This is a genomic window from Vogesella sp. XCS3 (assembly GCF_020616155.1).
Taxonomy (GTDB): domain Bacteria; phylum Pseudomonadota; class Gammaproteobacteria; order Burkholderiales; family Chromobacteriaceae; genus Vogesella.
In genome coordinates, this window is the sequence record NZ_CP085530.1 from 1,976,873 (window position 1) to 2,033,067 (window position 56,195).

56 protein-coding genes (2 of these 56 running past the window's edge) are annotated in these 56,195 nt (G+C 61.8%); 18 read left to right on the forward strand and 38 right to left on the reverse strand.

The genetic code is table 11. The features are described 5' to 3' along the window. Nucleotides 1–598 carry the 5' portion of a uroporphyrinogen decarboxylase gene (gene hemE / locus LCH97_RS09370; protein ID WP_227301499.1) on the reverse strand. It extends 464 nt beyond the left edge of the window, so the window shows 598 of its 1,062 coding nt (coding positions 1–598); the start codon lies at nucleotides 596–598; its stop codon lies beyond the left edge, outside the window. A gap of 210 nt (nucleotides 599–808) precedes the next feature. Between hemE and LCH97_RS09375 the strand changes: the two genes are divergently transcribed. Continuing rightward, nucleotides 809–1,627: a mechanosensitive ion channel family protein gene (locus LCH97_RS09375; protein ID WP_227301500.1), complete on the forward strand. Its 819-nt coding sequence runs from the start codon at nucleotides 809–811 to the stop codon at nucleotides 1,625–1,627. A 109-nt stretch (nucleotides 1,628–1,736) separates the two neighbouring features. Further along, entirely contained in the window at nucleotides 1,737–2,510 is a 774-nt protein-coding gene (locus LCH97_RS09380; RefSeq protein ID WP_227301501.1) for a hypothetical protein, read from the forward strand. 56 nt (nucleotides 2,511–2,566) lie between these two features. Here LCH97_RS09380 and LCH97_RS09385 read toward each other — a convergent pair whose 3' ends face one another. From LCH97_RS09385 to LCH97_RS09440, 12 genes are all read right to left on the reverse strand, one after another. Continuing rightward, complete coding sequence (locus LCH97_RS09385; protein WP_227301502.1) at nucleotides 2,567–5,695, reverse strand: efflux RND transporter permease subunit; 3,129 nt, start codon at nucleotides 5,693–5,695, stop codon at nucleotides 2,567–2,569. A gap of 12 nt (nucleotides 5,696–5,707) precedes the next feature. Continuing rightward, entirely contained in the window at nucleotides 5,708–6,829 is a 1,122-nt protein-coding gene (locus tag LCH97_RS09390; protein WP_227301503.1) for an efflux RND transporter periplasmic adaptor subunit, read from the reverse strand. A 57-nt stretch (nucleotides 6,830–6,886) separates the two neighbouring features. Further along, entirely contained in the window at nucleotides 6,887–8,140 is a 1,254-nt protein-coding gene (locus LCH97_RS09395) for an MltA domain-containing protein (protein ID WP_227301504.1), read from the reverse strand. A gap of 199 nt (nucleotides 8,141–8,339) precedes the next feature. Then, nucleotides 8,340–8,870, reverse strand: coding sequence for a glutathione peroxidase (locus LCH97_RS09400; RefSeq protein ID WP_227301505.1), 531 nt, complete (start codon nucleotides 8,868–8,870; stop codon nucleotides 8,340–8,342). An 11-nt stretch (nucleotides 8,871–8,881) separates the two neighbouring features. After that, nucleotides 8,882–9,244: a thioredoxin gene (gene trxA / locus LCH97_RS09405; protein ID WP_017508199.1), complete on the reverse strand. Its 363-nt coding sequence runs from the start codon at nucleotides 9,242–9,244 to the stop codon at nucleotides 8,882–8,884. A gap of 243 nt (nucleotides 9,245–9,487) precedes the next feature. Beyond that, a complete protein-coding gene (locus LCH97_RS09410; RefSeq protein WP_227301506.1) occupies nucleotides 9,488–10,435 on the reverse strand; it encodes a class I SAM-dependent methyltransferase in 948 nt (315 codons plus the stop codon). 79 nt (nucleotides 10,436–10,514) lie between these two features. After that, nucleotides 10,515–11,042 (reverse strand): pantetheine-phosphate adenylyltransferase, encoded by a 528-nt coding sequence (gene coaD, locus LCH97_RS09415; RefSeq protein ID WP_147682615.1) that lies wholly within the window; start codon nucleotides 11,040–11,042, stop codon nucleotides 10,515–10,517. 114 nt (nucleotides 11,043–11,156) lie between these two features. Continuing rightward, entirely contained in the window at nucleotides 11,157–12,131 is a 975-nt protein-coding gene (locus LCH97_RS09420) for a peptide ABC transporter ATP-binding protein (RefSeq protein ID WP_227301507.1), read from the reverse strand. After that, the gene (locus LCH97_RS09425; RefSeq protein ID WP_227301508.1) at nucleotides 12,128–13,102 is read right to left on the reverse strand and encodes an ABC transporter ATP-binding protein; all 975 of its coding nucleotides are present in this window, start codon (nucleotides 13,100–13,102) and stop codon (nucleotides 12,128–12,130) included. Before LCH97_RS09425 ends, LCH97_RS09420 begins: the two co-directional genes overlap by 4 nt. A gap of 9 nt (nucleotides 13,103–13,111) precedes the next feature. Next, entirely contained in the window at nucleotides 13,112–14,035 is a 924-nt protein-coding gene (locus tag LCH97_RS09430; protein ID WP_017508204.1) for an ABC transporter permease subunit, read from the reverse strand. Nucleotides 14,036–14,047: 12 nt separating this feature from the next. Beyond that, nucleotides 14,048–15,076, reverse strand: coding sequence for an ABC transporter permease subunit (locus tag LCH97_RS09435; protein ID WP_227301509.1), 1,029 nt, complete (start codon nucleotides 15,074–15,076; stop codon nucleotides 14,048–14,050). 323 nt (nucleotides 15,077–15,399) lie between these two features. Further along, the gene (locus LCH97_RS09440; protein ID WP_227301510.1) at nucleotides 15,400–16,992 is read right to left on the reverse strand and encodes an ABC transporter substrate-binding protein; all 1,593 of its coding nucleotides are present in this window, start codon (nucleotides 16,990–16,992) and stop codon (nucleotides 15,400–15,402) included. A gap of 417 nt (nucleotides 16,993–17,409) precedes the next feature. Between LCH97_RS09440 and LCH97_RS09445 the strand changes: the two genes are divergently transcribed. Then, nucleotides 17,410–18,336 (forward strand): LysR substrate-binding domain-containing protein, encoded by a 927-nt coding sequence (locus LCH97_RS09445; protein WP_227301511.1) that lies wholly within the window; start codon nucleotides 17,410–17,412, stop codon nucleotides 18,334–18,336. 53 nt (nucleotides 18,337–18,389) lie between these two features. On the opposite strand, the gene LCH97_RS09450 is transcribed toward LCH97_RS09445, so the two are convergent. After that, nucleotides 18,390–19,511, reverse strand: a complete 1,122-nt coding sequence (locus tag LCH97_RS09450; RefSeq protein ID WP_227301512.1) for a beta-ketoacyl-ACP synthase III — start codon at nucleotides 19,509–19,511, stop codon at nucleotides 18,390–18,392. 303 nt (nucleotides 19,512–19,814) lie between these two features. On the opposite strand from LCH97_RS09450, the gene iscR reads away from it, so the two are divergent. The 12 genes from iscR (at nucleotide 19,815) to LCH97_RS09510 (ending at nucleotide 28,637) form a co-directional block, all read left to right on the forward strand. Continuing rightward, nucleotides 19,815–20,303 carry a Fe-S cluster assembly transcriptional regulator IscR gene (iscR, locus tag LCH97_RS09455; RefSeq protein ID WP_017508209.1) on the forward strand — a complete coding sequence of 163 codons (489 nt, stop codon included), beginning with the start codon at nucleotides 19,815–19,817 and terminating at the stop codon, nucleotides 20,301–20,303. Between the two features lie 21 nt (nucleotides 20,304–20,324). After that, nucleotides 20,325–21,542 (forward strand): IscS subfamily cysteine desulfurase, encoded by a 1,218-nt coding sequence (locus tag LCH97_RS09460; protein ID WP_017508210.1) that lies wholly within the window; start codon nucleotides 20,325–20,327, stop codon nucleotides 21,540–21,542. Between the two features lie 52 nt (nucleotides 21,543–21,594). Next, a complete protein-coding gene (gene iscU / locus LCH97_RS09465; RefSeq protein ID WP_227301513.1) occupies nucleotides 21,595–21,978 on the forward strand; it encodes a Fe-S cluster assembly scaffold IscU in 384 nt (127 codons plus the stop codon). A 46-nt stretch (nucleotides 21,979–22,024) separates the two neighbouring features. Continuing rightward, on the forward strand, nucleotides 22,025–22,348 hold the full coding sequence (iscA, locus tag LCH97_RS09470) for an iron-sulfur cluster assembly protein IscA (protein WP_017508212.1): 324 nt from the start codon (nucleotides 22,025–22,027) through the stop codon (nucleotides 22,346–22,348). Between the two features lie 88 nt (nucleotides 22,349–22,436). Beyond that, on the forward strand, nucleotides 22,437–22,970 hold the full coding sequence (gene hscB, locus LCH97_RS09475; protein WP_227301514.1) for a Fe-S protein assembly co-chaperone HscB: 534 nt from the start codon (nucleotides 22,437–22,439) through the stop codon (nucleotides 22,968–22,970). A 50-nt stretch (nucleotides 22,971–23,020) separates the two neighbouring features. Continuing rightward, on the forward strand, nucleotides 23,021–24,880 hold the full coding sequence (hscA, locus tag LCH97_RS09480; RefSeq protein WP_227301515.1) for a Fe-S protein assembly chaperone HscA: 1,860 nt from the start codon (nucleotides 23,021–23,023) through the stop codon (nucleotides 24,878–24,880). A 53-nt stretch (nucleotides 24,881–24,933) separates the two neighbouring features. Then, nucleotides 24,934–25,275: an ISC system 2Fe-2S type ferredoxin gene (fdx, locus tag LCH97_RS09485; RefSeq protein ID WP_017508215.1), complete on the forward strand. Its 342-nt coding sequence runs from the start codon at nucleotides 24,934–24,936 to the stop codon at nucleotides 25,273–25,275. 11 nt (nucleotides 25,276–25,286) lie between these two features. After that, nucleotides 25,287–25,481, forward strand: coding sequence for a Fe-S cluster assembly protein IscX (gene iscX / locus LCH97_RS09490; protein ID WP_017508216.1), 195 nt, complete (start codon nucleotides 25,287–25,289; stop codon nucleotides 25,479–25,481). A gap of 204 nt (nucleotides 25,482–25,685) precedes the next feature. Continuing rightward, complete coding sequence (udk, locus tag LCH97_RS09495; RefSeq protein WP_017508217.1) at nucleotides 25,686–26,309, forward strand: uridine kinase; 624 nt, start codon at nucleotides 25,686–25,688, stop codon at nucleotides 26,307–26,309. Nucleotides 26,310–26,363: 54 nt separating this feature from the next. After that, nucleotides 26,364–26,639, forward strand: coding sequence for a hypothetical protein (locus LCH97_RS09500; RefSeq protein ID WP_227301516.1), 276 nt, complete (start codon nucleotides 26,364–26,366; stop codon nucleotides 26,637–26,639). 50 nt (nucleotides 26,640–26,689) lie between these two features. Then, nucleotides 26,690–26,911, forward strand: a complete 222-nt coding sequence (locus LCH97_RS09505; RefSeq protein ID WP_227301517.1) for a DUF2798 domain-containing protein — start codon at nucleotides 26,690–26,692, stop codon at nucleotides 26,909–26,911. A gap of 301 nt (nucleotides 26,912–27,212) precedes the next feature. Then, the gene (locus LCH97_RS09510; RefSeq protein WP_227301518.1) at nucleotides 27,213–28,637 is read left to right on the forward strand and encodes a sodium:alanine symporter family protein; all 1,425 of its coding nucleotides are present in this window, start codon (nucleotides 27,213–27,215) and stop codon (nucleotides 28,635–28,637) included. 145 nt (nucleotides 28,638–28,782) lie between these two features. Here LCH97_RS09510 and glmM read toward each other — a convergent pair whose 3' ends face one another. The 4 genes from glmM to LCH97_RS09530 all read right to left on the reverse strand — a co-directional run bounded on the left by glmM (nucleotide 28,783) and on the right by LCH97_RS09530 (nucleotide 33,684). Further along, complete coding sequence (gene glmM / locus LCH97_RS09515) at nucleotides 28,783–30,114, reverse strand: phosphoglucosamine mutase (protein ID WP_227301519.1); 1,332 nt, start codon at nucleotides 30,112–30,114, stop codon at nucleotides 28,783–28,785. A gap of 75 nt (nucleotides 30,115–30,189) precedes the next feature. Then, nucleotides 30,190–31,029, reverse strand: coding sequence for a dihydropteroate synthase (gene folP / locus LCH97_RS09520; protein ID WP_227301520.1), 840 nt, complete (start codon nucleotides 31,027–31,029; stop codon nucleotides 30,190–30,192). A 62-nt stretch (nucleotides 31,030–31,091) separates the two neighbouring features. Next, a complete protein-coding gene (gene ftsH / locus LCH97_RS09525; RefSeq protein ID WP_017508223.1) occupies nucleotides 31,092–32,996 on the reverse strand; it encodes an ATP-dependent zinc metalloprotease FtsH in 1,905 nt (634 codons plus the stop codon). A gap of 70 nt (nucleotides 32,997–33,066) precedes the next feature. Continuing rightward, nucleotides 33,067–33,684, reverse strand: a complete 618-nt coding sequence (locus LCH97_RS09530; protein ID WP_147682586.1) for an RlmE family RNA methyltransferase — start codon at nucleotides 33,682–33,684, stop codon at nucleotides 33,067–33,069. Between the two features lie 192 nt (nucleotides 33,685–33,876). On the opposite strand from LCH97_RS09530, the gene yhbY reads away from it, so the two are divergent. Next, nucleotides 33,877–34,203: a ribosome assembly RNA-binding protein YhbY gene (gene yhbY, locus LCH97_RS09535; RefSeq protein ID WP_017508225.1), complete on the forward strand. Its 327-nt coding sequence runs from the start codon at nucleotides 33,877–33,879 to the stop codon at nucleotides 34,201–34,203. A gap of 60 nt (nucleotides 34,204–34,263) precedes the next feature. Here the strand turns inward: yhbY and LCH97_RS09540 are convergent, their stop codons facing one another. From LCH97_RS09540 to LCH97_RS09635, 20 genes are all read right to left on the reverse strand, one after another. After that, entirely contained in the window at nucleotides 34,264–34,695 is a 432-nt protein-coding gene (locus tag LCH97_RS09540; protein ID WP_017508226.1) for a DUF4149 domain-containing protein, read from the reverse strand. Nucleotides 34,696–34,757: 62 nt separating this feature from the next. Beyond that, nucleotides 34,758–35,234, reverse strand: coding sequence for a transcription elongation factor GreA (gene greA, locus LCH97_RS09545; protein ID WP_227301521.1), 477 nt, complete (start codon nucleotides 35,232–35,234; stop codon nucleotides 34,758–34,760). Nucleotides 35,235–35,381: 147 nt separating this feature from the next. Then, nucleotides 35,382–38,591: a carbamoyl-phosphate synthase large subunit gene (gene carB / locus LCH97_RS09550; RefSeq protein ID WP_227301522.1), complete on the reverse strand. Its 3,210-nt coding sequence runs from the start codon at nucleotides 38,589–38,591 to the stop codon at nucleotides 35,382–35,384. 32 nt (nucleotides 38,592–38,623) lie between these two features. After that, nucleotides 38,624–39,271 (reverse strand): leucine efflux protein LeuE, encoded by a 648-nt coding sequence (gene leuE / locus LCH97_RS09555; protein WP_227301523.1) that lies wholly within the window; start codon nucleotides 39,269–39,271, stop codon nucleotides 38,624–38,626. 13 nt (nucleotides 39,272–39,284) lie between these two features. Then, the gene (gene carA / locus LCH97_RS09560; RefSeq protein ID WP_227301524.1) at nucleotides 39,285–40,412 is read right to left on the reverse strand and encodes a glutamine-hydrolyzing carbamoyl-phosphate synthase small subunit; all 1,128 of its coding nucleotides are present in this window, start codon (nucleotides 40,410–40,412) and stop codon (nucleotides 39,285–39,287) included. 199 nt (nucleotides 40,413–40,611) lie between these two features. After that, nucleotides 40,612–41,343: a type II secretion system protein N gene (gene gspN / locus LCH97_RS09565; protein ID WP_227301525.1), complete on the reverse strand. Its 732-nt coding sequence runs from the start codon at nucleotides 41,341–41,343 to the stop codon at nucleotides 40,612–40,614. Continuing rightward, on the reverse strand, nucleotides 41,340–41,837 hold the full coding sequence (gspM, locus tag LCH97_RS09570) for a type II secretion system protein GspM (protein ID WP_227301526.1): 498 nt from the start codon (nucleotides 41,835–41,837) through the stop codon (nucleotides 41,340–41,342). Before gspM ends, gspN begins: the two co-directional genes overlap by 4 nt. Continuing rightward, the gene (gspL, locus tag LCH97_RS09575) at nucleotides 41,834–42,991 is read right to left on the reverse strand and encodes a type II secretion system protein GspL (protein WP_227301527.1); all 1,158 of its coding nucleotides are present in this window, start codon (nucleotides 42,989–42,991) and stop codon (nucleotides 41,834–41,836) included. Before gspL ends, gspM begins: the two co-directional genes overlap by 4 nt. Continuing rightward, nucleotides 42,988–43,941 carry a type II secretion system minor pseudopilin GspK gene (gene gspK / locus LCH97_RS09580; RefSeq protein WP_227301528.1) on the reverse strand — a complete coding sequence of 318 codons (954 nt, stop codon included), beginning with the start codon at nucleotides 43,939–43,941 and terminating at the stop codon, nucleotides 42,988–42,990. Before gspK ends, gspL begins: the two co-directional genes overlap by 4 nt. Beyond that, nucleotides 43,938–44,492: a prepilin-type N-terminal cleavage/methylation domain-containing protein gene (locus tag LCH97_RS09585; protein ID WP_227301529.1), complete on the reverse strand. Its 555-nt coding sequence runs from the start codon at nucleotides 44,490–44,492 to the stop codon at nucleotides 43,938–43,940. The genes gspK and LCH97_RS09585 overlap by 4 nt, the downstream gene beginning before the upstream one ends. Beyond that, nucleotides 44,489–44,866 (reverse strand): type II secretion system minor pseudopilin GspI, encoded by a 378-nt coding sequence (gene gspI, locus LCH97_RS09590; RefSeq protein WP_017508236.1) that lies wholly within the window; start codon nucleotides 44,864–44,866, stop codon nucleotides 44,489–44,491. The genes LCH97_RS09585 and gspI overlap by 4 nt, the downstream gene beginning before the upstream one ends. Further along, complete coding sequence (locus tag LCH97_RS09595; protein WP_227301530.1) at nucleotides 44,863–45,348, reverse strand: type II secretion system protein; 486 nt, start codon at nucleotides 45,346–45,348, stop codon at nucleotides 44,863–44,865. The genes gspI and LCH97_RS09595 overlap by 4 nt, the downstream gene beginning before the upstream one ends. Nucleotides 45,349–45,354: 6 nt before the next feature. Beyond that, complete coding sequence (gene gspG / locus LCH97_RS09600) at nucleotides 45,355–45,792, reverse strand: type II secretion system major pseudopilin GspG (protein ID WP_227301531.1); 438 nt, start codon at nucleotides 45,790–45,792, stop codon at nucleotides 45,355–45,357. A 70-nt stretch (nucleotides 45,793–45,862) separates the two neighbouring features. Beyond that, nucleotides 45,863–47,068 carry a type II secretion system inner membrane protein GspF gene (gene gspF, locus LCH97_RS09605; RefSeq protein WP_227301532.1) on the reverse strand — a complete coding sequence of 402 codons (1,206 nt, stop codon included), beginning with the start codon at nucleotides 47,066–47,068 and terminating at the stop codon, nucleotides 45,863–45,865. Between the two features lies 1 nt (nucleotide 47,069). Beyond that, nucleotides 47,070–48,524, reverse strand: a complete 1,455-nt coding sequence (gene gspE / locus LCH97_RS09610) for a type II secretion system ATPase GspE (RefSeq protein WP_227301533.1) — start codon at nucleotides 48,522–48,524, stop codon at nucleotides 47,070–47,072. Beyond that, entirely contained in the window at nucleotides 48,521–50,587 is a 2,067-nt protein-coding gene (gene gspD, locus LCH97_RS09615) for a type II secretion system secretin GspD (RefSeq protein WP_227301534.1), read from the reverse strand. The genes gspE and gspD overlap by 4 nt, the downstream gene beginning before the upstream one ends. 118 nt (nucleotides 50,588–50,705) lie before the next feature. After that, the gene (locus tag LCH97_RS09620; protein WP_227301535.1) at nucleotides 50,706–51,290 is read right to left on the reverse strand and encodes a hypothetical protein; all 585 of its coding nucleotides are present in this window, start codon (nucleotides 51,288–51,290) and stop codon (nucleotides 50,706–50,708) included. Between the two features lie 146 nt (nucleotides 51,291–51,436). Beyond that, complete coding sequence (locus LCH97_RS09625) at nucleotides 51,437–53,221, reverse strand: acyl-CoA dehydrogenase C-terminal domain-containing protein (protein ID WP_227301536.1); 1,785 nt, start codon at nucleotides 53,219–53,221, stop codon at nucleotides 51,437–51,439. Between the two features lie 180 nt (nucleotides 53,222–53,401). Then, complete coding sequence (locus tag LCH97_RS09630; protein WP_227301537.1) at nucleotides 53,402–54,334, reverse strand: electron transfer flavoprotein subunit alpha/FixB family protein; 933 nt, start codon at nucleotides 54,332–54,334, stop codon at nucleotides 53,402–53,404. A gap of 3 nt (nucleotides 54,335–54,337) precedes the next feature. Then, nucleotides 54,338–55,087, reverse strand: coding sequence for an electron transfer flavoprotein subunit beta/FixA family protein (locus LCH97_RS09635; RefSeq protein WP_017508248.1), 750 nt, complete (start codon nucleotides 55,085–55,087; stop codon nucleotides 54,338–54,340). Nucleotides 55,088–55,390: 303 nt separating this feature from the next. Between LCH97_RS09635 and LCH97_RS09640 the strand changes: the two genes are divergently transcribed. Then, nucleotides 55,391–55,810 carry a MaoC family dehydratase gene (locus LCH97_RS09640; protein WP_227301538.1) on the forward strand — a complete coding sequence of 140 codons (420 nt, stop codon included), beginning with the start codon at nucleotides 55,391–55,393 and terminating at the stop codon, nucleotides 55,808–55,810. A 1-nt stretch (nucleotide 55,811) separates the two neighbouring features. Next, nucleotides 55,812–56,195: the 5' portion of a GNAT family N-acetyltransferase gene (locus tag LCH97_RS09645; protein WP_227301539.1), read on the forward strand. The gene runs 75 nt beyond the window's last position; the window shows 384 of its 459 coding nt (coding positions 1–384); it begins with the start codon at nucleotides 55,812–55,814; its stop codon lies off the right edge, out of view.

The window sequence follows — 56,195 nt, forward strand, 5'->3', positions numbered from 1 at the left end:
CGCCGGCGGCAATCTGCGCGTTCAGGTAGGCGGTTACCGACTGTGCGGTAATCTGCAGGATGCGGTGCAGCAGCTCCGGGCGGGCGTACAGCATGGCTTTCACGTGGCGGAAGTCGGCCGAACCACCGCCTTCGATCATGTAGCACGCCAGGGTAAACGGGCTGCCGGAGAAGCCGATCAGCGGTACACGGCCATCCAGCGCGCGGCGGATGCTGCTGACCGCGTCAAATACATACTGCAGTTTTTCCAGCGGGGCCACTTCCAGTGCCTGGATGGCGGCTTCGTCACGCAGCGTGCGTTCAAACTTGGGGCCTTCGCCTTCTGCAAAGTACAGACCCAGACCCATGGCGTCCGGCACGGTCAGAATGTCGGAAAACAGGATGGCCGCGTCCAGCGGGAAACGTTCCAGCGGCTGCAGGGTAACTTCGGTAGCGTAGTCCGGGCTGGTACACAGACCCATGAAGCTGCCCGCCTTGGCACGGGTAGCGCGGTATTCCGGCAGGTAGCGGCCAGCCTGGCGCATCATCCAAATCGGGGTGTAGTCAACCGGCTGCTTCAGCAGCGCGCGCAGGAAGGTGTCATTCTTGAGCTGTGTCATGTCGGCCTGAGTGGGTCTGATAAGTTGGCCGCATTATACCGCGACCGCCCCACCCCGTGCTTTGACATAAGTCGCCCTGTCATGGACGAAATGACGGCCAGGCTACGCCCGGGATTTATTGCCATTGATAATACGCTTGTGGGGTACCACCCCATGTGCTTAACTGGAACAGCTGTAACGCCTATCAAACAGACTTTAAAGGGATAGCACATGAATCAGACCCATATTTCACAGTGGCAACAAGTACTTGGCACTTACGCCATCGACGTTGGCCTCAAACTGCTGGCCGCCATCCTGTTCTGGGTACTGGGGCGCTGGCTGATCGGCGTGGTCGGTAACCTGGTGCAACGCGCGCTGGCGCGCCAGCATGTCGACGCGACCATCATGCGCTACATGGGTACCGTCATCAACGTCACCCTCAACATCATGCTGGTGGTGGGTATTCTGGGTTATTTCGGTATCCAGACCACTACCTTTGCCGCGCTGTTTGCTGCTGCCGGCGTCGCCATCGGCATGGCATGGTCCGGCCTGCTGTCCAACTTTGCGGCCGGGGTATTCCTGATTGTGCTGCGCCCGATGAAAGCGGGTGACTTTGTCACCGCCGGCGGCGTCACCGGCACCGTGCGCGAGATCGGCCTGTTCACCACCGCGCTGAACACACCAGACAACGTACTGACCATGGTGGGTAACAGCAAAATCCTCGGCGATACCCTGCAAAACTACAGCAGCAACCCGCATCGCCGTGTCGAGCTCAAAGCCCAGCTGGCTGGCAGTGCAGACTTCCCGGCCGCCGTCGCGGTGCTCAAGGAGCGTATTGCCAGCATCCCCAATGTGCTGGCTACCCCTGCCGTAGAGGTGGAAATACTGGAATTCAACCTGGTAGGCCCGGTGCTGGCGGTACGCCCTTACTGCCATAACGACCACTACTGGCAGGTGTATTTCGACACCAACAAAACCATCCGCGAAGCGCTGGGTGGCCAGGACTTCCCGGCACCGATGCCGGCACAGCTGGTATACGTCAAGCAGTAAGCCCGCAGCAAACCTGCCGGGGGCGCTGCGGCGGCTGCCCGGCAGGCCAGCATGGCTTCACAAACCAGAACAGCATGCGCACAATGGCAAAAAAACCTGCCACCACACCATGCACCCCATTTTCCGCCCCGCCCTGCCCCTGCTATGCCTGCTGCTGGTCCTGCCCGGCTGCGCCCATAACAAGGCACGCGAAGAAGCAAGCCGTGCCACCGTAACCATCAGTAGCGATGGCAAACGCCTGGTGTACAACGGCAAGATCAAAGCCAGTACCGTGGATGAAGCGCTGGCACTGTACCAGGCCGCCCAGCACAAACCCGACACGCTGGACATCTCCAGCCAGGGCGGCAGCCTGTACGACGGCATCCGCCTGGGCATGCTGGTACACCGGCAGCAGCTGGATGTGCGCATTTTTGGCGAATGCGCCTCATCGTGTGCCAACTACATCTTCCCTGCCGGCAAAAACAAGTATCTGCTACCCAACAGCCGGCTGTTATGGCACGGCGGCATGCTGCAGCCCGACTGGCGCGCACGCATACAGCAGCGCTACCCCGACGACGCACATGCGCGGCTACGCGCCATCGAAGAAAACGACTGGATGCAACAGTACGAAGCGGCGTTTTTCCGCCAGATCGGCGTGAACCCGCTGTTGACGGTATGCGGCCAACACCCCGCCTGGCGGCAGCAGTTCCCCGATACACACGGCTTTGACTACTCGCTGGACGACCTGGCGCGCTTCGGGGTACGCGATATTCACATGGTTGGCCGCAGCTGGCGACCACCCCTCGGCGATAGTACGATCTTCCGCGCCAGCTACTGCGACAGCGCGCCGCCCGTCAGCAACGAGCTCATCAAAAACGCTAGCCGTTACGATGATGACGACTAACAGACAAGACAAAGCCCCCCGCATGCGGGGGGCTTTGTCATGGGCGCCGTGGCTGGCTAGTCGTGTGCCTGGGCAACTTTCTGCCCGCTCAGCCGAGCCAGCAGGCGGCGGATGCGGCTACGCAGGCCATCCATATAGGTGTACACCACCGGCACCACAATCAGCGTCAACACGGTAGACGTGATCATGCCGCCGATAATGGCGTGCGCCATCGGGCGCTGCGTTTCCGAGCCCGCCCCGCTGGCCAGCGCCAGGGGCAGCATGCCGAAGATCATGGCCAGGCTGGTCATCATGATGGGGCGCAGCCGCACGCGGCCCGCCTCTACGATAGCGTCCAGCCGCGACATGCCCTCGCGCCGGCTCTGGTTGATGAAGTCCACCAGCAAAATACCGTTTTTCGACGCCAGACCCATCAGCATGATGATGCCGATCACCGAGAACATGTTCAGCGTGGAGCCAAACAGCAGCAACGCCACAAACACACCGACAAATGCCAGCGGCAACGCCACCATGATGGTGATGGGCAAGGTGAAGCTGCGGAACTGCGCCGCCAGGATCATGTAGATGAAGATCACCCCCATGGCCAGCGCCTGCACCGCGTAGCCCAGCGATTCCTGCATGTCCTGGCGCTCGCCCTGCTGCGACAGTACCACGCCAGCCGGCAGTTTCACCGCCTTGAGCGCCTTGTCGACATCGGCAAATACCTCACCCGAACTGCGGCCGCTGATATTGGCTGTCACGCTGATTTCGCGCATCAGGTCGGTACGCTCGATCTGGCGCGGGCTGGTGGCCGGCACAATACTGGCTACCTGCGATAGCGGCACCATTTGCGCCTCGCCACTGTCGGCACGGCGGCCCGGCACCATCAGCACGTCCAGCAGCTCGGTGGCACGTGCTTCACGCGGCACCTGCAGCCGTACACTGTAGTTCTCACCGTCCGGCGCTTCCCAGGTGGTCGCCGTGCTACCGCCCAGCAGTACCGACAAGGTATTGCCTACCCGCGCCAGGTCCACCCCCAGGGTGGCGGCCGCGTCGCGGTGCAGTTGTACGTTCAGCGCCGGGTCGGCATCGCTCAGGCTGGACTCCACATCGCTGACGCCCTTCACCTGTTTGATGGCCGCCATGATGTCGGCGGTGGCGCGCTGCAGGCTTTGCAGGTCGCTACCGCGCACGCCCAGGTTCACCGGTTTGCCCGGTGGCCCGTGCTGGCCGGTTTCTTCTACCGAATCCAGCTGTATGCCCGCTACCGGCAGCGCCGCGCTGCGCGCGGCCGCCATCAGGGCGAACAAATCACGCTGGCGGTTCTGTTTGTCGCCCACGTCTACCGACAAGCGGGCTTCGTTACGACCCGCGCCAAAGCTGCCGCCACCGATCTTGCTGTCGATAGACTTCACCTCGGGCAAGGCGGCGCGGATCCGCTGCTCTACCTCGCGCGCCTTGCCTTCGGTGTACTCCAGCGTAGAACCGGCGGCAGTCTTGAAGGTGAGGCGGAACTCGCCCTTGTCAGCCGCCGGCATGAACTCCCCACCGACAATGGGCACCAGCATGAAGCTGCCCACAGTCATGGCCAGTGCGCTGGCTACCACGGTTTTACGGTGCGCCAGCGACCAGCGGATCACCGACACGTAGCGCTCGCCCAGGCGGTCCAGCGAAGCTTCGAACCAGTCCAGCATGCGGCCAACCGGCCCCTTGTGCTTGTCGCCGTGGCGATGCGGGTCGTGCCAGATGGACGACAGCATCGGGTCCAGCGTAAACGACACCAGCAGCGAGATCAGCACCGCCACGGTCACCGCCAGGCCAAACTGGTGGAAGAACTTGCCGATGATGCCGCCCATAAAGCCCACCGGCAGGAACACCGCCACAATGGTAAGCGTGGTGGCCAGCACCGCCAGGCCGATCTCGTTGGTACCATCGAGCGCCGCCTGAAAGTGGCTCTTGCCCAGGTTGGCGTGGCGCACGATGTTTTCGCGTACCACGATGGCGTCGTCGATCAGCAGGCCCACCGATAGCGACAGCGCCATCAGCGTCATCATGTTCAGGGTGAAGCCCATGGCCTGGATGGCAAACAGCGTACCGATCATGGAAATCGGCAGCGTCAGGCCGGTAATGACCGTACTGCGCCAGCTACCCAGAAACAGGAACACAATCAGCACCGTCAGCGCGGCGCCTTCCAGCAGGGTTTTTTCTACTTCGTGCAGCGAGCCTTTGACCTCTTCCGACTTGTCGTAGGTCAGGCGCACGCTGGTGCCTGCCGGCGCCTGCGGTTGGTATTCGGCCACAATGCGTTTCACGCCGTCGGCCACGCTCACCACGTTGGCACCGCGTGCGGCGCGGATATCCAGGCCCACGCCGGGTTTGCCATCGATCAGCGTCACGCTGTTGCGCTCGGCCTCGGCGTCGTCTACCTGGGCCACATCAGCCAGGCGGATGTCACGGCCTTCGCGGCTGGCAATCACCAGGGCACGGAAGTCTTCCATGGTCTTGAGTTTGCCAGCCACCCGCACCGACAGCTCGTTGTTCTGCGTGCTGACCTGGCCAGCCGGGTAGTCACGGTTGGCCGCAGCGATGGCGTCCGACACCTCGCTGACCGACAAGCCCAGCGCCTCCAGCCGGTACGGATCCAGCTGCACGCGTACCTCGCGCTTGCTGCCGCCGACAATCTTCACCTCGCCCACTCCGGCTACCGTTTGCAGGCGCTTTTTCAGCACGTTCTCAGCCCAGGTAGACAGGTCGCGCTGGCTGCTCTGCGCAGAGCTGAGCGTGTAGGACATCAGCGGGTCGTCGTTGGGGTTCATCTGCGAAATGGTGGGAGTATCCACCTCGCGCCGCAGGCTGCCCTGCACCGCGCCCACCTTGTCGCGCACCTCTTGCAAGCCCTGCACCGCGTCGGTAGACAGCTCGAACTCCACCACCACTACCGAGCTGCCCTCGAAGGAATACGAACGGATGTGCTTGACGCCGTTGATGGTATTGACCGCCTCTTCGATAGGGCGGGTCACATCGCTTTCCACCACCTCGGGCGAGGCGCCCTGGTAGGTGGTGGACACCACCGCCACGGGGAAGCGGATATCGGGAAACTCCTCTACCGGCAGGTTGCGCCAGGCAAACAGGCCCAGCACCGTGAGCAGCAACATCAGCACGGCGGCAAAGTAGGGGTTTTGTACACTGACGCGTGTCAGCCACATGGCCGTGTCTCCTTAAGGTTTGGGCAGGGTCACGGCGTCACCGGGCTTCACGCCCAGTAGCGCCGCCGCCAGGATGGTCTGCCCGGCAGCCACGCCTTGCACCGCCAGCACGCGCTCGCTATCCGAGCGCAGCACGACACGCACCGGCTGTTTGACCAGCCGCCCGCCTTGTACCAGCATCACCCACGGGCTGGCGCTGTCGGCCTGCTGTACCGCCGCTTGCGGCAGGCGCACGGCGTCCAGCACCTCGCGCTGCACGATGCCGCCTTTGGCAAACTGGCCGGCTTTCAGGCGGCCATCCTGGTTGGCCACACGCACATAGACGCTAAACGTCCGCGTGGCGGTGGCTGCTACCGGGTTGATACGCACCAGCTCGCCACGGAATTCGCCGGCCAGCCCTTCCACCGTAAAGCGGGCAGCCTGGCCAGGCTTGAGCTTGCCGATTTCCCGCGCTGGCATGTTGGCCGCAGCCTCCAGCACCGACAGGTCGGCAATGGCAAACAGTTTCTGGTTCTTGCTGGCCTGCTCGCCCGGCTGGGTGCGCCGTGCGTACACGGTACCGGCCATCGGCGCGCGCACCTCGGTTTCACCCAGGCTGGTTTTGGCACGCGCCAGCTGGCTGCGGCGTGCGGCCAACTCGCCCACGCGGATTTGGTAATCGTTGTCGATTTCATCGAATGCCAGCTTGGAGATAAACCCTTGCTGGTATAGCTCGCGCTGCTTGTCGCGCTTGAGGCGGGCCAGCTTCAGCCGCGCTTCGTCGTTGGCCAACTGGGCCTGCATTTCCAGCACGTTCTGGCGCAGCGCTTCGGCGTCGATGCGCGCCAGCAACTGGCCTTTCTGTACCGCTTCGCCCTCGCGTACCAGCACGGCCAGCACGGTGCCTTCGCTCTGCGCGGCGACCTCGGCGCTGTTTAGCGGGTTCAGCGTGGCGGTAAAGGGTAGCTGCTCGGCTACCGGTGCTACCGCCGTCACCAGCAAGTCGGCCGGCGATAGCGCGCGGGCTGGCGTACTGGCTGCCGCCGCGCTGGCAGCCTTGGCTGCATCGGTATCGCTTTTATTGCAGGCGGTGCCCATCACCGCCAGGCCAAGCAGCAGCATGGCGGCCAGGGGGCGTAGTCTGTAGCTATGCATTACACAGTCCTTCAAGGCAGCCCCGCCTGCACGGCGGGGCCGGTTTGATCGGGTAAATCAGGGGTTGGCCGCAGGCTGCATGCCACGCGGCAAGAGCAGCCACAGGCGGCCACTCTGTTTCATGCGGCCGGCGTACAGGCCGGCTTCGGTACCAAAGCCAAAGAAAAAGTCGGCCCGCACACCGCCACGAATGGCGCCACCGGTATCCTGCGCGTGCACCAGGCGGTTCAGCGGCCGGGGCGCACCATCCAGCGGCCAGGTGGTAGACAGGTACACCGGCGCGCCCAGCGGGATATAGCGCGGGTCCACGGCCACGCTGTAGCCGCCCAGCAGCGGCACACCCATGGCGCCTAGCGGGCCGTTGTTATCGGCGGGCAGCGTTTTGAAAAATACATAACTGGGGTTGGCATTGAACAGCGCCTGCTTGCGCGCAGGGTTGGCCGCAATCCATTCCTTGATGCTCTGCATGGACACGTCCGACAGCTTCATCTGGCCGTTGTCCACCAGCCAGCGGCCGATGGACTTGTAACCATGGCCGTTCTGCTCGGCGTAGCCGGCGCGCACATAGCTGCCGTCTTCCAGCTGGATGCGGCCGGAGCCCTGTACCTGCAGGAAGAACAGCTCGGTATCGTCCTCGGCCCAGGCCAGTACCGGCGCAGTGTTGATGCCTTTGCCGGCGTTGATCTCGGCACGGGTGTAATACGGCAGCAGGCGGCCATTGTCGGTGCGGCCTTTCAGCGCGCGCGTGCGGCTATCCACCACAAAGTCTTTCGGGTACACCAGCACTTCACCCGCGTCGGCGCGCGTTTTACCAGGCACCACCTGCAGGCGGTTGCCAGTGCCCTGGCGCGCCACCAGCACCTCGGCCCCCAACTGCGCCGCGCTGGCATCCAGTACACGCAGGTCGGCCGGTACGCCGTACACGGCATAGGGGGTCTGCGCCGAATACTGGTGGCTACCGGCCAGCAGCGGCTCGAAGTAGCCGGTAATCAGGCCGTTGCCCGGCTCCACAATACGCCACGGGGCAAAGCGGGCTTCGTAAAAACGGGTAATGGCCGGCAGGTTGGCCGCATCCAGCGTGGCCGCCTCGGCGCAGATGGCTTTCCAGGCCGCCCTGCCCTGCAGGCTGCGGCAACTGAGCTGCAGGCCTTCCAGGCTTTGCGACGCCATGCTCTGGCCCCAGTCCGGCAGGTCGGCAAAGCTGGCCGCCTGATAACGCACGGTGCCGCTCGCCGGCGGCGTACTGGTGCTGAGGGTGGTACAGGCAGACAGGGCCAACAGCGCGGCCAAAGGCAAGAGGTGCTTGAGCATGGTGTGGGTATGGGACAGCAGGGTCGGTAAGCGGGTTAGCGGTAGACAGCAGACCGGGCTGTGTCGACGAAGTTCAGATGGTAATAAACCGCCGGTCAGAAAGGCAAATGACAAATGCCAGCTTGTCGCACTTTTCGCCCTGTCCCAAAGCGCAAGGGCCAGGCTATGGCCTGGCCCTTGCGTGGCGGTGCATGCGGGCTCAACGCGGCAAGGCTACGTTTAGCGCCTTGATGAAATCCGGCGAGTCGGGCTTGGTCAGCGAGCTGAAAGCCGTCACGGTTTTGCCGTCAGCCGAAATGATGTACTTGTAGAAGTTCCACTTGGGCGTGGTGCCACTGGCTTCGGCCAGCGCCTGGTAGAACGGGTGGGCATCGCTGCCGCGCACGTGTACCCGGCTGGCCATGGGGAAGCTCACGCCATAATTGCTCTCGCAAAACTGCGCCACCTCGGCGTCCTTGGCCAGCTCCTGGTTAAAGTCGTCGCTAGGGAAGCCGACCACTACCGCGCCCTTGGCCTGATAGCTTTTCCACACGCTTTGCAGGCCTTTGTACTGCGGGGTAAAGCCACACTGGCTGGCTGTATTCACTACCACCACGGCCTTGCCGCTGTAATCGCACAGATTGATCTTGCCACCCATCAGCGCAGGTACCTGATGGTTCAGCAGCGGCGGGCAGGCAGCCAGTGCGGCCAACGGTGCCGCCAGGCATAACAGGGCGAGGCGTGGTGTCATGGTGTAGCCTTTCAGTCTTGCTGTGCAGCGATCTCGGCGCGCACTTTGTCCATGTCCAGGTCGCGGATGGCCTGGATCAGCTGGTCAAACTGGCCGGCCATCATGGCGCCGGCCTGGTGGAATACCACAATGCCGTCTTTCAGCGCCATCAGCGTGGGGATGGAGCGAATCTGGAAATGCCCGGCCAGCTCGCGCTCGGCCTCGGTGTCGATTTTGGCAAACACGATGTCCGGGTGTTTTTCGGCGGCGGCCTCGAACACAGGGCCGAACATCTTGCACGGGCCACACCATTCGGCCCAGAAATCCAGCATCACAATACCTTCGCGCTCGGCGTAGTCGTTAAAGGTATCGGCGGTAAGGTTGACGTAGCTCATGCGTATTTCCTGATCGGTTAAACGGCGGCACTGCCGCCCATAGCCTGCAAGATGGCTACCTTTACTGCCGAATACAAGCGTGCGGGGATGGTATTTTTTTATCGGGCTGATAGCGTGTGCAGTGCTGCGACTGCTACAGCTGCCAGCTTGGCCGCAACGCTTAAGTTGCGGCCAAGCTTTGCCCTCCACGCCCCCGGATGTGCCTGCGGCTTACCCAAGCTACCCGCTGCATGGTGGCGAGCATCAGCCCCGGTGGGTAATACGCCAGCACTGGTGGATTTTCTTGTTGCGGAAGTCTTCCGGCACCGACTGCGCGCTGATGTCGCGCACGGCGTAGTCGGCCACCAGGCGCTCGTCCAGCGTGAAGCTGCGCAGGTTATTGCTGAAGTACAGCACGCCGCCCGGTGCCAGCAGGCGCATGGCACCGTCTACCAGCTTGAGCTGGTCGCGCTGTACGTCCAGCTCGTCCATCATTTTCTTGCTGTTGGAAAAACTGGGCGGGTCCATCACGATCAGGTCGAACTGCTTGCCGGCTACCCAGGCGTCTTCCAGGTACTGGAAGGCGTCGTCGCGGATCAGCACGTGCTTGGCCAGGTCCAGGCCGTTGAGCTCGAAGTTGCGGCGGCTCCACGCCTGATAGGTGTTGGACAGGTCCACCGTTTCGCTGGACACGGCGCCACCGCTGGCGGCGTAACAGGTAAAGCTACCGGTGTAGGCAAACAGGTTCAGAAAGCGCTTGCCGGCGGCTTCTTCGCGCACGCGGCGGCGGGTGTTGCGGTGGTCCAGAAACAAGCCGGTATCCAGGTAGGCGTCCAGGTTCACCCAGAAGCGCTGGCCCTGCTCTTCCACCACGAAGTCTTCACCTTCGCGGCCGGTTTTCTCGTACTGGCTTTCGCCTTTCTGACGGCGGCGGGTTTTCAGTGAAATGTGCCACAGCGGTACGCCAGTGACCTCGCAGATGGCTTGCTGCACGGCTGCGATCCAGGCCTGGTAGTCGGCGTCTTCAATCTGCCAGCCGGTGTGATACTCCTGCAGGTGGATGCGGTCACCATACAGGTCGATGATCAGCGGGAACTGCGGTACGTCGCGGTCGTACAGGCGCCAGGCGTCCAGGCCGTTACGGCGCGCCCATTTACTGTAGTGCTTGTAATTTTTGGCCAGGCGGCCAGCAAAGGCCGATACGTCTACCATGAAAAACCTCTTTTGAAATGCAGCGCGCCGGAGGGCATCCGGCGCGGGGGAATGCGGGGTGGCCAGGGTTGGCCGCAGGCTAGCCTTGCTGCTGATAGTAGTTCACCAGCTTGCGGTACACCGGCTCGGGTACGTACTGGCGAATCATCTGCTCCCAACCGGCGGGGCCCATCAGGCCTTTTACCATGGTAGACGATACCTCGGCATATTCACGCGGCGGCAGCAGGAAAATAGTGGTGATGTCGGCGTGCAGGTCAGAGTTGATGTAGCGCATGGTGCGCTCGTACTCGTAGTCGCTGGCGGTGCGGATGCCGCGCACGATGTAGTTGGCATCGATGCTCTGCGCGTAGTTCACCAGAAACTGGTTTTCGAATACTTCCACCTTCAGCTTGGAAAAGCCGCGCGTCACGGCACGCAGCATGTCCAGGCGCTCTTCCACATCGAAAGTGCAGCGCTTTTCCGGGTTCACCCCGATGGCCACCACCAGCTCGTCGAACAGGTCAACGGCTTCGCGGATCATCCATAGATGACCATTGGTGACCGGGTCGAAACTACCGGCGTAGACAGCTCGCTTCAATTGACGCTTTCCTTTGTGGGTATGGGGCATGGCGGAATGTATCCTGCTTGAACAGGGGGGAACAAGGCATTTATTGCTGCACTGCAGTAAAAAAGCGCCGCAGCGGTGTTTTCACCACTGCGGCGCCATTTTAACGCAGCCTTATCAGGCGTTGATGGTTTCTGCGTGATGGCAGGCCACTTCTCGCCCCAACAAGGTGCGCAGCTGCGGTACTTCCTGGCTGCACTGCGCGCTGGCGTACGGGCAGCGCTTGTGGAAGGCGCAGCCGGTAGGCGGGTTCAGCGGGCTGGGCAACTCGCCCTGGATCTTGATCTTCACGCGGCGGTCTTCCTCGTGAATCGACGGCGTGGCCGATAGCAGCGCTTGCGTGTACGGGTGCAGCGGCTTGTCGTAGATCACCTCTTTGGTGCCCACTTCTACCGCACGGCCCAGGTACATCACCATCAGGTCGTCGGCCACGTGCTCCACTACCGCCAGGTTGTGCGAGATGAACACGTAGGCGGTGTTGAACTCGTCCTGCAAATCCATGAACAGGTTCAACACCTGCGCCTGGATGGACACGTCTAGTGCCGAGGTCGGCTCGTCGGCTACCACGATTTGCGGCTGCAGCATCATGGCGCGGGCAATGGCGATACGCTGGCGCTGGCCACCGGAGAACATGTGCGGGTAGCGGTAGTAGTGCTCGGGGCGCAGGCCGACACGCTTCATCATGGCGCGCACTTTTTCCTCGCGCTCTTTGGCGCTCAGATTGGTGTTGATCAGCAGTGGCTCGCCCAGCTGGTCGCCAATTTTCTGGCGCGGGTTCAGCGAAGCGTACGGGTTCTGGAACACCATCTGCACCTTGCTGCGCAGTGCCTTGAGCTCGGCCTTGCTGGCCTTGGCAATATCGACGCCTTCCAGCACCAGCGAGCCGGCGGTGGGCGCTTCGATCAGCGTGAGCTGGCGTGCCAGCGTGGACTTGCCGCAGCCGGACTCACCCACCACCGCCAGTGTTTTGCCGGCCTTGAGCTCGAACGACACGCCGTTCAGCGCCTTGACCATGGCTTTGGGCTTCAAAAAGCCTTGCGAGACTTCGTAGTGACGGGTCAGGTCGCGAGCCTGCATGACGGTATGGCTCATGAGGCCTCCTTATCGAACAGCGGGTAGAAGCAACGCACGGCGCCGTGCGGGTGCGGGGTAATGGCCGGGCGCTCGTCACGGCAGCGCGGCTGCACGTGCGGGCAGCGCGGGCTCAGCAGGCAGCCTTTGGGGCGGTCGTACTGGCCGGGCACAATGCCGGGCAGCGTAGACAAACGATGCGCGCCTTTGCTGTGCTCGGGGATGGACGACAACAAGGCATGGGTGTACGGGTGTACCGGCTGGCGGAACAGCTGCGGCACCACGCCTTCTTCGGCCACCTGGCCGGCGTACATCACCGCCACGCGGTGTGCTACCTCGGCAATCACTGCCAGATCGTGGGTGATCATCAGCAGCGCCATATTGCGCTCTTTTTGCAGGTTCACCAGCAGGTCCATGATCTGGGCCTGGATGGTCACGTCCAGCGCGGTAGTCGGCTCGTCGGCGATCAGCAGCTTGGGGTTACAGGCCAGTGCCACGGCAATCATCACACGCTGGCTCATACCGCCGGACAGCTGGTGCGGGTAGGCTTCCAGCCGGCTCTTGGGCGCCGGGATCTCTACCAGCTCCATCAGCTCCAGCGCGCGGGCTTTCAGCTCGGCGCCACGCAGGCCCTGGTGGACTTTCAGTACCTCCATGATCTGGTAACCCACGGTGTAGCTGGGGTTAAGCGAGGTCATCGGGTCCTGGAAGATCATGGCGATATCTTTGCCCACGATCTTGCGGCGCTCTTTGGCGCTGATGGTGAGCAGGTTCTTGCCGTCAAACTCCAGCTGGTCGGCCACGATGCGGCCCTGCCCTTCCAGCAGGCCCATCATGGCCATCATGGTCACCGACTTGCCCGAGCCGGACTCGCCGACAATGCCCACGATCTCGCCCTGGTTGACGGTCAGATCCAGGCCTTCTACTGCGCGGAAAGGGTTGGCCGCATTGCCAAACTCTACCGACAGGTTCTTGATTTGCAACAGACTCATGATTTCCCCTTACGCCGCGCGCTTCATTTTCGGGTCCAGCGCGTCACGCAGGCCATCACCCATCAGGTTGATCGACAGCACGGCCAGCAGAATGGTGAGGCCAGGCATCAGCACTACCCACCAGGCGCTGGTCATGTAATCACGCGCGCTGGACAGCATGGTGCCCCACTCAGGGGTAGGCGGCTGTACGCCCATGCCCAAAAAGCCCAGTGCCGAGATTTCCAGAATGGCAGCAGAGAAGCTCATGGTGGCGTGCACGATCAGCGGTGCCATGCAGTTGGGCAGCACGGTGACGAACATCAGGCGCAGCAGGCCGGCGCCGGATACACGTGCAGCGGTCACGTAGTCGCGGTTCAGCTCGGTCATGGCCGAGGCGCGCGTCAGGCGTACATAGCCTGGCAGGCCCACCACGGCGATGGCGATCATGGCGTTTACCAGACCAGGCCCCAGAATGGCCATGATGGCGATGGCCAGCAGCAGCGATGGCAGTGCCATCATGATATCCATCAGGCGCATGATCAGGCCGCCCATCACTTTGGGGAAAAATGCGGCCAACAGGCCCAGGATCACGCCTGGCACCAGCGACAGCAATACCGAGATCAGGCTGATCAGCAGCGACATCTGCGCGCCGTGGAACAGGCGCGCCATGATGTCACGACCCAGCTCGTCGGTACCCAGCAGGAACTGGCTGCTGCCCCCCTGCGCCCACGATGGCGGGGTCAACAGGTGGTCGCGGTACTGTTCCAGCGGGTCGTGCGGCGAAATCAGGCCGGCAAACAGTGCACAGAACAGCACGATGGACATAAAGACCAGGCCAGCAACTGCGCCTTTGTTCTGGCTAAAGCTCTGCCAGAACTCCTTGAATGGCGACGGGTAAGTCAGTGCCGGGTCATCGTTGGCCGCAAGCTGCGGCGATGTATTCACATTAGCCATGTTTCTACCTGCTTATTTGGCGTGACGGATGCGCGGGTTGGCGATGCCGTACAGGATGTCGACGACGAAGTTGGTGAGAATCACCAGCGTGGCCACAATCAGGATGCCGTTTTGCACCACCGGGTAATCGCGGCGGCCGATCGCTTCGATCAGCCATTTGCCGATGCCGGGCCAGGAGAAGATGGTTTCGGTCAGCACCGCGCCACCCATCAGCGTGCCCACTTGCAAGCCGATCACGGTCAGTACCGGAATCAGCGCGTTACGCAGGGTGTGGATGAAGATCACGCGGGCCGGCGACAGGCCTTTGGCGCGGGCGGTACGTACGTAGTCTTCGCGCAGCACCTCCAGCATGGACGAACGCGTCATCCGCGCAATGGTGGCCAGCGGGATGGTACCCAGCACCACGGTCGGCAGAATCAGGTGCATCACGGCGTCCTTGAAGGCACCGGCGTTGATATCCGGGTCGGCCACCTGGGCACGCCAGGCGTCGATCAGCATGAAGCCGGTTTGCGGCTGCACGTCGAACATCAGGTCGATGCGGCCCGATACCGGCGTCCAGCCCAGGAATACCGAGAAGAACATGACCGCCAGCAAGCCCCACACGAAGATAGGCATGGAAAAGCCGGTAAGCGACAAGCCCATTACGCCATGGTCAAACATGGAGCCGCGCTTGATGGCAGCGACCACGCCCGCCAGCAGGCCGAAGACGGTAGCAAACACCAGCGCACAGAGCGCAAGCTCGAGCGTGGCAGGAAACAGGGTGGTGAATTCTTTCCACACGCTTTCCTGCGTCTTGAGCGAGGCGCCCAGATCACCATGGAACAGCTTGGAAACGTAGTCGAAGTACTGCACGTACAGCGGCTGGTCCAGGCCCAGACGCTTCATGGCCGCGGCGTGCATGACCGGGTCCAGCGTGCGCTCGCCCACCATGACTTCAATGGGGTCACCAGGAATCATGCGGATAAGCGCAAAAGTAATCAGCGTAATGCCGAAGAAGGTGGGAATCAGTACACCCAGCCTGCGCAGAATGAATGAAAACATGTTGAATGAGTCTCCCGTGCATGCCCTTGTGAGGCACGACGTGTACAGCCAGAAAACGCAGACAAACGGGAAACCATCAGAAGAACAGCAGAAGGGAGGGGTGCCGGGCAGCTTGCAACTGAACCACCCACCTATACCAGCAACAAGGCCGCCACGGCAGAGCGCACTTTAGCCATGCCCTGCCATTGTCACCTTGATACAGATCAACCCACCATAACTAACCGACTCGATAGTTTCCGTTTGCATAAACGGCTCGCCAATGAGCAAACAAGGAGGCCGAAGCCTCCTTGTGCCTGACAGGGGCCTAAGCCCCGCTGATCAGCTTACTTGACGCTAACACCTGCAAAGGAATAGTCGCCGAACGGGCTGATCTTGAAGCCGTTCACTTCTTTGCGCATCGGCTGGTTCACAGTCGAGTGGGCGATGGTGGACCATGGCAGATCTTTCTTGAAGATCTCCTGGGCTTTCTGGTACAGCGCAGTACGCTCTTTCAGATCGGTGCTCTTACGTGCTTTCAGCACGGCAGCATCGAAGTCTTTGTTGCAGTAACGCGCGTAGTTGGAGCCGCCCACTGCTTCGCAGGTCAGCAGCACGCCCAGGAAGTTGTCCGGGCTGGCGTAGTCGCCGGTCCAGCCGATCAGGCCGGTGTCGTGCTCGCCGTTCTTCATGCGCTTCAGGTACTCGCCCCACTCGTAAGTGGTGATCTTGGCTTTCACGCCGATCTTGGCCCAGTCGGACTGGATCATTTCGGCCATCAGCTTGGCGTTCGGGTTGTACGGGCGTTGCACCGGCATAGCCCACAGGGTGATTTCAAAGCCGTTCGGGTAGCCGGCTTTGGCCAGCAGGGCCTTGGCTTTGGCTACATCTACCGCAGGGTTACGCAGCTTGTTGTTGTACGACCACAGGGAAGCCGGGAACGGGTTGGCCGCTTCCTGGCCTTGGCCTTGGTATACCGCATCGATGATGGCTTTGCGGTTGATGGCCATGTCCAGAGCCTGACGCACTTCCAGCTTCTTCAGCAGTGGCTTCTCGGTGTTGTACGACAGGTAGCCAATGTTGAAGCCTGGTGCCGTGGTCACTTTCAGCGCCGGGTCGGTTTTCATGCCGGCCAGGTCTTGTGGCTTCGGATAGGACATGATGTGGCACTCGCCAGCTTTCAGCTTCTGGGCGCGTACCGAGGCGTCGGTGGTGATGGCGAAAATCAGGTTATCAACTTGAACGTCGCCTTTTTTCCAGTACTGCTTGTTAGCCTTGTAACGGATCTGGGCGTCTTTCTGGTAGCGCACCAGAATGAACGGGCCGGTACCGACTGGCTGCTGGTTGATCTGGGCAGCTTTGCCTTCTTTCAGCAGTTTGTCAGCGTATTCGGCAGACTGGATGGACGCAAACGGCATGGCAACTTTGGCCAGCAGGTCGGCGTCCGGATCTTTCAGGGTGAACTTGACGGTATTGGCGTCAACTTTCTCTACCTTCACGATGTTGGCGTCCAGGCCGGTATCGGAAGCGTACGGGAATTCAACCGGGTAGGCTTTGTTGAACGGGTGGTTCTTGTCAACCATGCGGCTAAAGCTGAATACCACGTCGTCGGCAGTGAAATCACGGCTAGGCGTGAAGTACTCGGTAGTGTGGAACTTCACACCCTTGCGCAGCTTGAAGGTGTATTCCTTGCCATCGGCAGACACGGACCAGGATTCGGCCAGGCCAGGGATGGTCTTGGTCGAACCTTTTTCAAATTCAACCAGACGGTTGAACATGGCGTGACCTGCGGCGTCGAATGTGGAACCGCCGGTGTACTGCGCAGAATCGAAGCCTTCAGGGCTGGCTTCGGAGCAGTAAATCAGGGTGCCGGCAGCGTGGGCGGCGGTAGCAGCGGCGGTCAGGCCGGCTGCGAACAGCAAATGTTTGGCAACTCGCATGGTTTCTCTATTCCCTATTTCTACTTTGATGGAAGTGATGCTCGGGCATCGCACGTCATGACAATGCAAACGCCGTGCCGGTTTATCGTTAGCCCCGGACGTATACATTATGCAACGCACTAAAACGCCAACAAGTCTTGCTTGTTATTTTTCACCACAAAGCCAGAGCTTGGCAGCGCGATTGTTGTGTTTTAGGCGCTTTCCTGCTGCAAAACACGCTTTCTGATGGCGTGCTGTTGCACCAAGTGTAGACAGACTGCAGCTCAAGCTGTCGGACAGTGTCCATGTCCGATCGCGGCTGAGTATTTCACAGCATGAATATCACATCCACTGAGGAAAATTGATGTTCTATGTGATTTTGTTATAGCCTAAGTTCTACCTGCCATCTGCGGCCAACCTCGCCCTACCCAAACAAAAATGATTCGTTTTCGACAGATAGAGGCATTTCGTTGCCTGATGAGCTGTGGCACCACGGTAGCGGCCGCGCGGCGCATGCACATCACCCAGCCCGCCATCAGCCGGCTGATCGCCGACCTGGAAGATGATCTGGGCTTCCGGCTATTCAATCGTGCCAAAGGCCGGCTGGAGCCCACCACCGCCGCCATCCGTTTCCAGCGCGCGGTGGAAGAAAATTTTCTGGGGCTGGAGCGGCTGCGCCAGGTGGCAGAAACCATCCGCAACGAGGAAAACGAAGGCCTGGCCATTGCCTGCATGCCAGTGCTGTCCACCAGCCTGCTGCCACAGATCCTGAAAGAATTTTTCAAGCTGCGCCCTGATGTACCGGTACGCATCGACACCGTCGGCAACGCCGAAGTCACGGTAAAACTGCAAGACCTGAAGGTGGATGTAGCCATCAGCCTGGCCTTCCCCGCCATTGCCGGCATCGAGGTAGAACCGCTACTGGAAGCCGACGTACTGTGCGCGCTACCGGCTGGCCACCCGCTGGCCGAACGGGATTTCATCACGCCGCAAGATCTGGCCGATGAAATCGTGATCGGCTGGATGCCCAACTACCCGCTGAGCCAGAACCAGGAACAAAAGTATTTTGGCCACGCCGGGGTGTCGCCACGCTACAACATTCGCACCCACGCCTCGCACACCCGCTACGCCATGGTAGCCAACGGCTTTGGCGTGTCGATCGTGGAACCGTTTGCCAGCGAGCTATGGGCCACGCAAGGGGTGGTAACGCGCCCGTACCTGACCCCGGCCAAACACGAATACGTGCTGGCCTACCCGTCCAGTGGTAGCCGGTCGGCTATCCTGCAAGATTTCCGCCTGGCTACGCTACGGGTGGTCAACGACCCCGAGCGGGTGCCCTGGGGTCGCGCGCTGACACAAGCATAGAAAAAGGCGCCATACATGGCGCCTTTTTAAATTTGCCCGGCCTGCGGCCAAGCTTAGCGTTTGCGCAGGATCACCGAGCCTACCGAGTAACCGGCGCCAAACGACGACAGCACGCCGATGTCGCCGCTTTGCAGGTCGACGTGGTGCAGGTGCAGGGCAATCACGCTACCGGCGGAGCTGGTATTGGCATAGCTGTCCAGAATCACCGGCGCTTCGCTGCCTTCGGCGTCGCGGCCCAGTACGCGGCGGGCGATCAGCTGGTTCATCGACAGGTTGGCCTGGTGCAGCCAGAAACGCTTCACGCCTTGCGGCTCAATGCCGTTGGCCTGCAGGTGCGCCACGATATGTTCCCCTACCATCGGGCACACTTCCTTGAATACCTTGCGGCCTTGCTGCACAAATAGCTTGTCCAGCTGGCCGATACCGCTTTCGTCGCAACGGTTCAGGAAGCCGAAGTTGTTGCGGATGTTATTGGAGAACACGGTAGCCAGCTTGCAGCCCAGCACCTCGAACACCTTGGCCGCAGTAGCGGTGTCGGCCGCTTCCAGTACCACGGCGGTGCAGGCATCGCCGAAGATGAAGTGGCTGTCGCGGTCGCGGAAGTTCAGGTGGGCCGAGCAGATTTCCGGGTTCACCATCAGTACCGCACGCGCCTGGCCGGCGGCGATGGCGTTAACGGCGGTCTGGATGCCGAAAGTCGCCGACGAGCAGGCCACGTTCATATCGAAAGCGTAACCATTGATGCCCAGTGCCTGCTGCACCTCGATAGACACTGCCGGGTACGGGCGCTGCATATTGGAGCAGGCCACGATCACCATATCGATGTCAGCAGCGGTCTTGCCGGCATTGGCCAGCGCCTCGGTAGCCGCAGCCACGGCCATCTCGGCCTGTACCGATAGTACGTCGTTGCTGCGCTCTGGCAGGTGCGGTGCCATGCGTGCGGGGTCCAGTACACCACTGGCGTTCATCAGAAAGCGCTGCTTGATGCCGGAGGCTTTCTCGATGAACTCGGCGCTGGATTCGGCCAGTGCGGCCAACTCGCCACGGGCGATGGCATCCTGGTTTTCTTTATTGAATGCGGCAACGTAGCTATTAAAAGCCACCACAAGCTGCTCATTGCTCACCGCGTGCGGCGGGGTAAACAGGCCGGTACCGCTGATCACCACTTTATTCATGGCTGTTCCTTCTGTCTGGGCAGCACCGCTGCCCGCAATTCAAACAAGTGTTTGCGCGAATCATACACCAAGGCCACCTGGCACGCCGGTTTTCACCCGCAGCCTGTACCGCCATTCTGGCAAAAAACCCTGTCAAACTAGGTAAATACGGGTAAAATCGTTGCCTCTTCTCGCGGGCGCGCCCCGCCGTCTGCATACCATCGATCTATTTGCTTTTACCCTGGAACTTCCTGCCGGCAATACTTGACCAAATTACTCGGGATTGAGTTATAATCCGGTCAACCACTCAGGGAGCCCAAACACATGCGCTTAACCACCAAAGGCCGCTTTGCCGTCACCGCCATGCTGGACCTCGCCCTGCGCGAAGCCAATGGCCCCGTCACGCTGGCCGGTATCAGCGAACGCCAGGGTATCTCCCTGTCTTACCTGGAGCAGCTTTTCGGTAAACTGCGCCGCGCACAGCTGGTAGACAGTGTACGCGGCCCGGGCGGTGGCTACACCCTGGCCCGCACCATCGACGAAATTTCTGTTGCCGATATTATTGTTGCCGTGGATGAACCCGTCGACGCCACCCAGTGCGCCGGCCGTGAAAACTGCCACGACAACCACCGCTGCATGACCCATGACCTGTGGACTGACCTGAACGTGACCATCTTCGACTATCTGTCAAAGATCAGTCTGGCCAGCCTGGTGGTCAAGCAGCGCGCCAAAGAAACCACTGTAGTACAAGATCAAAGAACCCTGCGTCGCAACAGTACCTGTAGCGAGGCTGTCGCTGGCAACCCTGTGTAAGCGACACCTGGAGAACCCGATATGAGCGAGCTGAAGCAACCGATCTACCTCGACTATTCCGCCACGACGCCGATCGACCCGCGCGTAGCCGAAGCGATGATCCCCTACCTGACCGAGCTGTTCGGCAACCCGGCCAGCCGCAGCCACAGCTACGGCTGGACTGCCGAAGAAGCCGTAGAAAACGCCCGTGCCAATGTGGCCCAGCTGGTGAACTGCGATCCGAAAGAAATCGTGTGGACCTCGGGCGCTACCGAGTCCAACAACCTGGCCATCAAAGGCGCTGCCCAGTTCTACAAGACCAAGGGCAAGCACCTGATTACCCAGCGTACCGAACACAAAGCCGTACTGGACACCATGCGCGAGCTGGAACGCCAGGGCTTTGAAGTAACCTACCTGGACGTACAGGAAAACGGCCTGATCGACCTGGCCGCGTTTGAAGCCGCCATCCGCCCGGACACCATCCTGGCGTCCATCATGGCCGTAAACAACGAAATCGGCGTGATCCAGCCTATCGCCCAGCTAGGCGAGCTGTGCCGCGCCCGTGGCGTACTGTTCCATGTGGATGCCGCCCAGGCTACCGGCAAAATCGCCATCGACCTGGCCGCGCTGAAAGTGGACCTGATGAGCTTCAGTGCCCACAAAACCTACGGCCCGAAAGGCATTGGCGCGCTGTACATCCGCCGCAAGCCGCGCGTACGCCTGGAAGCCCAGATTCACGGTGGCGGCCACGAGCGTGGTTTCCGCTCCGGCACCCTGGCTACCCACCAGATCGTCGGCATGGGCGAAGCGTTCCGTATCGCCCGTGAAGAAATGGAAAGCGAAAACGCCCGCACCCGCGCCCTGCGCGACCGCCTGTGGGCCGGCCTGCAAACCATCGAGGAAACCTACCTCAATGGCGATATGGACCAACGCGTACCGCACAACCTGAACGTGAGCTTCAACTTTGTCGAAGGCGAAAGCCTGATCATGGCGATTCGCGACCTGGCGGTATCGTCCGGTTCGGCCTGTACCTCGGCCTCGCTGGAGCCATCGTATGTGCTGCGCGCACTGGGCCGTAACGACGAGCTGGCACACAGCTCCATCCGTTTCTCCATTGGCCGTTTCACCACCGAAGCCGACATCGACTACGCCGTGAACCTGCTGCAAGGCAAAATCGGCAAGCTGCGCGAGATGTCCCCGCTGTGGGAAATGTTCAAGGACGGCATCGACCTCAACACCATCGAGTGGGCAGCCCACTAAGACCCCATTTTGACGATGCGGCCAACCTTGGCCGCACGCAGGAGACAGCATCATGGCATACAGCGACAAGGTAATGGATCACTACGAAAACCCGCGTAACGTGGGTGCTTTCGAAAAGGGTGACGACTCGGTAGGCACCGGCATGGTGGGCGCACCGGCCTGTGGCGACGTAATGAAACTGCAAATCAAGGTAAGCGAAGACGGCGTGATCGAAGACGCCAAATTCAAAACCTACGGCTGTGGCTCTGCCATTGCCTCCAGCTCGCTGATTACCGAATGGGTAAAGGGCAAATCGCTGGACGAGGCACTGGCCATCAAGAACACCGACATCGCCGAAGAGCTGGCCTTGCCCCCGGTAAAAATCCACTGCTCCATCCTGGCCGAAGACGCCATCAAGGCCGCAGTGGCCGACTACAAGCAGAAGCACGGTAAATAACAGACGGCGGGCTCACGCCCGCCAGCAGCACAAGGCAGACGCAATCATGGCAATCACGCTCTCCGAAAGCGCAGCAAAGCACGTCAGCAACTTCATCGCCAAACGCGGTAAAGGCCTGGGCATCCGCCTGGGGGTAAAAACCTCCGGCTGTTCCGGCATGGCCTACAAGCTGGAATTCGTCGATGTGGCTACCGATGACGACATCACCTTCCAGAGCCACGGCGTCACCGTATTTACCGACGCCAAGAGCCTGGCCTACCTGGAAGGCACCGAGCTGGACTACACCAAGGAAGGCTTGAACGAAGGCTTCAAGTTCAACAACCCGAACGTGAAGGATGAGTGCGGCTGCGGCGAAAGCTTCAACGTCTGAGCCCCTGCTACCACCGGCCCTGCCTGCGCAAGCGCGGGCTGGCCGGTGTTGTTGTTTCATCCTTACCCGGTTTTTGCAGAAAGCGCTCATGAGCACCGACTTCACGCAGGATCACTTTGCGCTGTTCAACCTGCCGCGCCGTTTTGCCATCGACACGGCACTGCTGGACAGCGCCTGGCGCACCGCCGCCGCCGAGGTGCACCCGGACCGCTTTGTTACCGCGCAAGACGCCGAAAAGCGCGTGGCACTGATGCGTGCCACCCGCGTGAACGAGGCCTACCAGACGCTGAAGTCGCCCGTGGCCCGTGCCCGCTACCTGCTACAGCTGGCCGGCGTCGATACCGCCGAAGAAACCAATACCAGCATGCCGGCAGCTTTTCTGATGGCGCAAATGGAATGGCGCGAAGCCATTGCCGATGCCCGCGCTGCGGCCAACGTTGACCAGCTCGAATCGCTGTCGCGCCAGCTGCGCGCCGACGTAAAAGGCCTGGAAGCCGAGCTGGGCAGCGCGCTGGACGAGCAGGCAGACCACACAGCTGCCGCACTGGCAGTACGCAAGCTGCGCTTTCTGGAAAAACTGGATCAGGAAATCGGCGACGCCATCGAAGCGTTGCTGTACTAAACATACCGCGCCAGCCCACGCTGGCCACTGCATAGAGTAAGCAAGCAGCCATGGCCCTATTGCAAATTGCCGAACCCGGCCTATCCGCCGCCCCGCACCAACACCGCCTGGCGGTAGGCATCGACCTGGGTACCACCAACTCGCTGGTCGCCACCGTGAAAAGCGGCTCGGCCGCGGTACTGCCCGACGAGCACGGCCGTAGCCTGCTGCCATCGGTAGTACGCTACACCGAGCAAGGCGAGGTCGTTGTCGGCTACGCCGCGCAAGCCGAGCAAAGCCGCGACCCGAACAACACCATCGTATCGGTAAAACGCTTCATGGGCCGTGGCCTGGCCGATATCCAAGACGTTGGCCGCAGCCCTTACCGTTTTGTGGACGCCCCCGGCATGGTGCAGCTGCTGACCCGTGCCGGTGCCAAGAGCCCTGTAGAAGTTTCCGCCGACATCCTGCGCACGCTGCGCAGCCGCGCCGAAGACAGCCTGGGTGGCGAGCTGGTGGGTGCGGTGATTACCGTGCCCGCCTACTTTGACGACGCCCAGCGCCAAGCCACCAAAGACGCCGCTCGCCTGGCCGGCCTGAACGTGCTGCGCTTGCTGAACGAGCCCACCGCCGCTGCCATCGCCTACGGCCTCGATAACGGCGCCGAAGGTACTTACGTGGTGTACGACCTGGGCGGCGGCACTTTCGACGTATCGGTACTGGCGCTGAGCCGCGGCGTGTTCGAGGTACTGTCCACCAGCGGCGATTCGTCGCTGGGTGGTGACGACTTCGACCACCGCATCTATTGCTGGATTCTGGAGCAAGCCGACCTGCACGGGCTGAACGCGCACGACACCCGCCTGCTGCTGACACGCGCACGCGAAGCCAAGGAAGCGCTGACCGAGCACGCCGATACCCGCATCACCGCCCTGCTGTCCGACGGCCTGACTGTGGACCTGCTGCTGACCCAGGCCATCTTCCACGACATCAGCAAAACGCTGATCGACAAGACCCTGCTGCCGGTACGCAAGGCACTGCGCGACGCCAAGATCGGCGCCGAAGACGTGAAAGGCGTAGTGATGGTAGGTGGTGCCACCCGCATGCCGCACATACAAAAAGCCGTGGGCCAGTACTTTGGCCAAACCCCGCTGACCAACCTGGACCCGGATAAAGTGGTAGCGCTGGGCGCTGCCATCCAGGCCAATGTGCTGGCCGGCAACAAGGGCGAGGACGAATGGCTGCTGCTGGACGTGATTCCGCTGTCGCTGGGCATCGAAACCATGGGCGGCCTGACCGAAAAAATCATCCCGCGTAACAGCACCATTCCGGTAGCGCGCGCGCAAGAGTTCACCACCTTCAAAGATGGCCAGACCGCCATGTCAGTGCACATCCTGCAAGGCGAGCGCGAGCTGGTGAGCGACTGCCGCAGCCTGGCCAAGTTTGTGCTGCGTGGCATTCCGCCGATGGTGGCCGGTGCTGCCCGCATCCGCGTCACCTACCAGGTGGACGCAGACGGCCTGCTGTCGGTGACCGCGCGCGAGCAGACCTCGGGCGTGGAAGCCAGCATCGAGGTAAAGCCTAGCTACGGCCTGTCCGACGACGAAATCAGCCGCATGCTGACCGACTCGCTCGCGCATGTGCAGGACGATATCGCTGCCCGCAAGCTGCGCGAAGCCATCGTGGATGCCGAAGGCCTGATCGCCGCCACTGCTGCCGCCCTGGCTGCCGATGGCGACCTGTTATCGGCCGACGAGCGCACCCAGCTGGATGACGCCATCGCCGGCCTGCACAGCGCCATCGCCACGCAAACCACGCGCGAGGTTAACGCCGCTACGCAGCGCCTGAGCCAAGCTACCGAAGAATTCGCCGCCCGCCGTATGGACCGCAACATCCAGCAAGCCCTGAAGGGCAAGCACATCGGCAACCTGTAAACTCGCTGCGGCCAAGGTGCCGTAGCGACAGCAAAAACCTAAAGGAATACATCATGCCGCGTATCATCGTGCTGCCTCACGCCGACCTGTGCCCCGATGGCGCCGTTATCGACGACGTTGCCACCGGCACCACCGTCTGCGATGCCCTGCTGGCGAGCGATATCGAAATCGAACACGCCTGCGAAATGTCCTGCGCCTGCACCACCTGTCACATCGTGGTGCGCGAAGGCTTCAACTCGCTGCCACCGTCCGACGAGCTGGAAGACGACATGCTGGACAAGGCCTGGGGGCTGGAGGCGCAATCCCGCCTGTCTTGCCAGGCTATCGTGACCGATGAAGACCTGGTGGTAGAGATCCCGCGTTACACCATCAACCACGCCCGCGAGCACCACTAAGGAGCCTGGCCATGAAATGGACCGACATCAACCAGATTGCCATCGAACTGTACGATAGCCAGCCGGATACCGACCCGAAAACCGTGCGCTTCACCGACCTGCACAACTGGGTAGTGAACCTGCCAGGTTTTGACGACGACCACAGCCGCGGTGGCGAAAAAGTGCTGGAAGCCATCCAGCAAGCCTGGATAGACGAGGCCGAATAAACCCCGCCTACGCCCTGCCTTGCGCAGGGCGTTTTGCTATTCTGGCCGGGAAAATCCGTGCGCAGGCGCTATAAACAGCTCAGGCAGATCGGCACTGCAGCGCTTGCCTTTGGCATGTTGTGCCAATACTGAGAAAAGTAGTGGTGGCCTGCACGCTAACTCATTAGAATGGCGCGTTTTTTTTCACATTCAGGCAAGGTTATTATGTCGACACCGTTCATTATCGGCGTCGCTGGCGGCAGCGGCAGCGGCAAAACCACGGTGACCCGCAAGGTGCTGGAAACCATCGGCACCGAGATGGCCGCGGTAATCGTGCAGGACTACTACTACCGCGATCAAAGCCACCTCACGTTTGAACAACGCCTGAGCACCAACTACGACCACCCGCACGCTTTCGACTGGCCACTGCTGATCGAACACATCGACGACCTGCGCAATGGCCGCGCCATCGAGATGCCGGTATACGATTTTTCCAATCACACCCGCGCCGAAGAAACGGTCACCCTGCAGCCGGCACCGGTGATCGTGATCGAGGGCCTGTTCCCGCTGTACGACGCCGCCCTGCGCGAGATGATGTCGCTGAAGATCTTTGTGGATACCGACCCGGACGTACGCTTTATCCGCCGCCTGAAGCGCGATATCGCCGAGCGCGGCCGCACCACCGACAACGTGATCGAGCAGTATCTGGGCACGGTGCGCCCGATGCACAACCAGTTCATCGAGCCTACCAAACGTTTTGCCGACGTGATCCTGCCGCATGGCGCCAACGACCCGGCAGTGGATATCATCACCACCAAGGTGGCCAGCCTGATTCACCAGGCCGGCTAACACCCGCCAGGTTGGCCGCATGCGGCCAACCTGGCCTAACCCGCAGGAGTAAACATGAACACCCTGAAACCGCGCAACCCGTTTGCGCACAGCCCTTTGCTGAAAAAGGGCGGCGCGCACCAGCGCAGCCAGAGCAGCGCGCGCTTTGCCGGCAAGCAACATCTGCTGGCCGAGCTGGACGACTGGTACGATAGCCAGCAAGACGACTCTATGGATGCACAGTGCCACGACACACAGAAAGGCACTGCCGGCAAACCGGGCTGCGGCCCGGTTTTTTTGCGCCTGCCGTTTGGCCAGCACCGCGCAATAACCCTGTGTCTGCAAGGGTAGCCAGCCTGCGTGCTGCGCTTTACCATGCATGCTTTTGCACAAAACCTGCCATGCCTACCCGTAAACACACCCTGCTGTTCGCCCTGTTGATGTCTGGTTATATGGCCTTTTTCATGTCCGGCATTCTTACTGCGATCAATACCGGCCTGGATGCTGACTTTGTCAGCCGCTGGCTGCACGCTTGGCTGCTGGCGTGGTGCTGCGCCTTCCCCTTGGTGCTGATTGGTGCCCCGCGCGTGCGCACCTTGGTCAGCCGCCTGCTCGATAAATAAGCCCGCCCACCTGCGGCTTGCAGTTCACCCACACGCAGCGATCAGTCGCCCCCAAGCACGAGCCTGGTGCGATAGCCTGCGTGCGAACAACCACCCGCATTCACTGTTGAATATTTAGTTTCACAAACAATAGCAATACGCCATAAATCATTGCTTTTGCTGTCATTTTTTTCACTTTCGAGCGCATACAATCTACAAGTGCGCTATGATGGCGCCCCCGGAAAGGGGAAAGTTCCTTACCGAATAAGACAAAGACCGGTAAACCGGCATTTAACAACACCTTCATTCTTGAGGAGTCCACATGGAAGCTCTGCACAGCCTGATCAACGCAGGCAATGACCTGGTTTGGGGTCAGCTACTTATCTATATCTTGATTGGCGTCGGCCTGTTCTTTACCGTGCGCATGGGTTTCATGCAGCTACGCCTGCTGCCGCGCGGCTGGCAGGAAATGCTGGGTGGCCGCGGCCACAATAGCGAAGGCAGTGATATTTCTTCCTTCCAGGCTTTTGCGACCGGTCTGGCTAGCCGTGTAGGTACCGGTAACGTAGCCGGTGTAGCCACCGCCATCGCCCTGGGCGGCCCGGGTGCCGTGTTCTGGATGTGGATTACCGCCCTGCTGGGTATGGCCAGTGCTTTTGCCGAATCCACGCTGGCACAGCTGTTCAAGGTCAACCACCACGACGGTACTTTCCGTGGCGGCCCGGCTTACTACATCCAGAAGGGCCTGGGCCAGCGCTGGCTGGGCATTGCCTTCTCCATCTCGCTGATCATCGCTTTCGGCCTGGTGTTCAACGCAGTACAAGCCAACTCCATCGTCGCTGCCACTGAGGGCGCGTGGGGCTGGGACAAAAACCTGGTCGCTATCGGTCTTGTCCTGATGACGGCACCCATCATTTTTGGTGGTATCCGCAAGGTAGCGCAGGTTGCCGAGTGGATGGTGCCGGTTATGGCGGTGATCTATCTGGGCATGACGCTGTTCGTGATCTTCACTAACTTGTCCGCCGTACCGGGCATCTTCATGCTGATCGTGAAGAGCGCATTCGGTCTGGAACAAGCCGCTGGCGGCTTTGCCGGCTACGCTGTAAGCCAGGCCATGATGATGGGCATCAAGCGCGGCCTGTTCTCCAACGAAGCAGGTATGGGTTCCGCCCCTAACGCTGCCGCTGCGGCCACCACCAGCCACCCGGCTAGCCAGGGCATCATCCAGATGTTCGGCGTATTCATCGACACCATCATCGTGTGCTCTTGCACTGCCTTTATCGTGCTGCTGTCGGGTGCATATGTACCAGGCGCCGAACTGAAAGGCGTACAACTGACCCAAGCCGCACTGAGCGCGACATTGGGCAGCTGGGGTGGCCACTTCCTGGCCGTTGCGCTGTTCCTGTTCTGCTTCAGCTCCATCATTGGTAACTATGCGTACGCCGAAGGCAACGTGGAGTTCATCAAGAACAACAAGGGCGTGATGCTGGCCTTCCGTCTGCTGGTACTGTTCATGGTGGGCTTTGGTGCCATTGGCAGCTCGCCGCTGGTATGGGACATGGCCGACCTGGCCATGGGCGTGATGGCACTGATCAACCTGTTTGCCATCGTGATGCTGTCCAAGTACGTGTTCGTGCTGCTGAAGGACTACCAGCAGCAGCTGAAAGCGGGCAAGGACAAGCCGGTATTCGACGTGAAGCAGTACCCGGAAATCCAGGCCAAGATCCACAAAGACGTATGGAAGTAACCATCGCTTAGGCCACACCGCGAAGCCCTGCCCGCACACGCCGGCAGGGCTTTTTGCTTTCTTGCGCGCCAATCAGGGTGCCAAGGTTGGCCGCAGGCGCAAAAAAACCGGCCTTGGCCGGTTTTCATCTTGCGTGCCACCACTGCTACGCGGCTTCGATCACCGCAGCAATCCGGCTGGCCCAGTCGGTAGCCAGCGCCAGATCGTCGGCCTCGACCATCACACGTACTACCGGCTCGGTACCGGATGGGCGCAATACCACGCGGCCATGGCCTGCCAGTGCCTGCTCGGCTTCTTGCAACAGCGCTGCGCTGGCGGTTTTCCAGTCCTGTCCGTGCAGACGCACATTGATCATTTTCTGCGGGAACGGTGTCCAGTCGGCACAAATATCTGCCAAGCCGGCTTTCAGCTCGTACAATGCGGCCAACACCTGCAAGGCAGAAATGATGCCGTCGCCGGTGGAGTGCTTGTCCAGGCACAGCACGTGGCCCGAGGCTTCACCACCGACCTGCCAGCCGTGCTGGCCCAGCATTTCCAGTACGTAGCGGTCGCCCACCTTGGCGCGGCCAAAGGGCACCCCCTGGCGCTGCAGTGCCAGCTCCATGGCCATATTGGTCATCACCGTGCCCACCACGCCACCGCCTAGCTGGCCTCGGGCAGCACGCGCCTTGGCGATCACATAAATCAACTGGTCGCCGTCGTACACATTGCCGTGGCGGTCGGCCATCATCAGGCGGTCACCATCGCCATCCAGCGAGATGCCGTAGTCGGCACCGTGTGCCTGCACAGCCTGGGCAACCGCCTCTGCGTGGGTCGCACCGACACCATCGTTAATGTTGTAGCCACTTGGTTTGTCGCCAATAGCGATCACCTCGGCCCCCAACTCGTGGAAGACCTTGGGCGCGATATGGTAAGTAGCACCGTGCGCGCAATCCACCACCAGCTTCAGACCTTTGAGGTCCAGCTCGTTGGGGAAAGTGCTCTTGCAAAATTCGATGTAACGCAGGTCGGCGCCTTCGATGCGCTTGGCACGGCCCAGCTCGCGCGAAGGGCTGGTTTCCATAGGGGAATCCAGCATGGCTTCGATTTGCAATTCCAGCGCGTCGTCCAGCTTTTTGCCGCCCTTGGCAAAGAACTTGATACCGTTATCCTGATAGGGGTTGTGCGAAGCAGAAATCATCACACCGGCAGACAGGCGCAGCGCACGGGTCAGGTAAGCAATGCCCGGCGTAGGCAGCGGGCCAGTTAGCAATACATTTACCCCGGCGGCAGTAAAACCGGCTTGCAGGGCAGCTTCCAGCATATAGCCGGAAATCCGCGTGTCTTTACCGATGATGACCGTGGGGTGCTCCTCATTCTCGTGGTCTACCAGCACCTTGCCGGCGGCGTAGCCCAGACGCAACACGAAATCGGGGGTAATCGGGGCCTTGCCTACCTCACCACGCACACCATCGGTACCAAAATACTTGCGGCCCATCTGCATTCCTTCACATGACATTTTTATAATATTTTACCCGCACCGAAGCAGGCATAACATGCATCCAGCGCAATATTAGCGCACTTCTTGCACAGCACGGAGTACCTGCAGCGCCTGTACGGTCTCTTTCACGTCGTGTACGCGTATTACCCTGGCACCTTGCTGCGCGCTGAGCAAGGCTGCGGCAATGCTGGCACCCAGGCGCTGGTCTGCCTGGCTTTCGCCGGTAATGGCGCCCAGCATGCTCTTGCGCGACAAACCTACCAGCAAAGGAACGCCGGCCTGCTGTTCCAGCTGCGGCAAAGCGCGTAGCAGAGCCAGATTGTGCTCCAGCGTTTTGCCAAAGCCAAAGCCGGGGTCTGCCAACAAGCGAGCCTGGTCGATACCGGCATCCAGACACAGCTGCACGCGGCGCGCCAGGTAGCCGCCTACCTCGTCGACCACACTGTGGTAGCTGGGTTGCTGCTGCATAGTGTCCGGGTTGCCTTGCTTGTGCATCAGGCAGATACCAACGTTGGCCGCAGCCAGCAGGGGCAGTGCGCCGTCGTCTTCCAGCGCAGACACATCGTTGATCAGGTCGACCAGACCTTCGGCCAGAGCCGCCTGCATCACGCTGGTACGGCGCGTATCCAGTGATAGCGGTACGTGCAGGTGAACAAGCTCGCGCAGCACCGGCAGGACACGCCGCAGCTCTTCTTCCGGGCTGACAAAAGGCGCTCCCGGGCGAGTAGACTCGCCACCGATATCCAGAATGTCCGCACCTTCCGCCAGTAAAACCCGAGCGTGTGCCACTGCCAGCGCTACCGTATCGTGGCGGCCACCATCCGAGAATGAGTCCGGCGTGACGTTCAGGATCCCCATGACCAGGGGACGGGACTGGTCCAGCGTGTAACGGCCACAGATAAAGCGGGACATGATGCGATCCAGAAACAAAAGAGCCGCAGCTTAAGCTGCGGCTCGGGCAATTGACAAGAGGCTTACAGCTCTTGCGCCGGGGTGGCGCTGGCCTCTGGTGCCGGTGGTGCCGGCGGCTTGTTTTCAGGCTTGGCAAAACCGCCACCAGGCTTGGGTGCGCGCGGAGGCTTGCCGTCCATGATGTCGTTGATCTGCTCGGCATCGATGGTTTCCCACTCCAGCAGGGCGGCAGTCATGGCTTCTACCTTGTCGCGGTTTTCGTCCAGCAGGCGGCGCGCCAGCGCGTACTGCTCGTCGATGATACGGCGGATTTCCTGGTCCACCTGCATCATGGTGGCTTCGGACAGGTTCTTGTGCGTGGTTACCGAGCGGCCCAGGAACACTTCGCCTTCGTTCTCGCCGTATACCATCGGGCCCAGCTTGTCGGACATACCGTAGCGGGTCACCATGTCACGCGCCATTTGTGTCGCACGCTCGAAATCGTTGCTGGCACCGGTGGTCATCTGGTTCATGAACAGCTCTTCGGCTATACGGCCGCCGAACAGGATGGCCAGACGATCCAGCAGATAGCCACGGTCGTAAGCAAAGCGGTCTTGCTCTGGCAGCTGCATGGTCACGCCCAAGGCACGGCCACGCGGGATGATGGTGACCTTGTGTACCGGGTCGGACTTGGGCAACAGCTTGGCCACCACGGCGTGGCCAGACTCGTGGTAAGCGGTGTTACGCTTCTCTTCCTCGGACATCACCATGCTGCGGCGCTCGGCGCCCATCATGATCTTGTCTTTGGCGGATTCGAAATCCAGCATGTCTACCAGGCGTTTGCTGCGACGTGCGGCAAACAGCGCGGCCTCGTTGACCAGGTTGGCCAAGTCAGCACCCGAGAAACCAGGCGTACCACGGGCGATAACCGGCGCATCCACGTCAGCAGCAATCGGCACCTTGCGCATGTGCACGTTCAGGATCTGCTCACGGCCACGGATATCCGGCAGCGGCACCACGACCTGACGGTCGAAACGGCCCGGGCGTTGCAGCGCCGGGTCCAGCACGTCAGGACGGTTAGTGGCCGCGATCACGATCACGGTCTGGTTGGTTTCAAAGCCATCCATCTCCACCAGCAGCTGGTTCAGCGTCTGTTCGCGCTCGTCGTTACCACCACCCAGACCGGCGCCACGCTGGCGGCCAACTGCGTCGATTTCGTCGATAAAAATAATGCACGGGGCATTTTTCTTGGCTTGTTCGAACATGTCGCGCACGCGCGAGGCGCCCACGCCGACAAACATTTCCACAAAGTCGGAACCGGAAATACTGAAGAACGGTACCTTGGCTTCGCCGGCAATGGCCTTGGCCAGCAAGGTTTTACCGGTACCCGGGCTACCAGCCAGCAGGATGCCGCGCGGGATACGACCACCCAGGCTCTGGTATTTGGTCGGGTCACGCAGGTAATCCACGATCTCCTTCACTTCTTCCTTCGCTTCGTCGCAGCCTGCTACGTCGGCAAACGTCACCGTGTTGGTGTCCTGGTCCAGCATGCGTGCCTTGCTCTTGCCGAACGAGAACGCACCGCCTTTGCCACCACCCTGCATCTGGCGCATGAAGAAGAACCACACACCGATCAGCAGCAGCATTGGGAACCAGCTGATGAAGATGTTCATCAGCATGGACGGCTCTTCTTCCGGCTTGGCAGAGAAGCGCACGTTGTTCTGGATCAGCACGTCTACCAGCTTGGTATCCAGCGGCGCAAACGAGCTGAACGAGGAACCGTCGGTACGCTTGCCGCGTATCCACTGGCCGCGCAGCGGGTTACCTTCGATGGTCAGGGACTGCACCTTGCCGGTTTCAACGTCGCTGATGAATTGCGAGTATTCAAGCTGGTTTTGCGTTTCCCGGGGTTGAAACTGTTTGAATACCGTCATCAGGACAAGCCCGATGATGACCCAGATAGCGATGTTTTTGCCGATATTGTTCACAAGAGCGTGCTCCTATGTGCCCTGACTTGGAGAATGGTTTATTTGATTGTAACCCCCGCGTGGCAGGCTGTCAGCGACGGCCCTTGCCAAGCAGGTAAATTTCACTGGAGCGATCACGGGAGGCCTTGGGTTTGCGCGTTACCACTTCGGTAAACAGCTCGCGCATGGACTGCAGGTAAGCCTGGAACTCGCTGCCCTGAAATACCTTGACCAGGAAATGGCCACCGGGTTTCAGGTGATCACGGGCAAATTCCAGCGCCAGCTCGGTCAGGTGAAAGCTGCGAGCCTGATCGATGGCGCTCATGCCGGAGATATTGGGGGCCATGTCGGAAATTACAAGGTCCAGCTGACGCCCGCCCAGCAATGCGACAAACTCGTCCAGCACTTCCTGCTCGCGAAAGTCACCCTGGATGAAAGACACATCGGCAATCGCGTCCATGGGCAGGATATCCATGGCAAACACCTTGCCCTTGTCACCCACAATACGCGCTGCCACCTGTGACCAGCTACCCGGGGCAGACCCCAGATCGGCCAGCACGGTTCCCGGCACGATCAATTTATCTTTCTCGTTGATCTCCAGCAGTTTGTAGGCAGCGCGGGCACGGTAGCCATCCTTTTGCGCCATATGCACATAGTGGTCGTTGACGTGCTCTTTTAACCAGGCGTTACTTGTCCTGCTGCGTGCCATGCTTCTTTCCTGATGAATTTGGGTTAGGTTCTACTGGGAACTATAAATACAATTGGTGTACATGCCAGTATGGCTTGCAGATAGTGCACTCCACGCGGCTGCGGCCATTGATGGCGGGCACTGACGAAACTACTGTGAACAGCGCCTGAATTTTAGTAAAATCTTTTTTTAATCTGAAACTTGAAGCAACACATGAAAATCGAACTGACAGCCGTCGAGCGTACTTACCTGAAGGGCCTGGCCCATTCACTGAACCCGGTAGTAATGATCGGCAACAACGGCCTGACCGAATCCGTGGTACGTGAAATCGCCATCAGCCTGGACGCTCACGAACTGATCAAGGTTCGCGTTCTGGGCGATGACCGCAGCGCGCGTGTCGCCATGTACGACCAGATTTGTGATGAACTGGGCGCCGCCCAGGTGCAACACATCGGCAAACTGCTGGTACTGTACCGCCCGTCCGACAAAGCACTGATCGACCTGCCAAAAAGCAAAAAGGCACTGAAAGCCCGCCCGTAAGCACGGCAGCTGGCAATACATGATAAAAGCGGTGGCTTGCCACCGCTTTTTGCTTGCCTGTCAGTTATCGCTGCGCAGCAGGTAGGCCAGGCCCATCAGGCTCTGCACCAGGTAGATCAGGCTGGAAATGGCGTGCCAGGTGGCGAAACCGCCGCCAAACAGCCCTTCTGCCGCGTGGTTCATCTGCATTTTCAGTGCGGCAATAATGGGGGTCACGGCAAAGTGGTTGATCACGATGCAGGCCAGCATGCCCAGCAGCAGCCAGAACGGCGCCTGCTTCAGGCCGCGTGCACCCTGGCGCATCACGTAATCTGCCATCAGGAATACACTGCACACCAGACCGACCCAGGCGATAGAGGCAAACAGCCTGCCTGCCACCATGCCTGCCGTCACGTTATCCAGTGCCGAAAACAGCACCGGCGTCACAATAATGCCGATAACCCACAAGCCGCCAATCCAGAAAGTACGGGCGATGGCGCGTAAACCGTTCATGCTTCCCCCTGATCATTGCTGCTCAAGGTTGGCCGCAGCCCATGCCGCGGCCTGCCTCAGGCTCAGATATACAGTACGTCCAGGATTTCGTATTCGCGAATGCCGCTTGGTGCCACCACCTCGGCCACATCGCCGGCTTCCTTGCCGATCATGGCACGGGCGATAGGCGAGTTGATCGACACTTTGCCTTCCTTGATGTCGGCTTCGTCGTCACCCACGATCTGGTAGGTTACTTCGTCATCGCTCTCCATATCCAGCAGCTTGACGGTGGCAGCAAACACCACACGACCATCCGCGTTCAGCTCGATAGGGTCGATAACCTGAGCATTGGAAATCTTGGCTTCCAGCTCGGCAATGCGGCCTTCCACGAAAGCCTGACGCTCTTTGGCAGCTTCGTACTCGGCGTTTTCCGACAGGTCACCCTGGGCGCGAGCCTCGGCAATGGCCTCGATCACCGACGGACGCTCCACACTCTTGAGGCGCTGCAGTTCGGCCTTGAGCATTTCCGCTCCACGTACGGTCAACGGGACTTTGATCATGTGTCTATTCTCCGGGGGCCTCTGGCGGCCCCATGATAAAAGCGCAAGCCGCCGTACGAGACGGCGGCTTTGCGGGACGATTGTGTCAGACGGGATTGTAACGGGATTTCACGTGCGGTTCAAAGGTTGGCCGCACGTGATGCCGTATCAGCCCTTCAGATCGGCGTGCAGCTGCTGCACGCTGTACACGTCAAAAGCATCCACATGCGACAGGCCGGCACACACCGCCTTGGCACCAGCCAGGGTGGTGTATTGTGGTACACGCATCTGCAGCGCGCTGCGGCGGATGGTGTGGCTGTCCTGGATCGCCTGGCGCTTTTCGTCCACGGTGTTGATCACCACGTCAATTTCGCCGTTCTTGATCAGATCCACGATGTGCGGGCGGCCTTCGTTCACCTTGTGCACGATCTGCACGATGATGCCGGCTGCCGCCAGCGCTTTAGCCGTGCCACGGGTGGCGCATACGCCAAAGCCCAGTTGCTGCAGCTCGCGGGCCACTTCCACGCCACCTTCCTTGTCGCCTTCACGCAAGGACATGAACACCTTGCCGGTGCGCGGCAACTTGTCGCCGGCTGCCAGCTGGGCTTTCACGTAAGCTTCGGCAAAGGTGCGGCCAACGCCCATTACTTCGCCGGTGGACTTCATCTCCGGCCCCAGGATGGTATCCACGCCTGGGAACTTGATGAACGGGAACACGGCTTCTTTCACGGCGTAGTACGGTGGCACCACTTCGCTGGTAAAGCCCTGCTCTTTCAGGCTGATGCCGGCCATGGCACGCGCGGCGATCATCGCCAGCGAGGCACCGCTTACCTTGGACACAAACGGCACGGTACGCGAGGCACGCGGGTTCACTTCCAGAACAAAGATGGTGCTGCCCTGGATGGCAAACTGCACGTTCATCAGGCCCACCACGTTCAGCGCACGCGCCATGGCGATGGTCTGGCGGCGGATCTCGTCCTGCAGCTCGGCCGACAGGCTGTAAGGTGGCAGCGAGCAGGCGGAGTCACCGGAGTGCACACCGGCTTGCTCGATGTGCTGCATGATGCCGCCGATTACCACGTCGGTACCGTCGGAGATGCAGTCCACGTCCACTTCGATGGCGTCGTTCAGGAAGCGGTCCAGCAGCACCGGGCTGTCGTTGGACACCTTCACGGCTTCGCGCATATAGCGTTCCAGGTCGGCAGGCTCGTGCACGATTTCCATCGCGCGGCCACCCAGTACGTAGGACGGGCGCACCACCAGCGGGTAGCCGATTTCTTCGGCCAGACGCATGGCGTCCACCGGGTTACGCGCAGTGCGGTTAGGCGGCTGTTTCAGGCCCAGGTCTTGCAGCAGGTGCTGGAAGCGCTCGCGGTCTTCGGCAGCGTCGATCATGTCCGGGCTGGTGCCGATGATAGGCACGCCGTTGGCTTCCAGCGCGCGCGCCAGTTTCAGCGGAGTCTGGCCGCCGTACTGCACGATCACGCCGAACGGTTTTTCGATACGGCAGATTTCCAGCACGTCTTCCAGCGTCAGCGGCTCGAAGTACAGGCGGTCGGAGGTGTCGTAATCGGTGGACACGGTTTCCGGGTTGCAGTTGACCATGATGGTCTCGAAACCGGACTCGCGCAGGCTCAGCGCGGCGTGTACGCAGCAGTAGTCAAACTCGATACCCTGGCCGATACGGTTCGGGCCGCCACCCAGCACCATCACCTTCTTGCGGTCGGTAGGCTGGGATTCGCACTCTTCCTCGTAGGTGGAGTACATGTAGGCGGTGTTGGTGGCAAACTCGGCAGCGCAGGTATCCACACGCTTGTACACCGGGTGCAGCTTCAGCGCCCAGCGGTGTGCACGTACGGCAGCCTGGTCGGTGCCCAGCAGCTCGCCCAGACGGCGGTCGGAGAAGCCTTTGCGCTTCAGGCGACGCAGCTCGTCGTAGCTCAGGCTGTCTACCTTGCGGCCGGCCAGCGCTTTTTCCTCACCCATCAGGTCTTCGATTTGCGCCAGGAACCACGGGTCGATCTTGCTGATGGCAAAGATTTCGTCGCGGCTCAGGCCGATGCGGAAGGCATCGGCTACCGACAGGATGCGATCCGGGCCAGGGGAGCCCAGCTCGTGGCGGATGGCCGCTTCGTCGGTGGTACGCGGGTCGAAGCCGGACAGGCCGGTTTCCAGGCCGCGCAGGGCTTTCTGCATGGACTCCTGCAGCGTGCGGCCCATGGCCATCACTTCGCCTACCGACTTCATCTGGGTGGTCAGACGGTCGTCAGCCTGCGGGAATTTCTCGAAGGCGAAACGCGGGATCTTGGTCACCACGTAATCGATGGACGGTTCGAACGAAGCCGGGGTCGCGCCGCCGGTGATGTCGTTCTTCAGTTCGTCCAGGGTAAAGCCCACAGCCAGCTTGGCAGCGATCTTGGCAATCGGGAAGCCGGTGGCTTTGGATGCCAGCGCAGACGAACGCGACACGCGCGGGTTCATCTCGATCACGATCATGTCGCCGGTGTCCGGGTTCACGGCAAACTGCACGTTGGAACCGCCGGTATCCACACCGATTTCACGCAGTACCGCCAGGCTGGCGTTACGCATGATCTGGTATTCCTTGTCGGTCAGCGTTTGTGCTGGCGCCACGGTGATGGAGTCACCGGTGTGCACGCCCATCGGGTCGAAGTTTTCGATGGAGCAGATGATGATGCAGTTGTCGTTGCGGTCACGCACCACTTCCATCTCGTACTCTTTCCAGCCCAGCACCGACTGCTCGATCAGCAGTTCGTGGGTTGGCGAGGCTTCGAAACCGCGTTCGCAGATGGCCAGGAATTCTTCCTTGTTGTACGCGATACCACCGCCGGAGCCGCCCATGGTGAAGGACGGGCGGATCAGTGTGGGGAAGCCCACCTTGGCCTGGGCTTCCAGCGACTCTTCCATGGTGTGGCACACGAAAGACAGCGGGCAGGACAGGCCGATCTTGGCCATGGCTTCCTTGAAACGGCCACGGTCTTCTGCTTTGTCGATGGCGTCTTCGGTGGCACCGATCAGCTCGACTTTGTATTTTTCCAGCACGCCGTTACGCGCCAGGTCCAGCGCACAGTTCAGCGCGGTCTGGCCGCCCATGGTCGGCAGGATGGCGTCCGGGCGTTCTTTATCGATGATCTTTTCGACCACTTGCCAGGTAATCGGCTCGATATAGGTTACGTCGGCCATGTCCGGGTCGGTCATGATGGTGGCCGGGTTGGAGTTCACCAGAATGACTTTGTAACCTTCTTCACGCAGCGCCTTGCACGCCTGGGCGCCGGAGTAGTCAAACTCGCAGGCCTGGCCGATGACAATCGGGCCAGCGCCAATGATGAGAATGCTCTTGATATCAGTACGTTTAGGCATCGTTATCGCTCAATTCAATTCAATTATTCAATTCACAGACTGGCTGCGGCCAACTTGGCACCAAAACCGATGAACATCGCGCCTACCGAGCCACCCATGGCTGCCGACAAGCGGCGGCGGCGGCGGAAGGCGGCGGCCAGGTGGTTGCCCGCCAGAATCACAATCGTCAGGTACAGCAGGCTGAAGCACTGCACGATGGCCCCCAGCACGGCAAACGTCAGCGCCGGGTAGGCGTAAGCCGGGTCGACAAACTGCACGAAGAACGATACGAAAAACAGAATCGCCTTCGGGTTCATCAGGCTGATCAGCATGGCCTTGCGAAAAGGGTTGGCCGCATCCACTGGCTGCGCCGCCGCCGCGGCCTGCGGCAGCCTGGCACGACGCCAGCCCTGCCAGGCACCTTTCAGCATGTTCAGCCCTATCCAGGCCAGGTAGCCGCCACCCAGGTACTTCACGATGGCAAACAGCGCCGGGTTGGTCTGCAGCAGGCCGGCAGCACCGGTCGCCGCCAGCGTCATCAGGATCAGGTCGCCGGTAAACACGCCACCGGCACCGGCAAAACCGGCCCGCACGCCGCGCTGGGCAGCCACGGACAAGACGTACATCGAATTGGGGCCCGGCAGCAAAATGATGAAAATGGTGCCGAGGATGTAAGTCGTGAGGTCGGTTATGCCTAGCATGCTGTGCTCCTGATCAGGCGCGTTCGGCCATAGCCGCAATAAAGCGGTCAAACAGATAGGCTACGTCTTCCGGGCCCGGGCTCGCTTCAGGGTGGCCCTGGAAGGAGAACGCCGGGCGGTCGGTCAGCGCGATGCCTTGTACGGTGTGGTCAAACAGCGAGCGATGGGTCACGCGCACGTTGGCCGGCAGGCTGGACTCGTCCACCTGGAAACCGTGGTTCTGGCTGGTAATCATCACGCGGCCGCTGTCCAGGTCTTGCACCGGGTGGTTGGCACCGTGGTGGCCAAACTTCATCTTGGACGTTTTGGCACCGGTGGCCAGGCCCAGCAGTTGGTGGCCCAGGCAAATACCGAATACCGGCAGCTTGGTGTCCAGAATCTCGCGGATGGCAGTAATGGCGTAGTCGCATGGCTCCGGGTCGCCCGGGCCGTTGGACAGGAACACGCCGTGCGGATTCAGCGCCAGCACGTCCTTGGCCGGGGTTTGTGCCGGTACCACGGTCAGCTTGCAGCCGCGCTCGGCCAGCATGCGCAGGATGTTGTGCTTCACGCCGAAATCGTAGGCCACCACGTGGTACGGGGTATCGGTCTGCTCGGTATAGCCTTGGCCCAGGCGCCATTCGCGCACGTTCCACTGGTAGGCTTCCTTGCTGCTCACCACCTTGGCCAGATCCTGGCCAGCCATGCTGCCAAAACCGCGTGCCAGCTCAACGGCGCGGGCTTCGTCGATGTCGCCGGCCATGATGCAGCCTGCCTGCGCACCTTTTTCGCGCAGGATACGGGTGAGCTTGCGGGTGTCGATGTCGGCAATGGCGACAACGTTGTTCTTCACCAGATAATCGGACAGCGAGTCTTCCGCACGGAAGTTGCTGTGCAACAGCGGCAGATCACGAATGATCAGGCCGGATGCAAAAACGGCGCCGGACTCGGTGTCTTCCGAGTTGGCGCCGACGTTTCCAATATGGGGATAGGTCAGAGTGACGATTTGCCGGGTATACGATGGATCGGTAAGGATCTCCTGATAACCGGTCATGGCGGTATTGAATACCACCTCTCCTACGGTGTGGCCGCTGGCTCCGATGGCTACGCCTTTGAAAAGCGTGCCGTCAGCCAAGGCTAGAATCGCGGGTACGGTTGTCACTGGCTGGCTCCTGAAATAATGGTTTTTTGAATCACTTATATAACAAACGGGACACCACGCCGCAGCGCTTGTCCCGTTCGGTTAAACTTTTCGATTATAACGCGATTTCGCATTTTTTCAATGGCAAAACGGGCACTTTTTTTCAATTATCAATAAAAACAAATACTTGAACAAGCACAAGCCAGGCTTGACGCTAACGTCAATTCAGCTGCCACGTAACGCTATTCGCCCCGCTGGGCTTGCCTAGCATCAATAAAACAGGCTTCAACGCTTCGTATTGCGCTGCTTCGCTACTGGCACTGCCGGCAAACTGCAAGCCGCTGGCGTCATAACGCCCCTGCCCCTGGATTTGCAGCGGCCCCTGCACCGTACGCATGGCCAGCTGTACCTGCTCGCCCTGGCCCTGCACATCCAGCGCATAGCTGCCAAACGGCTGGATGCGCGATAGCGGCGAGCTCGCCGCCACCCACGCCAGCACCGCCTGCCCTTCCACGCGGCCCTGCTGTAGCAGCCAGTGCCCTACGTTTAACTGTAGCTGGCCACCCAGCCGCGCGCTCTGCCATTTCGGCGAGAAACCGGTCAGCGCCGCCACCGGCAGCTGCAGCTGTACGTTGTCCAGCTGCGCGCTGCGCGCAGTCAGCTGCAGGCTACCAGCCTGGCCATCGGCATCGATCTGCCACTGCAGCGCCAGGCTACGCAGCGCAGCAGGCTGCCAGCGCCAGGCCAGCGTACTCATGGGCAAGACCTCGCCCTGCTGGCCGGCGTACATCAGTTGCCCGCCACCCTGCCACAGCGTGCCCTTAGCCGCAGCCAGGCGCCAGCGCCCGTCCGTTGCTGCGGCCAACCTGCCGTCCAGCAAGCTGGCAGGCAGATGCGCCACGGCAGACAGCAAGCCCACGATTACCAGCCCTAGCCACCCTGCCCGCTTCATGCCTCACCCCCGGCGTGTACCAGTACCGCGTCCAGCTTCACGCGGCCCGCAGTGGTAGCGTCCGCCTGCAGACGCAGCACGCGCACTTGCTGGCCAGCCAGCTGACCACTGGCACGTACCCAGTCGTCAAATACCACCTCGCCCTGCACCCGCACGCCAAACTCGCCCTCAGGCTGCAGTTGCAAACCTGCCAGCCCGGCCTCGCGCAGCATCGGCGCCAGCATGGTTTGCAGCTCGGCAGCCGGCAACGGGGGCACCTCGGCCTGTGGTTTCAGGCCTTTCGCCTCGCTGGCGAGCGTGGCCACCAGCCTGGCCTCGGCGCGCAAACTGGCCACGCTTGCGGCTAGCCGAGCAGATTGCTGATGCGCCGGCACCCATAACGCCAGGTAGAACACGGCCCCGCCCAGCACCACCGCCATCAAGGCCAGCAGACGCTGCTCGCGTGCCGATAGCTGCTGCCAGCGCTGCTGCGCCTGCTGTTTCAGCTGATTCATAGCGGCTCCCTTGTCAGTACCCATTCACGCTGCCCCTGTTCATTCTGGCTGGCCGTCAGCAGCCACTGCCGTGCGGCCAACTGTGCCTGCCAGCCTTTGGCCTGCTCGGCGCTGAGCGAGGGGGCCTGGAATGCCAGACGGCCGCTGTCGTAGCGCAGCGATACCAGCTTGAGCTCGCCCCGGTTGATCTGTGCCAGCTGGGCCATGGCTTCTACCATATCGTCGCGCGCGGGCAGGCCACGGCTCAGGCGCAAGCGGTCTACCGCCCGCAACATGGGCAAGGCACTGCTGCCGGCCACAGCTTGCGGCGCCCACGGCTGCACTTGCTGGCGAATCTGCTGCTGCAGGTCTTTTTTCTGCCAGGCGTACCAACCCCATTGCCCGCAGGCCAGCAGGGTTTGTGCCAGCACCACGGCAGCCACAATCACACCGGCGCGCTTGAGCGAGGGGGCAAACGCACGCCACTGGCGGTCTGCCGCCAGCTCGCCCTGGGCAAAATTCGGCCCGCTGCTGCGGCCGTGCTGCCATTGCCAGGCATCGCCCTGCTGTAGCGGCCAGGAGGCTGGCAAGCCCTGCGGCAGCTCGCCCAACACCAGCAGCCCGGCTGGCGGTGGCGCTGCGGCCAACCTGGGCAGCAAAAGTGCGGCGCTGGCAGCAGGCAGAAAACTTGCGGCATCCACCCCCGTGCGTAGCAACCAGCCCTGCGGCTGGGCGGACAGTACCCATTGCCCTGCCGCAGGCTGGGGTAGCAGGGCTTCTTCCGCCACGATACGGTCGGCCAGCCGTCCCAGCTGGCGCAGCATGGCCACGGCACGGCGCACCGGCGCTGCTTCGCACACCGCCACACTGCGGCGGCCGTCGGCCAGCTTGCCCCCCACCGCGTACAGGTTGGCCGCAGGGTCGTTTGCCAGCTGCTCTTCCAGCGCATAGCCGATCACTGCCGGCTTCAGCTCGCGCCCGGTAGGCAGCGCCACCGCAGTAAACAGGGTAGTGCCGGCGGGCAACACCAGCTCCAGCTGGTCGGCACGCGGCCAGGCGGCGGGGCTACCATCGCCCTCATCCAGGCACTGCCCCTGGCTACCCAGCAGCGCCCACGGCAGGCCAGGCTCGCTATCTGGCCAGCCTGGCCGCAGATACAGTCTCAATACACTCATGATTCCCCGTTGGTGGCCGCCGCTACCGGCACCACTCCTTCTTCTCGCCACAGCACTTTGCTGGCTTGTTCGTTGCGCAACAGTAAAGCGTCTACCCGCAGCATGCTGCGCGGGTGGCGTATTTCACTTTGCAGCAGAAAATAGTCGCTGCGCACACCGTACTCCACCGCCAGCGGCACCAGGTTACCGGTGAGGCGCAAGCCGAAGTCGGCCTTGTCCTTGAAATACGTGGTACTACGCTGGTTGATCAATGCCTGCGCCTGGCCACGCCCCAGGCCGGGCACCAGCGCCATCATCAAGGGCAGGCTGATGGTGTTCACATTCAAGGCGCTACGCTGCGGCAGCAGCGCCAGATGCGGGGCCAGCCTGGCCAGCACCTGGCTGTTATAACCCTTTACCCAGCGCAGCTGCGCCAGCTTTTGCACGCGGTTAGCCGGCGGCATGGCGTAAGGCGGCTGCTGCGCTGCGTACCAAGCCGACTCGGCACCTTGCGGGCGCTGCTCATCGTCGGCGTCCAGCCAGTCCAGCAGGGTATCGGCCAAGACAGCCGGTAGCTGCAGCTGAGCCAGCAGGCGGCGATAAAGCTGCACCTGCACCGCGTCTTCCTTGCCGTCCGGCAGCAGCAGGTTGTGCACATTAAAGCGCCCCTGCGCATCGGAAAGCTGGCCGCTAATGCGGGTCTGCTCGGCCTCGGTTTGCGGCAAGGGCTGCGCCCATAGCTCGCCAAGGTGGTCTACCGCGCCGCTACTGCGGGCATCAAATGCCAGAATGTCACCCGCCCAGCCCACCCCGGCGTCGGCAATCAGCCGGATATCGGCACGGGCACGGTCGTTATCTGCCTGGCGCCACCACAGGCTTTGCTGCCACAGCACGGTAGCCGCCGCGGTAGCGGCCAGCGCCACAATCAGCAGCGCCATGATGATGGCCATGCCTTGCTGTTGCCGCTTCATGGCAGCACCCATACGCGGCTGATGGTTTCATCACCAGGCAATACCACGCGCATTTCCAGCGCACGCAGCTGCGGCGAGCCGGCCGCCGCCGTGGGCCACTGCGCGTACCACTGGCCATTGGCGGCCAACACGCGCCATTGCACACGGTAGTCGCTGCCCAGCAAGGGTAAGGCCTCGCCGTCCGGCGCGCTGCCGGCCGGGCCTGCCAGCCAGCCCAGGCCGCCAGCGGCGCGGTATTGCACCTGCTCTTGCCCGTCCGGATAGCGGGACGACTCCAGCCGCAGCTGCAACCACTGGCCCTGCCCCGCCGGCTGCAGCTGCAAGGCGGGCTGTTGCTGCTCGGTGGGGGCTTGCCGCGGCAGGCGCTGCAGGTCGGCCTCTACCCGGCGCAGCACCCGCGCCAGCTGTACCCAGCGTTCACCGGTTTGCATGATGTGCTCGCGCGCGTTCAGCAAGTTGCCAAATGCGCGGTAGCCCATCACGGTAAGAATGGACAGCAGGCTCATGGCAACCAGGATTTCTATCAGCGTCATGCCGTGCTGGCGCTTCATGGCTGCACCTCGGGGCTGCGCACAAAGCCGGTGATCTCGGCCAGCACATAGCGCTGGCTGCCAGGCTGTAATACGCGCAGGATTACCTTGCGGAAGTTGCCATTGGGCGTTTCGCTAACCTCGCGCTCCCAACGCAGGCGGCGGCCATCGCTTTGCATTTCACCTTCTTGCAGGCCAGGGCCTGGCCACTCGCGCCGCGCCTGCATCAGGGCCAGCTGGTTTTGCGCCTCCCAAGTGGCGATCATGCGCTGCTTCATCTGTTCGCTATTGTCGGCAGCCACCCCGCTGGCACGCAGCAAGGCCGCCAGCGCCACCGCCATGATGGCCAGCGCCACCAGCACCTCGAACAGGGTAAAACCACCCTGCCGCTTCACGGCGCCACCTCCACGGTTACGGTGCCTACCGGCGACAGCGTGATGCTGCGCGCGCCGCTGTCACCACGCAGCGTCAGTGCCAGCGCGGGTGGGCGGCCATCCTGCCATAGCCGCACCGGGCCGCTGGCCGGGCGGCCGTCTTGCAGCAGGCCATCACCGCGCAAACCTTCCGGCAGCGGGTGATCGGCAAAAAACGCATCGGCGCTGGGCTGCCAGCCGCCCTGGCTATCGGCCACGCGCCAGCGGGCGCCGCCTGCCTGCCAGTCCAGCGCCAGCGCCTCGCCCATTTCGGCGGCGTCCACGGCTTGTTCCAGCACCCGCGCCAGGCGGTAGCTTTCGTCCTCCAGCTGGCGATGCGTATCGGGCCGCAGGCTGAAGCTGATGGTAGTGGCCATCACGCCAATGATGAGCAGCACCACCATCACTTCGATCAGCGTAAAGCCGCCTTGCGGCCAACGTTGGCCGCAGCCTGCGCGCCTCATGCCGGTTTACAGCGCCCAGGAGCCGATATCGGCATCGTTGCCTTCACCACCGGGCTCGCCGTCGGCGCCCAGGCTCCAGATATCCACCTCGCCATGGCTACCCGGCGCGGCGTACTGGTAAGGGTTGCCCCACGGGTCGTTGGGCAGGCGCTCCAGGTAGCCGCCGGGCTTCCAGTTTTTGGGTGCTGGGCCGCTAGCCGGCTTGCTCACCAGCGCTTGCAGGCCCTGCTCGGTGGTGGGGTAGCGCGTGTTATCCAGACGGTAGAGCTTGAGGCCCTGCAGCATGGCGCCGATGTCCTGCTTGGCGGCCACGATACGCGCCTCGTCCGGGCGGCTCATCACCTTGGGTACTACCAGTGCGGCCAGCACGCCGAGAATGACGATGACCACCATGATCTCGATCAGGGTGAAGCCGCGCTGGGCGGCGGGTTTGCGGTGTTTCATGCTTGCTCCTTGTATTGATTCATTACCCCGTAAGCGGGGGCCCGCGCACGGGCAGGCAGATGGCAGGCGCCTACCTCACCATCTGGTTCATGTCGATGATCGGCATCATGATGGCCATCACGATCAGCAGTACCAGCCCGCCCATCACCAGAATCAGTAGCGGCTCCATCAGCGTGGTGAAGGTCGCCAGCTTGCGCTCTACTTCCTGCTGCTGCTGGACGGCGGCGCGGTCCAGCATGTCGGCCAGGCGGCCGCTGGCTTCGCCGCTGCCGATCAGGTGGATCAGCACCGGCGGAAACTGGCGCGTACTGCCCAGCGCGCGCGACAGGGCCATGCCTTCGCGCACTTTGGCGGCGGTGTCGGCGATGGCGTCCTGCATGGGGATCAGGCTGACGATGCCGCGCGCGGTGTCCAGCGCCGTGAGCAGCGGCACGCCGGAGCCCACCAGAATCGACAGCGTGCTGGCCATGCGTGCGGTATTGAGCGCCTGCAGCAGGCGGCCGATGACCGGCAGGCGCAATAGTTGGCCGTGCCAGGCGTGGCGTAGCGCCGGCACCTGCAGCATGCGCCAGATGGCAGCGGCGGCGGCCACGATCAGCAGCAACAGCACCACACCCCAATCGCGCAGAAAGTGGCTACTGGCCACTAACATGCGCGTCAGCAGCGGCAGCGTCTGCTTGCTTTGCGCGAACACGCTCACCACCTGCGGCACCACGTAGGCCATCAGCCCGCCCACCACCAGCAGCGCCACCACGGTGACCACCGCCGGATAGGCCATGGCCAGCGCCACTTTCTGCTGCGTGTGCTGGCGCTGGTCCAGATAGTGCGCCAGCTTGGCCATGACCTGCCCCAGGTGGCCGGACTGCTCGCCGCCCTGTACCAGCGAGCGGTACAAGCTGTTGAATACGGCTGGCGCTCCGGCCAGCGCTTGCGCCAATGACTTGCCTTCCAGGATGTCGCTGCGTACCTGCGCCAGTACCGCACGGGTGCGCGGGTGCTCGCTTTGCTCGGCAATGGCGGCCAGCGCGCGCTCCAGCGGCAGACCCGCATCCAGCAACGTCGCCAGCTGCTGGGTGAACATCACCAGCTCGGCGCGCGGCAGGCCACGCGCCAGCACCGAGCTACCCTGGCGCGGTGCGGCCACGCTATCGAGCTCCAGCGGCAGCAGACCTCGCTCGCGCAGCTGGGCACGGGCGGCACGGGCGGAGTCGGCCTCCAGCAGGCCGCCGTGTTCCTTGCCGGCGGCGTCGAGGGCGGTGTACTTGAATGCGGCCAACTCAGCTCCTCGTCACGCGCAGGATTTCTTCCAGGCTGGTTTCGCCGCCGCGTACCCAGCGCAAGCCGTCGTCGCGCAGGCTGCGCATGCCGCACGACGCGGCATGCGCGCGCAGTTCGGCTTCGCTGGCGCGGTCGTGGATCAGCTTCTGCAGCGTGTCGTCCACTTGCAGCAGCTCGTACACGCCGTAACGGCCGCGATAACCGCTGTTGCTGCACGCCGGGCAGCCCACCGGGCGGTAATGCAGCACGCCCGGCGCACCGTCCAGCGGCAGCGGGTGCGGCTGCTTGCACTGCGGGCACAGGCGGCGTACCAGCCGCTGCGCCATCACGCCCAGCAGGCTGGACGCCAGCAGAAAAGGCTCCACGCCCATGTCGGTGAGGCGCGTAATGGCACTGGCGGCGTCGTTGGTGTGCAGCGTGGCCAGCACCAGGTGGCCGGTGAGCGAGGCTTGCACGGCGATCTGGGCGGTTTCCAGGTCGCGGATCTCACCGATCATCACCACGTCCGGGTCCTGGCGCAGGATGGCGCGCAGCGCCTTGGCAAAGCTCATGTCGATCTTGGCGTTGACCTGCGTCTGGCCGACGCCGTCCAGGTGGTACTCCACCGGGTCTTCCACCGTCATGATGTTGGTGTGGCGCGCATCCAGCCGCGACAGCGCGGCGTACAGCGTGGTGGTCTTGCCCGAGCCGGTGGGGCCGGTCACCAGCAAGATGCCGTGCGGCTGGCGGATCAGGCCGTCAACCTGCCCCAATGTGTCGGCGGCCATGCCCAGCGTGGCCAGGTCCAGCCGCGCGGCCTCTTTATCCAGCAGCCGCAGTACCACGCGCTCGCCGTGGCTGGTGGGCAGTGTGGACACGCGTACATCCACCGGGCGCCCCCCCAGCCGCAGCGAGATACGGCCATCTTGCGGCAGCCGCTTTTCGGCAATGTCCATACTGGCCATGATCTTCAGCCGCGACACCATGGCGGCGTGCAGCGCGCGGTGCGGCGTCACCACGTCGCGCAGCGTGCCGTCCAGCCGGAAACGCACCAGGCTGCGGTCTTCGAAGGCTTCGATATGGATGTCGGAGGCGCCGTCGCGCAGCGCCTGCGTCAGCAGCGCGTTGATCATGCGGATAATGGGCGCGTCGCCTTCGGACTCCAGCAGGTCTTCCACCTCGGGCAGCGAATCCACCATGGCGTTCAGGTCCAGGCTGTCGCCGATATCGTCCACCACACCCGCCGCGCCGTCGCTGCGGTTGGCGTACAGGCTGGACAGGCGGCGGTCCAGCTCGTCTGCGGCCAACGTTTCAAGGTGATCGGGCGCGCCGTGCAGGCGCAGTACTTCGCTGATGGCGCTGGCCGGGGTCTGGCTGTCGAGCAGCAGCACGCGGCCATCGGGGCCGTCTTCCAGCACGATGCGCTGGCTACGGGCAAAGGCAAAGCCCAGCACCGGGTGGCGGGCTACGCTCATGGTTTGGCCACGCGCTGGCTATCCGGCTGCGGCAGTTTGCCGCTTTGCTGCAGCTGCTGCAGCAGGCCGCCTGCCGGCGACGACTGGTAGGCGTCTGCGGCATTCAGCGGCAGCTTGCCGTCCTGTCGCTGGCGGTCGCCGATCACATAGTCGTAGCGGTCGCTGGCCAGGCCGCGCGCGCTGCCATCGTCACGCAGGATGGTGGGCTTGAGGAACACCATCAGGTTGGTTTTCTTGCGCTGCTTTTGCTGGTACTTGAACAGCCAGCCCAGGCCGGGAATATCGCCCAGCAACGGGACTTTGTTCTCGCCATCGCTGACCGCTTCCTGGATCAGGCCGCCAATCGCGACGATGCTGCCATCGTCCACGGTGACGGTGGTTTCGATGGCACGTTTATTGGTGGTGAGGCCGGCGGGGTTATTGCGGCTGGTTTCTTCTACCGACGACACTTCCTGCAGGATTTTCATCTTTACCAGGCCGCCTTCGGAAATCTGCGGTGTCAGCTTCAGCGTCAGGCCCACGTCCTTGCGTTCGTAGGTCTGGAAGGGCGACGATACACTGCTGTTATTGCCACCGGCAGTGCCGGTATTGCTGTAGCTGCCGGTGAGAAACGGCACGTTCTGGCCGATGACGATCTTGGCTTCTTCGTTATCCATGGTCATCAGGTTGGGCGTGGACAGCACATTGCCTTCGGCTTCTTTTTCCAGCGCACGCGCAAGCAAGCCCAGGTTCAGCACCTGGCCGATACCCGGGATGGTCACGGTGCCCTTGCTGATGCCCACTGTCAGGCCGCTACTGCCAGCCATCGCGCTGATGCCCGCAGCACCACCGGTCGCCACATTCAGGATGCCGGGGTTGCCCGTAGCCGGGAAATTGGTGCCGCCAATGACGCTGGTGCCGCCATTGCCCAGGCCGGACAACGACTGCCACTGCATGCCGACTTCCTGCGCCCGCTCGGCCGATACCTCCACCACCAGCGCCTCGACAAAGACCTGCGCGCGGCGGCGGTCCAGCATGTCGATCACATTGCGCAGGTTCTGGTACATGGCGTCCGGCACGTTCATGATCAGCGCATTGTTGGCCACGTCCGCCTGGATAGTGCTGCCCAGCGCGCCACCGTTACTGTCGGCCGCTTTGCTACTGCCTGCTGTGCCAGGAGCCTGGCCATTGGCTGGCGTGCTGGCAGCCGCGGCGGGGGCCGCCTCGCCGGACAGCAGGCTGCGCAGGGTTTGCGCTACCCGTGTGGCCTCGGCATTACGCAGGTACACCACACGCACATTGGCACCGGCCTGGCTAGGCTGATCCAGCAGGGTGAGCAGGTTTTTTACCTTGGCCAAGCGGCCACTAGTATCGGCGCGCACCAGCAGCACATTGCTGCGTGCGTCCGGCACGATGGTGATACGGCCGCCGTCGGCAGCGTTGGCCGCACCGGTACTGCCTTCCTGCAATAGCTTGTTCAGCTGGCTGGCCATTTCGATAGCCGAGGCGTATTTCACCGGCAGCACCACGCTATCGGCAGCGCTGGCACTTTCGATGCTGTCGATAATGGCTTCGATGCGGCGGATATTGTCTGCGTAGTCGGTAACCACCACGGCATTGGCCTGCGGCATGGCCGCCACGGTGTTGTTCGGGGAAATAATGGGGCGGATCACCGGCACCAGCTGGTTGGCGCTGCCGTGTCGCAGAATGAACACTTTGGTCATCAGGCGGTCGCCGTCACCCCGGCGGGCATTGCCTACCCGCGCGTGCAGCTTGGCGTCGGCCTCCGGCACAATCTTGATCACGCCGTCGCTTTCGACCGCGCTAAAGCCCTGCATGCGCAGGCTGGACAACAGAATCTGGTAAGACAGCTCGCGTGGTACCGGGCGCGCCGACACGATATTCACCGTGCCCTTTACCCGTGGGTCCAGCACGAAGTTCTTGCCGGAAATCTCGCCGATGGCTTTGACCACCGTATCGATATCCACATTGACGAAGTTCAGCATTACCGGCTCGTCGGGCGCGGCAAAAGCGTGGCAAGCAAATACCAGTGCCAAGGCACCGGCCAAACGGGCTATCTGCATGATTGTATCGATCTGCTTTTCTATTGTTCAGATACCGTGGCGTCTTGCACCACGCCTGCTACTGCGCCAGCGTAGCGCCAACGTAAAACCTCAATAAAAACACCCTGCCGCTTGCCGCTCAGTCCTTCTGGACTGGCGCGTCCCCTTGCGACAGCCCCGTCACGGCCGGAGCGACAGCGGGTGCCGGCATGACAGGCGGCACCGCCGGCGCACCAAACAGCTGCGGCTGCGACGGTGCCTGGCCTGGCAGCGCACTATCCGGCTGTACTTGCCGGCTTAGCACCACATTCAGCTCGCTACCATCCGGCTGGCGCAGTACAACCCCGCCCCCGTTTACCCGCAGCAACAACCAGCCACCGGGCGTTTTGTCACCGGCGCGCACGGCAATTTTCTGGCCATTTTCCAGCAAAATGGCGAAGTCCTGGCGCGAGCCCTGCCCCCCGCCGAGTACACCCAGCACCGTTACCGGCGGCGCCGCCTGGCTAGCCGTAGCGTCTTGCAGCACACCAAACCAGGACTGCTGCGCTACAGCACCGGCAGCGGCCAGCGGCTGCGGCGGTGCCAGCACGCGCATGCTTGGTGAAGCCGGCAGCAGCCCCAACAAGGTGGCAAACAGCCACCAGCAGGCAAACAGTGCCGCCAGCAGCGGCAGTAGCACTGGCAGGCGCGCAACCTGGCGCAAGGCACGTTGTGGCGTGGGCATAAACGGAATTTACCGAAAACAAACAAAGGTGGAAGAGTAATGAAGACAGCATGGATGGGCAAGTATCCTACACTGGCCGCATTGCCAGCATATGAAAAGCCCCCTTTCATTTGAAAGGGGGCTTCGCTTCAGCAAGGTCGTCCGGCTTAGAACAGCGCGGCATCCAATGCCAGTACGCTATCGGCGCCATTCACAATCGCGGCGGCCAGGCCACCGGTTTGCGGCAGCAGATGCTCGGCGTAGAAACGCGCGGTCACTTGCTTGGCGGCCAGGAAGTCGGCGTCGGCGCCTTCATCGCCCTGCTGCTCTTTGGCGATCAGCGCGGCGCGGCCCATCATCCAGCCACCCAGCGTGATGCCCATCAGCTTGAGGAACGGTACCGAACCGGCTGCGGCCAACGCGGGCTGGCTGCCGAATGTGCCAACAACGAAGTCCACGCAGCGTTCAGCATCTTTCGCGGAGGCTTCAAGGTTGGCCGCAATGCTGTCGAAACCGGCTGCTGCCAGCTTGGCCACGGTGCTGCGTACTTCTTCCAGCAGCCAGCGCGCGGTGGCACCGTTTTCACTGGCGGTCTTGCGGCCGATCAGGTCCAGCGCCTGGATGCCGGTAGTGCCTTCGTAGATGGCGGTAATGCGCGCGTCGCGGCAGTACTGCGCTACGCCGGTTTCCTCGATGTAGCCCATGCCACCGTGGATCTGCATGCCCAGGCTGGTGATCTCGTTGGCCTGCTCGGTGTTCCAGCCCTTCACGATAGGAATCAGGAAATTCACCAGCGCCTGGTTGCGAGCCACTTCACTGGCCACCGGGTGACGGGCGGCGCGGTCGAGCGCGGCGGCGGCGTAGAAAGCCAGCGCGCGTTGCGCCTCGATCTGCGCACGCATGGTCATCAACATGCGGCGTACATCAGGGTGCTGGATGATGGCCACACCAGCCGGGTCCGGGCTGCCCACGGCACGGCTTTGCACGCGGTCGCGCGCGTATTCCACCGCCTTCTGGTAAGCACGCTCGGATACCGCCATGCCTTCGATGCCTACGCCCAAGCGGGCGTGGTTCATCATGGTGAACATATAGCCCAGGCCCTTGTTGGCCTCGCCCACCAGATAGCCGATGGCGCCACCTTCGTCGCCAAAGCTCATCACAGCCGTAGGGCTGCCGTGGATGCCCAGCTTGTGCTCCAGCGATACGCAGCGCACGTCATTGCGCGCACCCAGGCTGCCGTCGGCATTCACCATGAACTTGGGCACGATAAATAGCGAGATGCCCTTCACGCCGGCCGGGGCGTCGGGCAGACGGGCCAGCACCAGGTGGACGATGTTGTCCGCCATGTCGTGCTCGCCCCAGGTAATGAAGATTTTCTGGCCGCTGATCTTGTAGCTGCCATCGCCTACCGGGATAGCCTTGCTGCGCACCTGCGCCAGGTCGGAGCCGGCTTGCGGCTCGGTCAGGTTCATGGTGCCGGTCCACTCGCCGGTGGACATGCGCGGCAGGTAGATGGCTTTGAGCTCGTCGGAGGCATGATGGTTGATCGCCTCGATGGCGCCCAGCGTCAGCATCGGCGCCAGAGAAAACGCTAGGTTGGCCGAACACCACATTTCTTCTGCGGCCAACGCTACCAGCGCCGGCAAGCCTTGCCCGCCAAACTCGGCCGGAGCACGCAAGCCCACCCAACCGGCTTCCACGTATTGCTGCCACGCTTCCTTGAAGCCTTCGGCGGCGGTAACGGTGAAATCCGGCGACCATTTGGCGCCTTTATCGCCCTGCTTGTTGATCGGCGCCAGTACGCCTTCGGCAAACTTGGCGCCCTCTTCCAGAATGGCGTCGACCAGCTCCACCGAGCAGTCTTCGTAGCCTGGCAGGCTGCACACGGCGGGCAGCTCGGCCAGCTCGTTCAGGGCAAAACGGATTTCCTTGGCGGGTGCCTTGTAGATCATAAAATTACTCCTCGATTAACTCGTCATCGTGCAAAAAAACCGGTCACCGATCCGGCTGATGGCAAGCCCACGCTGCGGGCAGCGTGCATTTCCCCAGACGAACCGGTAAACCGGCTTTCTTGTATGGCGTGGCACCGTAGCGCCACGCCTTGTTTTATTGATACTGCTTGGTACTGCGTCTTACTTGGACAGCTCGGCCATCAGCTCCGGTACCACGGTGAACAGGTCACCGACGATGCCGTAGTCGGCCACCTGGAAGATCGGCGCTTCTTCATCCTTGTTGATCGCTACGATCACTTTGGAATCTTTCATGCCGGCCAGGTGCTGGATGGCACCGGAAATGCCCACCGCTACGTACAGCTGCGGGGCGACGACTTTGCCGGTCTGGCCTACCTGGTAGTCGTTTGGCGCGTAGCCGGCATCGACTGCAGCGCGCGAGGCACCGACGGCTGCGCCCAGCTTGTCGGCCAGCGGCTCGATCACGGCTTTGAACTGCACATCGGAACCCAGCGCACGACCGCCGGATACGATGATCTTGGCGGCGCCCAGCTCAGGGCGGTCGGACTTGGTGAGCTCCTGGCTGACAAAAGACGACAGGGTCGCGTCTGCAGCGGCAGCGATGCTTTCCACGTTGGCCGCACCACCTTGTGCCGCCGCTTCAAAAGCAGTGGTACGCACGGTGATCACCTTGATGGCGTCGGCAGATTGCACAGTTGCCAGCACGTTACCGGCGTACACCGGGCGCACGAAGGTATCAGCAGACTCTACGGCGATGATGTCCGAGATCTGGGCTACGTCCAGCAGCGCGGCGACGCGCGGCAGCAGGTTCTTGCCGTAGGAGGTAGCCGGGGCCAGCACGTGGCTGTAAGCGGAAGCCAGGCCCACCACCAGCGGCGCCAGGTTTTCGGCCAGGCCATGCGCGTAGGCTGCGCTGTCGGCCAGCAGTACCTTGGCCACACCGGCAACGGCCTTGGCAGCGTCGGCAGCAGCGCCAGCGTTGTGGCCGGCCACCAGTACGTGTACCTCGCCCAGCTTGGCCGCGGCGGTAACGGTATTGAGGGTGCCTGCTTTCAGGCTCTGGTTGTCGTGTTCAGCGATAACGAGAATAGCCATGGCTTACAGCACCTTTGCGTCGTTTTTCAGTTTGGCTACCAGTTCGGCAGCATTGGCAACCTTGATACCGGCAGAGCGCTTGGCTGGCTCGGCCACTTTCAGGGTTTTCAGGCGCGGGGTCACGTCAACGCCCAGGTCGGCCGGGGTGGTTTTATCCAGCGGCTTTTTCTTGGCGGCCATGATGTTAGGCAGCTTGACGTAGCGCGGCTCGTTCAGGCGCAGGTCGGTAGTGACCACGGCTGGCAGGCGCAGCTTGATGGTTTCCAGGCCGCCATCCACTTCACGGGTAACGTCGATGGTTTCTGCAGCTACGTCCACCTTGGAAGCAAACGTACCCTGGCCCCAGCCCAGCAGGGCGGCGGCCATCTGGCCGGTCTGGTTGGCGTCGTCGTCGATAGCCTGTTTGCCCACGATCAGCAGCTGTGGCTGCTCTTTGTCGGCCACGGCTTTCAGCAGCTTGGCTACGGCCAAGGGCTGCAGCTCGGCGTCGGTTTCCACCAGAATGGCACGATCAGCACCCATGGCCAGCGCAGTACGCAGGGTTTCTTCACACTGCTTCACACCCATGGACACCACCACGATTTCGGAAACCTTGCCGGCTTCTTTCAGGCGCACAGCCTCTTCCACGGCGATTTCGTCAAACGGGTTCATCGACATCTTGACGTTGGCCACATCCACATCCGTGCCATCGGCCTTGACGCGCACTTTCACGTTGTAATCGACAACGCGTTTCACAGCGACTAGAGCTTTCATATTCCTCCAGCAGACTCTTCAGGTTTCAACGACTCGCCGACGCAGCAGCAGGCGCTTGTTCGTGCTAGCACCACACTTTAATCAAACGAGCGTTTAATTGGTAGACTGACGACAATAAAAATGCAGTACAACAGGGGTGTGCAGATATTACGCCATTTCCCCGTAATTTGCATTTGGGGCAAAGCGTGTCAGAATGCAGCGCAACATTGAGCATGTCATAAGCAGAAAAACAGGCAGGAACACCGCACAAGCAGTGCCGGCAGTGGGCTGGCGCTGTAAACAGCCGCCCGCAGAGGAGTTTTCATGACAGTTTATTTCGAAGACATCAAACTTGGCGACACCGCCGAGTACGCCAAAACCATTACGGAAGCCGACATTCTGATGTTCAGCGCGGTATCCGGTGACGACAACCCGGTGCACATCAACCAGGAGTACGCCGAAGGCTCGATGTTCCAGACCCGCATCGCCCACGGCATGCTCACTGCCAGCCTGATCTCCACCGTAGTCGGCACCCGCTTGCCGGGTAACGGCACCATTTACCTGTCGCAATCCACCCGTTTCAAAGCGCCCGTAAAAATCGGCGAAACCGTGACGGCCCGCGTGACCGTGACCGAGCTGGATCCGGCGAAAAAACGCGTGAAGTTTGCTACCGTCTGCCTGGTAAAAGGCAAAGCCATTCTGGAAGGCGAATCGCTGGTGATCGCCCCGTCGCGCGAAGCCTGACATGGGTAGCCTGCAGCTTATCCCGCTGACAGATGACACGGGCCAGATCATCGAGCCCGAGCTGCTGCAACGCGCAGCCGCGCTACACAGGCAGCTGCGCCCGATGTTGCCGGAAGATAGCGCGGCCTATCTGGCCAAGATGCAGCGCGTCTGCCGCTACGGCGCACGCCTGGTACTGGCATGCAACGAGCAGGGCCAGCCTGTGGGACTGGCGCTATACCGCCTGTACGAAAACACCTACGAAGACCTGCGGCTGTATGTCGACGACCTAGTCACCGACGAAGCAGCCCGCTCGCAAGGCGTGGGCAGCCAGTTGATTGCCTGGTGCGAGGCGCACGCCCGCGCAGCCGGCTGCGGCTATATCGTGCTGGACTCTGGCACCTGG

Excerpts from the sequence above, each read along its gene's own strand:
- LCH97_RS09375 (WP_227301500.1), top strand. The coding sequence starts at position 809 with ATGAATCAGACCCATATTTCACAGTGGCAACAAGTACTTGGCACTTAC.
- LCH97_RS09380 (WP_227301501.1), top strand. The coding sequence starts at position 1,737 with ATGCACCCCATTTTCCGCCCCGCCCTGCCCCTGCTATGCCTGCTGCTG.
- LCH97_RS09385 (WP_227301502.1), bottom strand. The coding sequence starts at position 5,695 with ATGTGGCTGACACGCGTCAGTGTACAAAACCCCTACTTTGCCGCCGTG.
- LCH97_RS09390 (WP_227301503.1), bottom strand. The coding sequence starts at position 6,829 with ATGCATAGCTACAGACTACGCCCCCTGGCCGCCATGCTGCTGCTTGGC.
- LCH97_RS09395 (WP_227301504.1), bottom strand. The coding sequence starts at position 8,140 with ATGCTCAAGCACCTCTTGCCTTTGGCCGCGCTGTTGGCCCTGTCTGCC.
- LCH97_RS09400 (WP_227301505.1), bottom strand. The coding sequence starts at position 8,870 with ATGACACCACGCCTCGCCCTGTTATGCCTGGCGGCACCGTTGGCCGCA.
- trxA (WP_017508199.1), bottom strand. The coding sequence starts at position 9,244 with ATGAGCTACGTCAACCTTACCGCCGATACCTTTAACGACTACGCCGAG.
- LCH97_RS09410 (WP_227301506.1), bottom strand. The coding sequence starts at position 10,435 with ATGGTAGACGTATCGGCCTTTGCTGGCCGCCTGGCCAAAAATTACAAG.
- coaD (WP_147682615.1), bottom strand. The coding sequence starts at position 11,042 with ATGCCCCATACCCACAAAGGAAAGCGTCAATTGAAGCGAGCTGTCTAC.
- LCH97_RS09420 (WP_227301507.1), bottom strand. The coding sequence starts at position 12,131 with ATGAGCCATACCGTCATGCAGGCTCGCGACCTGACCCGTCACTACGAA.
- LCH97_RS09425 (WP_227301508.1), bottom strand. The coding sequence starts at position 13,102 with ATGAGTCTGTTGCAAATCAAGAACCTGTCGGTAGAGTTTGGCAATGCG.
- LCH97_RS09430 (WP_017508204.1), bottom strand. The coding sequence starts at position 14,035 with ATGGCTAATGTGAATACATCGCCGCAGCTTGCGGCCAACGATGACCCG.
- LCH97_RS09435 (WP_227301509.1), bottom strand. The coding sequence starts at position 15,076 with ATGTTTTCATTCATTCTGCGCAGGCTGGGTGTACTGATTCCCACCTTC.
- LCH97_RS09440 (WP_227301510.1), bottom strand. The coding sequence starts at position 16,992 with ATGCGAGTTGCCAAACATTTGCTGTTCGCAGCCGGCCTGACCGCCGCT.
- LCH97_RS09445 (WP_227301511.1), top strand. The coding sequence starts at position 17,410 with ATGATTCGTTTTCGACAGATAGAGGCATTTCGTTGCCTGATGAGCTGT.
- LCH97_RS09450 (WP_227301512.1), bottom strand. The coding sequence starts at position 19,511 with ATGAATAAAGTGGTGATCAGCGGTACCGGCCTGTTTACCCCGCCGCAC.
- iscR (WP_017508209.1), top strand. The coding sequence starts at position 19,815 with ATGCGCTTAACCACCAAAGGCCGCTTTGCCGTCACCGCCATGCTGGAC.
- LCH97_RS09460 (WP_017508210.1), top strand. The coding sequence starts at position 20,325 with ATGAGCGAGCTGAAGCAACCGATCTACCTCGACTATTCCGCCACGACG.
- iscU (WP_227301513.1), top strand. The coding sequence starts at position 21,595 with ATGGCATACAGCGACAAGGTAATGGATCACTACGAAAACCCGCGTAAC.
- iscA (WP_017508212.1), top strand. The coding sequence starts at position 22,025 with ATGGCAATCACGCTCTCCGAAAGCGCAGCAAAGCACGTCAGCAACTTC.
- hscB (WP_227301514.1), top strand. The coding sequence starts at position 22,437 with ATGAGCACCGACTTCACGCAGGATCACTTTGCGCTGTTCAACCTGCCG.
- hscA (WP_227301515.1), top strand. The coding sequence starts at position 23,021 with ATGGCCCTATTGCAAATTGCCGAACCCGGCCTATCCGCCGCCCCGCAC.
- fdx (WP_017508215.1), top strand. The coding sequence starts at position 24,934 with ATGCCGCGTATCATCGTGCTGCCTCACGCCGACCTGTGCCCCGATGGC.
- iscX (WP_017508216.1), top strand. The coding sequence starts at position 25,287 with ATGAAATGGACCGACATCAACCAGATTGCCATCGAACTGTACGATAGC.
- udk (WP_017508217.1), top strand. The coding sequence starts at position 25,686 with ATGTCGACACCGTTCATTATCGGCGTCGCTGGCGGCAGCGGCAGCGGC.
- LCH97_RS09500 (WP_227301516.1), top strand. The coding sequence starts at position 26,364 with ATGAACACCCTGAAACCGCGCAACCCGTTTGCGCACAGCCCTTTGCTG.
- LCH97_RS09505 (WP_227301517.1), top strand. The coding sequence starts at position 26,690 with ATGCCTACCCGTAAACACACCCTGCTGTTCGCCCTGTTGATGTCTGGT.
- LCH97_RS09510 (WP_227301518.1), top strand. The coding sequence starts at position 27,213 with ATGGAAGCTCTGCACAGCCTGATCAACGCAGGCAATGACCTGGTTTGG.
- glmM (WP_227301519.1), bottom strand. The coding sequence starts at position 30,114 with ATGGGCCGCAAGTATTTTGGTACCGATGGTGTGCGTGGTGAGGTAGGC.
- folP (WP_227301520.1), bottom strand. The coding sequence starts at position 31,029 with ATGTCCCGCTTTATCTGTGGCCGTTACACGCTGGACCAGTCCCGTCCC.
- LCH97_RS09530 (WP_147682586.1), bottom strand. The coding sequence starts at position 33,684 with ATGGCACGCAGCAGGACAAGTAACGCCTGGTTAAAAGAGCACGTCAAC.
- yhbY (WP_017508225.1), top strand. The coding sequence starts at position 33,877 with ATGAAAATCGAACTGACAGCCGTCGAGCGTACTTACCTGAAGGGCCTG.
- LCH97_RS09540 (WP_017508226.1), bottom strand. The coding sequence starts at position 34,695 with ATGAACGGTTTACGCGCCATCGCCCGTACTTTCTGGATTGGCGGCTTG.
- greA (WP_227301521.1), bottom strand. The coding sequence starts at position 35,234 with ATGATCAAAGTCCCGTTGACCGTACGTGGAGCGGAAATGCTCAAGGCC.
- carB (WP_227301522.1), bottom strand. The coding sequence starts at position 38,591 with ATGCCTAAACGTACTGATATCAAGAGCATTCTCATCATTGGCGCTGGC.
- leuE (WP_227301523.1), bottom strand. The coding sequence starts at position 39,271 with ATGCTAGGCATAACCGACCTCACGACTTACATCCTCGGCACCATTTTC.
- gspN (WP_227301525.1), bottom strand. The coding sequence starts at position 41,343 with ATGAAGCGGGCAGGGTGGCTAGGGCTGGTAATCGTGGGCTTGCTGTCT.
- gspM (WP_227301526.1), bottom strand. The coding sequence starts at position 41,837 with ATGAATCAGCTGAAACAGCAGGCGCAGCAGCGCTGGCAGCAGCTATCG.
- gspL (WP_227301527.1), bottom strand. The coding sequence starts at position 42,991 with ATGAGTGTATTGAGACTGTATCTGCGGCCAGGCTGGCCAGATAGCGAG.
- gspK (WP_227301528.1), bottom strand. The coding sequence starts at position 43,941 with ATGAAGCGGCAACAGCAAGGCATGGCCATCATCATGGCGCTGCTGATT.
- LCH97_RS09585 (WP_227301529.1), bottom strand. The coding sequence starts at position 44,492 with ATGAAGCGCCAGCACGGCATGACGCTGATAGAAATCCTGGTTGCCATG.
- LCH97_RS09595 (WP_227301530.1), bottom strand. The coding sequence starts at position 45,348 with ATGAGGCGCGCAGGCTGCGGCCAACGTTGGCCGCAAGGCGGCTTTACG.
- gspG (WP_227301531.1), bottom strand. The coding sequence starts at position 45,792 with ATGAAACACCGCAAACCCGCCGCCCAGCGCGGCTTCACCCTGATCGAG.
- gspE (WP_227301533.1), bottom strand. The coding sequence starts at position 48,524 with ATGAGCGTAGCCCGCCACCCGGTGCTGGGCTTTGCCTTTGCCCGTAGC.
- gspD (WP_227301534.1), bottom strand. The coding sequence starts at position 50,587 with ATGCAGATAGCCCGTTTGGCCGGTGCCTTGGCACTGGTATTTGCTTGC.
- LCH97_RS09620 (WP_227301535.1), bottom strand. The coding sequence starts at position 51,290 with ATGCCCACGCCACAACGTGCCTTGCGCCAGGTTGCGCGCCTGCCAGTG.
- LCH97_RS09625 (WP_227301536.1), bottom strand. The coding sequence starts at position 53,221 with ATGATCTACAAGGCACCCGCCAAGGAAATCCGTTTTGCCCTGAACGAG.
- LCH97_RS09630 (WP_227301537.1), bottom strand. The coding sequence starts at position 54,334 with ATGGCTATTCTCGTTATCGCTGAACACGACAACCAGAGCCTGAAAGCA.
- LCH97_RS09635 (WP_017508248.1), bottom strand. The coding sequence starts at position 55,087 with ATGAAAGCTCTAGTCGCTGTGAAACGCGTTGTCGATTACAACGTGAAA.
- LCH97_RS09640 (WP_227301538.1), top strand. The coding sequence starts at position 55,391 with ATGACAGTTTATTTCGAAGACATCAAACTTGGCGACACCGCCGAGTAC.